This window comes from Bacillus sp. FSL K6-0255 (genome assembly GCF_045040725.1).
Lineage (GTDB): Bacteria > Bacillota > Bacilli > Bacillales > Bacillaceae > Bacillus > Bacillus subtilis.
The window spans coordinates 3,461,200-3,518,870 of sequence record NZ_CP150278.1 but is presented as its reverse complement, the minus strand read 5'-3'; the positions used below and the strand labels follow the sequence as shown (position 1 = coordinate 3,518,870).

At 43.8% G+C, this 57,671-nt stretch carries 57 protein-coding genes and 1 pseudogene (2 of these 58 only partly in view); 46 read left to right on the top strand and 12 right to left on the bottom strand.

Features of this window, described 5'->3' with window-relative positions:
* From flgL to minJ, 20 genes are all read left to right on the top strand, one after another.
* Positions 1-663, top strand: the 3' portion of a protein-coding gene (gene flgL / locus MHB62_RS18330) for a flagellar hook-associated protein FlgL (protein ID WP_003228004.1). 234 nt of this gene lie to the left of the window's left edge; only the last 663 of its 897 coding nucleotides appear in the window; its start codon lies beyond the left edge, outside the window; its stop codon occupies positions 661-663.
* Between the two features lie 46 nt (positions 664-709).
* Positions 710-1,285, top strand: a complete 576-nt coding sequence (locus MHB62_RS18325) for a DUF6470 family protein (RefSeq protein ID WP_003243053.1) — start codon at positions 710-712, stop codon at positions 1,283-1,285.
* Positions 1,286-1,305: 20 nt separating this feature from the next.
* Positions 1,306-1,737, top strand: a complete 432-nt coding sequence (gene fliW / locus MHB62_RS18320; protein ID WP_003228007.1) for a flagellar assembly protein FliW — start codon at positions 1,306-1,308, stop codon at positions 1,735-1,737.
* The gene (gene csrA, locus MHB62_RS18315) at positions 1,731-1,955 is read left to right on the top strand and encodes a carbon storage regulator CsrA (RefSeq protein ID WP_003219727.1); all 225 of its coding nucleotides are present in this window, start codon (positions 1,731-1,733) and stop codon (positions 1,953-1,955) included. The genes fliW and csrA overlap by 7 nt, the downstream gene beginning before the upstream one ends.
* 144 nt (positions 1,956-2,099) lie before the next feature.
* Entirely contained in the window at positions 2,100-3,014 is a 915-nt protein-coding gene (gene hag / locus MHB62_RS18310; protein WP_003228021.1) for a flagellin Hag, read from the top strand.
* Positions 3,015-3,246: 232 nt separating this feature from the next.
* Entirely contained in the window at positions 3,247-3,576 is a 330-nt protein-coding gene (gene flaG / locus MHB62_RS18305; RefSeq protein ID WP_009968250.1) for a flagellar protein FlaG, read from the top strand.
* A 17-nt stretch (positions 3,577-3,593) separates the two neighbouring features.
* Positions 3,594-5,090 carry a flagellar hook-associated protein 2 gene (locus MHB62_RS18300; protein WP_003242960.1) on the top strand — a complete coding sequence of 499 codons (1,497 nt, stop codon included), beginning with the start codon at positions 3,594-3,596 and terminating at the stop codon, positions 5,088-5,090.
* A 21-nt stretch (positions 5,091-5,111) separates the two neighbouring features.
* A complete protein-coding gene (fliS, locus tag MHB62_RS18295) occupies positions 5,112-5,513 on the top strand; it encodes a flagellar export chaperone FliS (protein WP_003243747.1) in 402 nt (133 codons plus the stop codon).
* Positions 5,510-5,851 (top strand): flagella biosynthesis regulatory protein FliT, encoded by a 342-nt coding sequence (gene fliT, locus MHB62_RS18290; RefSeq protein ID WP_003242603.1) that lies wholly within the window; start codon positions 5,510-5,512, stop codon positions 5,849-5,851. Before fliS ends, fliT begins: the two co-directional genes overlap by 4 nt.
* A 9-nt stretch (positions 5,852-5,860) precedes the next feature.
* Complete coding sequence (locus tag MHB62_RS18285; protein WP_003244377.1) at positions 5,861-6,238, top strand: hypothetical protein; 378 nt, start codon at positions 5,861-5,863, stop codon at positions 6,236-6,238.
* A gap of 190 nt (positions 6,239-6,428) precedes the next feature.
* Positions 6,429-6,998, top strand: coding sequence for a ribosome hibernation promotion factor (hpf, locus tag MHB62_RS18280; RefSeq protein WP_003228031.1), 570 nt, complete (start codon positions 6,429-6,431; stop codon positions 6,996-6,998).
* 167 nt (positions 6,999-7,165) lie between these two features.
* Entirely contained in the window at positions 7,166-9,691 is a 2,526-nt protein-coding gene (gene secA / locus MHB62_RS18275) for a preprotein translocase subunit SecA (protein ID WP_003228033.1), read from the top strand.
* 69 nt (positions 9,692-9,760) lie between these two features.
* A protein-coding gene (gene prfB / locus MHB62_RS18270) for a peptide chain release factor 2 (RefSeq protein ID WP_010886623.1) occupies positions 9,761-10,862 on the top strand; the annotation gives its coding sequence in 2 pieces (ribosomal slippage) (positions 9,761-9,832 and positions 9,834-10,862; 1,101 coding nt in all).
* A 165-nt stretch (positions 10,863-11,027) separates the two neighbouring features.
* Complete coding sequence (locus MHB62_RS18265) at positions 11,028-11,873, top strand: YitT family protein (protein ID WP_003242677.1); 846 nt, start codon at positions 11,028-11,030, stop codon at positions 11,871-11,873.
* Between the two features lie 48 nt (positions 11,874-11,921).
* On the top strand, positions 11,922-12,260 hold the full coding sequence (gene cccB / locus MHB62_RS18260) for a cytochrome c551 (protein ID WP_003242725.1): 339 nt from the start codon (positions 11,922-11,924) through the stop codon (positions 12,258-12,260).
* 233 nt (positions 12,261-12,493) lie between these two features.
* Positions 12,494-13,180, top strand: a complete 687-nt coding sequence (gene ftsE / locus MHB62_RS18255; protein WP_003228039.1) for a cell division ATP-binding protein FtsE — start codon at positions 12,494-12,496, stop codon at positions 13,178-13,180.
* On the top strand, positions 13,173-14,063 hold the full coding sequence (ftsX, locus tag MHB62_RS18250; RefSeq protein WP_009968247.1) for a permease-like cell division protein FtsX: 891 nt from the start codon (positions 13,173-13,175) through the stop codon (positions 14,061-14,063). Before ftsE ends, ftsX begins: the two co-directional genes overlap by 8 nt.
* A 139-nt stretch (positions 14,064-14,202) precedes the next feature.
* Positions 14,203-15,645, top strand: a complete 1,443-nt coding sequence (ctpB, locus tag MHB62_RS18245; protein WP_003228041.1) for a carboxy-terminal processing protease CtpB — start codon at positions 14,203-14,205, stop codon at positions 15,643-15,645.
* A 383-nt stretch (positions 15,646-16,028) separates the two neighbouring features.
* Positions 16,029-16,382 (top strand): swarming motility protein SwrAA, encoded by a 354-nt coding sequence (gene swrA, locus MHB62_RS18240; RefSeq protein WP_015251121.1) that lies wholly within the window; start codon positions 16,029-16,031, stop codon positions 16,380-16,382.
* Positions 16,383-16,460: 78 nt separating this feature from the next.
* Positions 16,461-17,654: a cell division topological determinant MinJ gene (minJ, locus tag MHB62_RS18235; RefSeq protein WP_019712709.1), complete on the top strand. Its 1,194-nt coding sequence runs from the start codon at positions 16,461-16,463 to the stop codon at positions 17,652-17,654.
* A 47-nt stretch (positions 17,655-17,701) separates the two neighbouring features.
* On the opposite strand, the gene MHB62_RS18230 is transcribed toward minJ, so the two are convergent.
* From MHB62_RS18230 to MHB62_RS18220, 3 genes are all read right to left on the bottom strand, one after another.
* The gene (locus MHB62_RS18230; protein WP_003242625.1) at positions 17,702-19,036 is read right to left on the bottom strand and encodes an MFS transporter; all 1,335 of its coding nucleotides are present in this window, start codon (positions 19,034-19,036) and stop codon (positions 17,702-17,704) included.
* 30 nt (positions 19,037-19,066) lie between these two features.
* Positions 19,067-19,636: a TetR/AcrR family transcriptional regulator gene (locus MHB62_RS18225; RefSeq protein ID WP_003244088.1), complete on the bottom strand. Its 570-nt coding sequence runs from the start codon at positions 19,634-19,636 to the stop codon at positions 19,067-19,069.
* Positions 19,637-19,711: 75 nt separating this feature from the next.
* On the bottom strand, positions 19,712-22,207 hold the full coding sequence (locus MHB62_RS18220) for a PEP/pyruvate-binding domain-containing protein (protein ID WP_003243243.1): 2,496 nt from the start codon (positions 22,205-22,207) through the stop codon (positions 19,712-19,714).
* 446 nt (positions 22,208-22,653) lie between these two features.
* On the opposite strand from MHB62_RS18220, the gene MHB62_RS18215 reads away from it, so the two are divergent.
* The 4 genes and pseudogenes from MHB62_RS18215 to MHB62_RS18200 all read left to right on the top strand — a co-directional run.
* Positions 22,654-22,884 carry a CsbA family protein gene (locus MHB62_RS18215; protein WP_003228053.1) on the top strand — a complete coding sequence of 77 codons (231 nt, stop codon included), beginning with the start codon at positions 22,654-22,656 and terminating at the stop codon, positions 22,882-22,884.
* 185 nt (positions 22,885-23,069) lie between these two features.
* Positions 23,070-25,055 (top strand): excinuclease ABC subunit UvrB, encoded by a 1,986-nt coding sequence (gene uvrB / locus MHB62_RS18210; RefSeq protein WP_003243787.1) that lies wholly within the window; start codon positions 23,070-23,072, stop codon positions 25,053-25,055.
* Between the two features lie 7 nt (positions 25,056-25,062).
* The gene (gene uvrA / locus MHB62_RS18205; RefSeq protein WP_003228057.1) at positions 25,063-27,936 is read left to right on the top strand and encodes an excinuclease ABC subunit UvrA; all 2,874 of its coding nucleotides are present in this window, start codon (positions 25,063-25,065) and stop codon (positions 27,934-27,936) included.
* Between the two features lie 92 nt (positions 27,937-28,028).
* A pseudogene (locus MHB62_RS18200) lies at positions 28,029-28,580 on the top strand (flagellin); the annotation flags it as partial.
* A gap of 198 nt (positions 28,581-28,778) precedes the next feature.
* Here MHB62_RS18200 and MHB62_RS18195 read toward each other — a convergent pair.
* Positions 28,779-29,009: a hypothetical protein gene (locus tag MHB62_RS18195; RefSeq protein ID WP_003228059.1), complete on the bottom strand. Its 231-nt coding sequence runs from the start codon at positions 29,007-29,009 to the stop codon at positions 28,779-28,781.
* A gap of 217 nt (positions 29,010-29,226) precedes the next feature.
* On the opposite strand from MHB62_RS18195, the gene yvlA reads away from it, so the two are divergent.
* Genes yvlA through MHB62_RS18175 form a run of 4 tightly spaced genes read left to right on the top strand, consistent with a single transcriptional unit; the run spans position 29,227 to position 31,238 of the window.
* On the top strand, positions 29,227-29,553 hold the full coding sequence (yvlA, locus tag MHB62_RS18190; protein ID WP_003244375.1) for a protein YvlA: 327 nt from the start codon (positions 29,227-29,229) through the stop codon (positions 29,551-29,553).
* Positions 29,554-29,577: 24 nt separating this feature from the next.
* Positions 29,578-30,675, top strand: a complete 1,098-nt coding sequence (locus MHB62_RS18185) for a DUF4097 family beta strand repeat-containing protein (RefSeq protein ID WP_003228061.1) — start codon at positions 29,578-29,580, stop codon at positions 30,673-30,675.
* A gap of 4 nt (positions 30,676-30,679) precedes the next feature.
* Positions 30,680-30,877: a PspC domain-containing protein gene (locus MHB62_RS18180; protein WP_220562309.1), complete on the top strand. Its 198-nt coding sequence runs from the start codon at positions 30,680-30,682 to the stop codon at positions 30,875-30,877.
* A gap of 1 nt (position 30,878) precedes the next feature.
* On the top strand, positions 30,879-31,238 hold the full coding sequence (locus MHB62_RS18175) for a phage holin family protein (protein WP_003228066.1): 360 nt from the start codon (positions 30,879-30,881) through the stop codon (positions 31,236-31,238).
* Positions 31,239-31,265: 27 nt separating this feature from the next.
* Here MHB62_RS18175 and MHB62_RS18170 read toward each other — a convergent pair whose 3' ends face one another.
* Positions 31,266-32,477, bottom strand: coding sequence for an MFS transporter (locus MHB62_RS18170; protein ID WP_003228068.1), 1,212 nt, complete (start codon positions 32,475-32,477; stop codon positions 31,266-31,268).
* A gap of 20 nt (positions 32,478-32,497) precedes the next feature.
* Positions 32,498-33,007 carry a pulcherriminic acid biosynthesis transcriptional regulator PchR gene (gene pchR / locus MHB62_RS18165; protein ID WP_003228073.1) on the bottom strand — a complete coding sequence of 170 codons (510 nt, stop codon included), beginning with the start codon at positions 33,005-33,007 and terminating at the stop codon, positions 32,498-32,500.
* A 425-nt stretch (positions 33,008-33,432) separates the two neighbouring features.
* On the opposite strand from pchR, the gene pchC reads away from it, so the two are divergent.
* Positions 33,433-34,179, top strand: coding sequence for a cyclo(L-leucyl-L-leucyl) synthase (pchC, locus tag MHB62_RS18160; RefSeq protein ID WP_003242712.1), 747 nt, complete (start codon positions 33,433-33,435; stop codon positions 34,177-34,179).
* A 15-nt stretch (positions 34,180-34,194) separates the two neighbouring features.
* The gene (cypX, locus tag MHB62_RS18155; protein ID WP_003244436.1) at positions 34,195-35,412 is read left to right on the top strand and encodes a pulcherriminic acid synthase; all 1,218 of its coding nucleotides are present in this window, start codon (positions 34,195-34,197) and stop codon (positions 35,410-35,412) included.
* A gap of 40 nt (positions 35,413-35,452) precedes the next feature.
* Here cypX and MHB62_RS18150 read toward each other — a convergent pair whose 3' ends face one another.
* The gene (locus MHB62_RS18150) at positions 35,453-35,926 is read right to left on the bottom strand and encodes a MarR family transcriptional regulator (protein ID WP_003228083.1); all 474 of its coding nucleotides are present in this window, start codon (positions 35,924-35,926) and stop codon (positions 35,453-35,455) included.
* 164 nt (positions 35,927-36,090) lie between these two features.
* Here MHB62_RS18150 and MHB62_RS18145 point away from each other — a divergent pair, with 164 nt between their 5' ends.
* A complete protein-coding gene (locus MHB62_RS18145; protein WP_003228085.1) occupies positions 36,091-39,960 on the top strand; it encodes a metallophosphoesterase in 3,870 nt (1,289 codons plus the stop codon).
* A 19-nt stretch (positions 39,961-39,979) separates the two neighbouring features.
* Here MHB62_RS18145 and nagR read toward each other — a convergent pair whose 3' ends face one another.
* The 3 genes from nagR to nagA are packed head-to-tail and all read right to left on the bottom strand — an operon-like array spanning position 39,980 to position 42,644.
* The gene (gene nagR / locus MHB62_RS18140; RefSeq protein ID WP_003228089.1) at positions 39,980-40,711 is read right to left on the bottom strand and encodes an N-acetylglucosamine utilization transcriptional regulator NagR; all 732 of its coding nucleotides are present in this window, start codon (positions 40,709-40,711) and stop codon (positions 39,980-39,982) included.
* Between the two features lie 17 nt (positions 40,712-40,728).
* Positions 40,729-41,457, bottom strand: a complete 729-nt coding sequence (gene nagB, locus MHB62_RS18135) for a glucosamine-6-phosphate deaminase (RefSeq protein ID WP_003228092.1) — start codon at positions 41,455-41,457, stop codon at positions 40,729-40,731.
* Positions 41,454-42,644 carry an N-acetylglucosamine-6-phosphate deacetylase gene (gene nagA, locus MHB62_RS18130; protein WP_003243413.1) on the bottom strand — a complete coding sequence of 397 codons (1,191 nt, stop codon included), beginning with the start codon at positions 42,642-42,644 and terminating at the stop codon, positions 41,454-41,456. Before nagA ends, nagB begins: the two co-directional genes overlap by 4 nt.
* Positions 42,645-42,825: 181 nt before the next feature.
* Here nagA and hprK point away from each other — a divergent pair, with 181 nt between their 5' ends.
* Genes hprK through hprF form a run of 5 tightly spaced genes read left to right on the top strand, consistent with a single transcriptional unit; the run spans position 42,826 to position 46,712 of the window.
* Positions 42,826-43,758, top strand: coding sequence for an HPr(Ser) kinase/phosphatase (gene hprK, locus MHB62_RS18125; protein WP_003228097.1), 933 nt, complete (start codon positions 42,826-42,828; stop codon positions 43,756-43,758).
* A 13-nt stretch (positions 43,759-43,771) separates the two neighbouring features.
* Positions 43,772-44,581 (top strand): prolipoprotein diacylglyceryl transferase, encoded by an 810-nt coding sequence (gene lgt, locus MHB62_RS18120; protein WP_003242661.1) that lies wholly within the window; start codon positions 43,772-43,774, stop codon positions 44,579-44,581.
* A gap of 23 nt (positions 44,582-44,604) precedes the next feature.
* Positions 44,605-45,543 carry a nucleoside recognition domain-containing protein gene (locus tag MHB62_RS18115; protein WP_003243723.1) on the top strand — a complete coding sequence of 313 codons (939 nt, stop codon included), beginning with the start codon at positions 44,605-44,607 and terminating at the stop codon, positions 45,541-45,543.
* Complete coding sequence (gene ppaX / locus MHB62_RS18110; RefSeq protein WP_003242685.1) at positions 45,540-46,190, top strand: pyrophosphatase PpaX; 651 nt, start codon at positions 45,540-45,542, stop codon at positions 46,188-46,190. The genes MHB62_RS18115 and ppaX overlap by 4 nt, the downstream gene beginning before the upstream one ends.
* A gap of 3 nt (positions 46,191-46,193) precedes the next feature.
* Positions 46,194-46,712, top strand: a complete 519-nt coding sequence (hprF, locus tag MHB62_RS18105) for a heptaprenylglyceryl phosphate O-acetyltransferase (protein ID WP_003244270.1) — start codon at positions 46,194-46,196, stop codon at positions 46,710-46,712.
* Between the two features lie 19 nt (positions 46,713-46,731).
* On the opposite strand, the gene pelC is transcribed toward hprF, so the two are convergent.
* Together pelC and MHB62_RS18095 are read right to left on the bottom strand one after the other, a co-directional pair.
* Positions 46,732-47,397 carry a pectate/pectin lyase PelC gene (pelC, locus tag MHB62_RS18100; RefSeq protein ID WP_003242578.1) on the bottom strand — a complete coding sequence of 222 codons (666 nt, stop codon included), beginning with the start codon at positions 47,395-47,397 and terminating at the stop codon, positions 46,732-46,734.
* A 239-nt stretch (positions 47,398-47,636) separates the two neighbouring features.
* Positions 47,637-48,389, bottom strand: a complete 753-nt coding sequence (locus MHB62_RS18095; protein ID WP_003243552.1) for a C39 family peptidase — start codon at positions 48,387-48,389, stop codon at positions 47,637-47,639.
* 250 nt (positions 48,390-48,639) lie between these two features.
* On the opposite strand from MHB62_RS18095, the gene MHB62_RS18090 reads away from it, so the two are divergent.
* The 10 genes from MHB62_RS18090 to MHB62_RS18045 form a co-directional block, all read left to right on the top strand.
* Positions 48,640-49,815 carry an ATP phosphoribosyltransferase regulatory subunit gene (locus tag MHB62_RS18090; protein ID WP_003244441.1) on the top strand — a complete coding sequence of 392 codons (1,176 nt, stop codon included), beginning with the start codon at positions 48,640-48,642 and terminating at the stop codon, positions 49,813-49,815.
* On the top strand, positions 49,808-50,449 hold the full coding sequence (hisG, locus tag MHB62_RS18085; protein ID WP_009968235.1) for an ATP phosphoribosyltransferase: 642 nt from the start codon (positions 49,808-49,810) through the stop codon (positions 50,447-50,449). Before MHB62_RS18090 ends, hisG begins: the two co-directional genes overlap by 8 nt.
* Complete coding sequence (gene hisD / locus MHB62_RS18080) at positions 50,446-51,729, top strand: histidinol dehydrogenase (protein ID WP_003243286.1); 1,284 nt, start codon at positions 50,446-50,448, stop codon at positions 51,727-51,729. The genes hisG and hisD overlap by 4 nt, the downstream gene beginning before the upstream one ends.
* Positions 51,726-52,310, top strand: coding sequence for an imidazoleglycerol-phosphate dehydratase HisB (hisB, locus tag MHB62_RS18075; RefSeq protein ID WP_003243389.1), 585 nt, complete (start codon positions 51,726-51,728; stop codon positions 52,308-52,310). The genes hisD and hisB overlap by 4 nt, the downstream gene beginning before the upstream one ends.
* Positions 52,311-52,949, top strand: coding sequence for an imidazole glycerol phosphate synthase subunit HisH (gene hisH, locus MHB62_RS18070; protein ID WP_003244267.1), 639 nt, complete (start codon positions 52,311-52,313; stop codon positions 52,947-52,949).
* Positions 52,946-53,683 carry a 1-(5-phosphoribosyl)-5-[(5-phosphoribosylamino)methylideneamino]imidazole-4-carboxamide isomerase gene (hisA, locus tag MHB62_RS18065; protein ID WP_003242559.1) on the top strand — a complete coding sequence of 246 codons (738 nt, stop codon included), beginning with the start codon at positions 52,946-52,948 and terminating at the stop codon, positions 53,681-53,683. Before hisH ends, hisA begins: the two co-directional genes overlap by 4 nt.
* A complete protein-coding gene (gene hisF / locus MHB62_RS18060) occupies positions 53,680-54,438 on the top strand; it encodes an imidazole glycerol phosphate synthase subunit HisF (protein WP_003244585.1) in 759 nt (252 codons plus the stop codon). Before hisA ends, hisF begins: the two co-directional genes overlap by 4 nt.
* Entirely contained in the window at positions 54,435-55,064 is a 630-nt protein-coding gene (gene hisIE, locus MHB62_RS18055; RefSeq protein WP_032722598.1) for a bifunctional phosphoribosyl-AMP cyclohydrolase/phosphoribosyl-ATP diphosphatase HisIE, read from the top strand. The genes hisF and hisIE overlap by 4 nt, the downstream gene beginning before the upstream one ends.
* 244 nt (positions 55,065-55,308) lie before the next feature.
* On the top strand, positions 55,309-56,025 hold the full coding sequence (locus tag MHB62_RS18050; RefSeq protein ID WP_032722597.1) for a hypothetical protein: 717 nt from the start codon (positions 55,309-55,311) through the stop codon (positions 56,023-56,025).
* 1 nt (position 56,026) lies between these two features.
* Positions 56,027-57,671, top strand: partial view of a DUF6792 domain-containing protein gene (locus MHB62_RS18045; protein WP_032722595.1) — the 5' portion only. 263 nt of this gene lie beyond the right edge of the window; only the first 1,645 of its 1,908 coding nucleotides appear in the window; it begins with the start codon at positions 56,027-56,029; the stop codon falls past the right edge of the window.

The following is a 57,671-nucleotide window of genomic DNA, read 5'->3' as shown; positions in this document are numbered from 1 at the left end:
AACATTACAGAAGGAATTGACATCTTGTCAAAGGTCAGAGAATTAGCGGTTGAAGCTCAAAATGATACAAACGGCGAGCCGGAGCGGCAAGCGATTGGCGTAGAGGTAAAGCAGTTAAAGGAACAGCTTTTAAATATTGCGAATACACAAGTGAACGGCAGATATATCTTTAATGGCACAAATTCAGATAAGCCTCCGGTTACAGATAACGGAGACGGAACTTATACAATTTCTGATACAGCTGATGTCGTAGTCAATATATCAAATAATATGTCATTGAAAGTGAATTCAGATCCAAAGTCAGCTTTTGGAGGCACTTCTGAAAGCGGGCAGAATGTATTTGAAATGCTTGATTCTTTTGAGAAAGCACTAAATTCTGGTTCGCTAGATGGCATGGACAGTGTTTTAAATGATATTGATCATTTTTCTGACGGCATGAGCGCTGAACGATCTGATCTTGGAGCGAGATATAATCGTCTTGAACTGGTTAATACAAGACTGTCAGCGCAAGAAGAAACAGCTACCAAAGTGTTATCAGACAATGAAGATGTAGAACTGGAAGAAGTAATAACTGAATTTATTGCGCAGCAAAGTGTGCACAGGGCTACTCTGGCCGTTAATGCGCAAATTGTTCAGCCTACATTGATTGACTTTTTAAAGTAAGCGGCTCTTAGGAGTTCGCTTTTTTTATAGTTCAGGAGGTAGAGTGATGCAGATTCCCAGATTGATTATGCATAGTGTTCAAGGAAAAATTGGTTTAACAACGACGCCTGCCAGCTTAAAAATGGAGCAGCCTCAAGCTGATCTAGAGATCGAACAGCCGAGTGCGGAAATGGAAATATCGGTGACACCTGGAAAACTCACGATTGACCAGACACAAGCATGGGAAGAATTAGACAGAAAGCATGTTTTCAAGAGAATTGAAGAAGCCGCCCAACAAGGGCATGAGGATGTAATGGAGGGAATAGCACGCACTGCAGAAGAAGGCGACGAGCTTATGAAGATTGAAAATAAGGGGAACCCAATCGCTTCACAAGCAAGGAGGAACTCTGAAATGCACCAAATTCAATTAGGCGAAAATTATGCTCCTTCTCTTTCGAGGGTGAAAATACAATATACTCCGTCACAGCTTGATGTGCAGATTACGCCGCGAAAGCCTGTTATTCAGGCTGAGCCGCATAAGCCAATTGTTGAATATACGCCAGGAAATGTTAAGGTTGACATGCTTCAATACCCTGATTTAAATATAGATGTAGAATACCCGAAAGAATCACCCGAAAAGTAAAAAGAAAAGGATCGTGAACAATGATCATTCATACGAAGTACCATGGCCAAATGAACATAAAAGAAGAACAAATCATTCTTTTTGAAAGCGGGATTCCAGGCTTTTTAGAAGAAAAACAGTTCGTCATACTTCCGCTTTCAGAAGACTCTCCATTCGTGGCACTGCAGTCCGTCACTTCAGAAAATCTTGCGTTTATCGTCGTAAGTCCGTTTATCTTTTTTAAGAATTATGAATTTGATCTTGATGAATCAACTGCTGAACTTTTGGATATCGATAATATTCAAGACGTAGAAGTCATGACAATATTGACTATGGCAGAGCCATTTGAAAAGTCTACTGCGAATTTATTGGCTCCCATTATTGTGAATCGCAAGAACATGATGGCTAAGCAAGTCGTTTTACACGACTCCTCATATACGACAAAGCATCCGATTGGAGGAGAATCATGCTAGTTTTATCGCGGAAAATAAACGAAGCGATTCAAATAGGTGCTGATATTGAAGTAAAAGTGATTGCGGTTGAAGGGGATCAAGTGAAGCTTGGAATTGACGCCCCAAAGCATATTGATATTCACAGGAAAGAAATTTACTTGACCATTCAGGAAGAAAATAACCGTGCAGCAGCGTTATCCAGCGATGTGATCTCCGCATTATCCTCACAAAAAAAGTGAGGATTTTTTTATTTTTGTATTAACAAAATCAGAGACAATCCGATATTAATGATGTAGCCGGGAGGAGGCGCAAAAGACTCAGCCAGTTACAAAATAAGGGCACAAGGACGTGCCTTAACAACATATTCAGGGAGGAACAAAACAATGAGAATTAACCACAATATTGCAGCGCTTAACACACTGAACCGTTTGTCTTCAAACAACAGTGCGAGCCAAAAGAACATGGAGAAACTTTCTTCAGGTCTTCGCATCAACCGTGCGGGAGATGACGCAGCAGGTCTTGCGATCTCTGAAAAAATGAGAGGACAAATCAGAGGTCTTGAAATGGCTTCTAAAAACTCTCAAGACGGAATCTCTCTTATCCAAACAGCTGAGGGTGCATTAACTGAAACTCATGCGATCCTTCAACGTGTTCGTGAGCTAGTTGTTCAAGCTGGAAACACTGGAACTCAGGACAAAGCAACTGATTTGCAATCTATTCAAGATGAAATTTCAGCTTTAACAGATGAAATCGATGGTATTTCAAATCGTACAGAATTCAATGGTAAGAAATTGCTCGATGGCACTTACAAAGTTGACACAGCTACTCCTGCAAATCAAAAGAACTTGGTATTCCAAATCGGAGCAAATGCTACACAGCAAATCTCTGTAAATATTGAGGATATGGGTGCTGACGCTCTTGGAATTAAAGAAGCTGATGGTTCAATTGCAGCTCTTCATTCAGTTAATGATCTTGACGTAACAAAATTCGCAGATAATGCAGCAGATACTGCTGATATCGGTTTCGATGCTCAATTGAAAGTTGTTGATGAAGCGATCAACCAAGTTTCTTCTCAACGTGCTAAGCTTGGTGCGGTACAAAATCGTCTAGAGCACACAATTAACAACTTAAGCGCTTCTGGTGAAAACTTGACAGCTGCTGAGTCTCGTATCCGTGACGTTGACATGGCTAAAGAGATGAGCGAATTCACAAAGAACAACATTCTTTCTCAGGCTTCTCAAGCTATGCTTGCTCAAGCAAACCAACAGCCGCAAAACGTACTTCAATTATTACGTTAATTTTAAAAAAGACCTTGGCGTTGCCAGGGTCTTTTAATTTAAATTTCTATCTCCTAATCATTCCTCATCCTGTCACTAACTCATGATATAATAACCGGATTCTCCACTAACTTTTTATAAATGTATTTCCATACAAGAAATCTAAAACAGAAGATTTTTTTCCAAAAATATGTGTAATCTTATCTCGACTTAGTCGATATAAACGATAGATTGGGGCATAGGGGATGATCAATTGAACATTGAAAGGCTCACTACGTTACAACCTGTTTGGGATCGTTATGATACTCAAATACATAATCAGAAAGATAATGATAACGAGGTTCCTGTTCATCAAGTTTCATATACCAATCTTGCTGAAATGGTGGGGGAAATGAACAAGCTTTTGGAACCTTCGCAAGTTCATCTGAAGTTCGAGCTTCATGACAAGTTAAATGAATACTATGTAAAGGTAATAGAGGACTCTACAAATGAAGTGATCCGCGAAATTCCACCAAAACGGTGGCTTGATTTTTATGCGGCTATGACTGAATTTCTTGGGTTATTTGTAGATGAAAAAAAGTAGAATAGGAGTGGTTTGAGATGGTCACAAGAATAACAGGTCTGGCGTCAGGAATGGATATAGATGATATCGTATCAAAGCTGATGCAGACAGAAAGAGCGCCGCTTGATAAGCTGACACAAAAAAAGCAGACTCTTGAATGGCAGCGTGACAGCTATCGTGAAGTAAACTCAAAAATAAAAGAATTGCAAGATTATATGTCTAAAAATACGTTGACATATCCGAGCACGTATCAGAGCAAAACTGTGACAAGCTCTAATGAGTCTGTGTTAACTGCTACAGGAAGCGTAAGTGCGCCAAATTCTTCGTCTACTGTTGAAGTGGCGAGCTTGGCAACTGCAGCAACGTATAAGGCAAACAATTATACGGGATACACACAAGGCGATTACAATTTGGCATTTAACGTTGTTGCGCCTGGCGAAACAACAGCAAAAACAGTGAACATTAGTGTGACGAGTGCCGATACGATTGATAATGTGATTTCTAAACTTAACAGCTCAGATCTAGGAGTATCAGCATTTAAAGATAAAATTTGGAATGGTACAGAGTACGTAGAAACGATTGCGTTTTCTTCTAAAGCAACAGGTGCAGGAGGAAGCATACAGGCAGCAGACTCTGCTACAGCTGACTTTATGTCCGGTCAGCTTGGTTTTTCTTTGGATGCTGATAATAAGCTTACTGCTTACAAAGAAGGCACAAATGCCAAAGTCACAATCAACGGCTTTGAAATGGAGAAGCTGACAAACAATTTCACGGTGAATGGTGTTACTTATTCGATTAAAAATACAACTGCAGCCACAGGCCCTGTTACCACATCTGTTTCTACTGATGTTGATGGGATTTATAACCAAATCAAAGAGTTTGTAGATAAATACAATGAACTGGTTGACAGCCTGAATGAAAAGCTGAAAGAAGAAAAATACCGAGACTATACGCCACTCACGAGTGAACAAAAAGAAGCCATGTCCGATAAAGAGGTAGAGCTCTGGGAGGAGAAGGCGAAAAGCGGATTGCTGAGAAACGATTCAAGCATCAGCACTGGCACGAACCAAATGCGGACTGACTTTTATACTCAAGTGAATGCGGATGGGAAAACCTATCAATTAACTGAATTTGGCATCACAACTTCAAGTGCTTACCAACTGCGAGGGCACTTAGAGATTAACGAAGAGAAATTGAAAGCAAAAATAGCAGAAGATCCTCAAGGAGTTGCTAATCTTTTTACAAGTGGAACAAATGATAGTAACTATAGCGATAAAGGTATTATGAAGCGGATTACTAATACACTTAGAAGTACTGTGAAAAGTATTGAAGCTAAAGCTGGGAACTCGACAATGGGAGCTAGTAGCTATTCCATTGGAAAAAATTTAAACTCGATAAGTACTGAAATAACTGATATGCAGGACAGATTGAATACCATAGAAAACCGCTATTATTCAAAATTCAGTGCAATGGATTCTGCGATTCAAAAAATGAACGAACAAGCGTCCTATTTATCACAGCTTCTTGTACAATAAATGTAATTTGGAGGATGACACATGGCGATCCAAAATCCATATACAGCCTATCAGCAAAATTCAGTGAATACGGCTACACCCGGGGAGCTGACGCTTATGCTGTATAATGGCTGTTTGAAATTTATAAGACTTGCCGCTCAGGCCATTGAGAATGATGATATGGAACGTAAAAATGAAAATCTGATTAAAGCGCAAAATATTATTCAGGAATTAAATTTTACACTTAACCGTAACATAGAGCTTTCCGCTTCTATGGGTGCGATGTACGATTATATGTATCGCAGATTGGTACAGGCAAATATCAAAAATGATACGGGCATGCTGGCTGAGGTTGAAGGTTATGTAACAGATTTTCGCGATGCTTGGAAACAAGCCATTCAAAGTGAGCGGAAGGACCGGCACGGATCAGGCGGGATCGCATGAATAATATAGATCAACTATACACTGAGACGAAGAGTATGCTGTCACACATACAAAATACGCCGGAAAGCGATGAACTTTTAAAGCAAATTGAAGACTTTGTGGCTACACGGTCTGAACTGATTCAGGAGATATCTCTGCCGCTTTCAGAAGAAGAGCGAAAGCAGATGAAACTTATTTTGACATGGGATCAGCTGATTGTGAAGGAAATGGAAAGACTGAAGCAGTCAATCGCAACAGAACTTCAGCAGATGAAAAGAAAACGTGTGATGCATACGACGTATTTAAACCCTTATAACAACATTACGATTGACGGCACATATTATGACAAGCGTAAATAGGTGAGTGCCTTGAAGAGCATTGAAGATTATACGCTTTTATCAGCTTATTATCATCTTCTTTTTACCATCGAAGAGGGGTTGTGTTATTTGATAGAGGCTGAAGAGAATTTATCAAAAACAGAAGGGGATCGGATCTACCAAGATCTGATCCAAGCCTTTTTTTATTTGGATTCAACACATTCAACACTTCTCTTCATTATGGATTCGCGGTGTGCTGAAATTTGTGTGAAAGCATTTGACCAAATTTTTGCGGAGTTTGATCAATTGGTCTCTTTCTCTTTTCCCTCTCATGAGTTCTGTGAGTATTTAAAGGAACATTTTCTGATTCATTATAGAAAATGGATGCTGTCTATTCATCAATGTATGGAACCCTTTTTAATCAATTAGGCGTGTGTGAGGTATTTGTTTCGTTCAATCAGCATATACATATACCTCCGAACCGCCAATAACAGAGCAAATACAAACAAAATTCGACAAAGTTCACTGAATTTTCACAAAAGATTTATGTTTCAGCAGGAATTGTAAAGGGTAAAAGAGAAATAGATACATATCCTTAATAAAAGGGAGGCGTTCTTTGATGAACTATAACATCAGAGGAGAAAATATTGAAGTGACACCCGCGTTAAAGGATCATGTCGAGAGGAAGATCGGCAAGCTGGAGCGCTATTTTGACCATAGCGTGGATGCTGATGTGAACGTCAACTTGAAGTTTTACAATGACAAGGAGTCTAAGGTTGAGGTTACGATTCCGATGACAGATCTGGCGCTTCGGTCCGAGGTGCATAACGAGGATATGTACAACGCAATTGATCTCGCAACAAACAAACTGGAACGTCAAATCCGTAAGCATAAAACGAAAGTAAACCGTAAATTCCGTGAGCAGGGCTCTCCAAAATATTTATTGGCAAACGGTCTTGGCTCTGATACAGATATTGCGGTTCAGGATGACATAGAAGAGGAGGAGAGCTTGGACATCGTCCGTCAGAAACGCTTTAATTTAAAGCCGATGGATAGTGAAGAAGCGATCTTGCAAATGAATATGCTCGGCCATAATTTCTTTGTTTTCACAAATGCGGAAACAAACCTTACAAATGTCGTGTACCGCAGAAATGACGGGAAATATGGCTTAATTGAACCGACTGAATAATGAAGAGAAGCCTTCCGTGATGTCCGCGGAAGGTTTTTGTTTTTCTTATTTGCAAATTCTTTGGAAATAACAAAAGGTATGATATGATAATGAGAGGTATACATGGACTAGTAAATTATTTATACATGCCTCTAAAATAGGCATGTGATGATAGAGGAGCGTTATAAATGCTTGGAATTTTAAATAAAATGTTTGATCCAACAAAACGTACGCTGAATAGATACGAAAAAATTGCTAACGATATTGATGCGATTCGCGGAGACTATGAAAATCTCTCTGACGACGCGTTGAAACATAAAACAATTGAATTTAAAGAGCGCCTTGAAAAAGGGGCGACAACGGATGATCTTCTTGTTGAAGCTTTCGCTGTTGTTCGAGAAGCTTCACGCCGCGTAACAGGCATGTTTCCGTTTAAAGTCCAGCTCATGGGGGGCGTGGCGCTTCATGACGGAAATATCGCGGAAATGAAAACAGGGGAAGGGAAAACATTAACGTCTACCCTGCCTGTTTATTTAAATGCGTTAACAGGTAAAGGCGTACACGTCGTGACTGTCAACGAATACTTGGCAAGCCGTGACGCTGAGCAGATGGGGAAAATTTTCGAGTTTCTCGGTCTGACTGTCGGTTTGAATTTAAACTCAATGTCAAAAGACGAAAAACGGGAAGCTTATGCCGCTGACATTACTTACTCTACAAACAATGAGCTTGGCTTCGACTATTTGCGTGACAATATGGTTCTTTATAAAGAGCAGATGGTTCAGCGTCCGCTTCATTTTGCGGTAATTGATGAAGTTGACTCTATTTTAATTGATGAAGCGAGAACACCGCTTATCATTTCTGGACAAGCTGCAAAATCCACTAAGCTGTACGTACAGGCAAATGCTTTTGTCCGCACGTTAAAAGCGGAGAAGGATTACACGTACGATATCAAAACAAAAGCTGTACAGCTTACTGAAGAAGGAATGACGAAGGCGGAAAAAGCATTCGGCATCGATAACCTCTTTGATGTGAAGCATGTCGCGCTCAACCACCATATCAACCAGGCCTTAAAAGCTCACGTTGCGATGCAAAAGGACGTTGACTATGTAGTGGAAGACGGACAGGTTGTTATTGTTGATTCCTTCACGGGACGTCTGATGAAAGGCCGCCGCTACAGTGAGGGGCTTCACCAAGCGATTGAAGCGAAGGAAGGGCTTGAGATTCAAAACGAAAGCATGACCTTGGCGACGATTACGTTCCAAAACTACTTCCGGATGTACGAAAAACTTGCCGGTATGACGGGTACAGCTAAGACAGAGGAAGAAGAATTCCGCAACATCTACAACATGCAGGTTGTCACGATCCCTACCAACAGGCCTGTTGTCCGTGATGACCGACCGGATTTAATTTACCGCACGATGGAAGGAAAGTTTAAGGCAGTTGCGGAGGATGTCGCACAGCGTTACATGACGGGACAGCCTGTTCTCGTCGGTACGGTTGCCGTTGAAACATCTGAATTGATTTCTAAGCTGCTTAAAAACAAAGGAATTCCGCATCAAGTGTTAAATGCCAAAAACCATGAACGTGAAGCGCAGATCATTGAAGAGGCCGGCCAAAAAGGCGCAGTTACGATTGCGACTAACATGGCGGGGCGCGGAACGGACATTAAGCTTGGCGAAGGTGTAAAAGAGCTTGGCGGGCTCGCTGTTGTCGGAACAGAACGACATGAATCACGCCGGATTGACAATCAGCTTCGAGGTCGTTCCGGACGTCAGGGAGACCCGGGGATTACTCAATTTTATCTTTCTATGGAAGATGAATTGATGCGCAGATTCGGAGCTGAGCGGACAATGGCGATGCTGGACCGCTTCGGCATGGACGACTCTACTCCAATCCAAAGCAAAATGGTATCTCGCGCGGTAGAATCGTCTCAAAAACGCGTCGAAGGCAATAACTTCGATTCGCGTAAACAGCTTCTGCAATATGATGATGTTCTCCGCCAGCAGCGTGAGGTCATTTATAAGCAGCGCTTTGAAGTCATTGACTCTGAAAACCTGCGTGAAATCGTTGAAAATATGATCAAGTCTTCTCTCGAACGCGCAATTGCAGCCTATACGCCAAGAGAAGAGCTTCCTGAGGAGTGGAAGCTTGACGGTCTAGTTGATCTTATCAACACAACTTATCTTGATGAAGGTGCACTTGAGAAGAGCGATATCTTCGGCAAAGAACCGGATGAAATGCTTGAGCTCATTATGGATCGCATCATCACAAAATATAATGAGAAGGAAGAGCAATTCGGCAAAGAGCAAATGCGCGAATTCGAAAAAGTTATCGTTCTTCGTGCCGTTGATTCTAAATGGATGGATCATATTGATGCGATGGATCAGCTCCGCCAAGGGATTCACCTTCGTGCTTACGCGCAGACGAACCCGCTTCGTGAGTATCAAATGGAAGGTTTTGCGATGTTTGAGCATATGATTGAATCAATTGAGGACGAAGTCGCAAAATTTGTGATGAAAGCTGAGATTGAAAACAATCTGGAGCGTGAAGAGGTTGTACAAGGTCAAACAACAGCTCATCAGCCGCAAGAAGGCGACGATAACAAAAAAGCAAAGAAAGCACCGGTTCGCAAAGTGGTTGATATCGGACGAAATGCCCCATGCCACTGCGGAAGCGGGAAAAAATATAAAAATTGCTGCGGCCGTACTGAATAGTTCGCCCCGGCAAGTTTACTGACCGCGGCGCCTGCAGGCGCCTGCGGATCTTTTAATGAGGTGAATGAAATGGAATTATCAGAAATTAGAGCAGAGCTCGAAAATATGGCTTCTCGTTTAGCGGACTTTAGGGGGTCTCTTTGACCTCGAATCAAAGGAGGCCCGCATTGCTGAGCTAGATGAACAAATGGCTGATCCGGAATTCTGGAATGATCAGCAAAAAGCTCAAACGGTTATAAATGAAGCAAACGGTTTAAAGGATTATGTCAATTCGTATAAAAAATTGAATGAATCCCACGAAGAATTACAAATGACTCATGATCTTTTGAAAGAAGAGCCGGACACTGATCTCCAGCTTGAGCTTGAAAAAGAACTAAAGTCATTAACAAAAGAGTTCAATGAGTTTGAGCTTCAGCTTCTTCTCAGCGAGCCGTATGATAAAAATAACGCGATTTTAGAACTGCACCCTGGTGCTGGCGGTACAGAGTCACAGGACTGGGGCTCTATGCTTCTTAGAATGTATACAAGATGGGGAGAGCGCCGCGGCTTTAAAGTAGAGACTCTCGATTACCTTCCAGGTGACGAGGCGGGAATCAAGTCAGTGACATTGCTCATCAAAGGACACAACGCTTACGGGTATCTCAAAGCAGAAAAAGGTGTTCATCGTCTTGTGCGGATCTCACCATTTGATTCATCAGGCCGCCGCCACACATCTTTCGTTTCATGTGAAGTCATGCCTGAATTTAACGATGAAATTGATATTGATATTCGTACGGAGGATATTAAAGTTGACACGTACCGTGCAAGCGGCGCGGGCGGACAGCACGTCAATACGACGGATTCAGCCGTTCGGATTACTCACTTGCCGACGAACGTAGTTGTGACATGCCAAACGGAGCGCTCACAAATTAAAAACCGTGAAAGAGCCATGAAAATGCTGAAGGCCAAGCTGTATCAGCGCAGAATTGAAGAGCAGCAGGCAGAGCTGGATGAAATTCGCGGTGAACAAAAAGAAATCGGCTGGGGCAGCCAAATCCGTTCTTATGTATTCCATCCGTATTCCATGGTAAAAGACCATCGGACCAATACAGAAATGGGGAACGTTCAAGCTGTAATGGATGGTGACATTGATACGTTTATTGATGCCTACCTGCGTTCTAAGCTTTCATAAGCTGAAAAACACACCTGATGCATACGGGTGTGTTTTTTTATTTCTTATATCCTTGATTTCACTGCTGCTTTAGCATATTACCACTGTATTTGGGTGTTATTTACATCTAATCAGGGAAGGATTAAAATGCTATCGGAGAGCATTGGAAGAAACGGAGGATATATGATGGACGTACGGAATAAAACATTGTGGATTTTGCGGGATTATGTATACATATTGATAGGAGCAGCGATTACGGCCGTGTCCTTTAATGTATTTTTGCTTCCGAATAAGATTGCCGCCGGCGGGGTCAGCGGGATCAGTACGATTTTACAATCATATGGTTTTGAAGCAGCGTATGTACAGTGGATTATTAATATCCCTTTATTTATTGCTGGCGTCATTTTGCTCGGCGGGAAATTTGGACTAAAGACGCTTGCAGGTTCTGTGTTTTTGCCGCTAGTAGTGTTTCTGACAAGGGATATTCAGCCCGCCACTCATCATGAACTCCTGGCGGCGATTTTTGGCGGTGTCGGGATAGGTATCGGAATTGGTATTGTGTACTTAGGGAAAGGTTCGACGGGAGGTACAGCCTTGGCTGCACAGATCATTCATAAGTACTCCGGTCTGTCATTGGGGAAGTGTCTCGCCATCATTGACGGAATGATCGTTGTTACGGCTATGATTGTATTTAATATTGAGCAAGGCTTATATGCCATGCTTGGCGTCTATGTGTCCAGCAAAACCATTGATGTTGTGCAAGTCGGCTTTAATCGTTCAAAAATGGCGCTCATCATTACAAAGCAGGAGCAGGCTGTCAAGGAGGCTGTCTTACAGAAGATTGACAGAGGCGTGACAAAAATTTCTGCAGTCGGCGGATATACTGACGATGACCGTCCGATTTTAATGTGCGTGGTTGGGCAAACTGAATTCACCAAATTGAAACAAATCGTCAAACAGATTGATGAGTCAGCTTTTGTAATTGTAGCAGACGCGAGCGAGGTGCTGGGCGAGGGTTTCAAACGCGCTTAAACGAGGTTATAATATGGAAGAGATCGTAAAGGAGTTGTGCTTCTCAACATGAAATCAAAGTTATCGATACTAATGATTGGATTTGCGCTTTCTGTTCTGTTGGCTGCCTGCGGATCAAACGATGCAAAAGAAGAGAAGACAGACACTGGCAGCAAGACGGAAGCCACTGCATCTGAAGGGGAAGAATTATATCAGCAAAGCTGCGTAGGCTGCCACGGCAAGGATTTAGAAGGTGTGTCAGGGCCTAATCTCCAAGAGGTCGGAGGCAAATACGATGAACACAAAATTGAAAGCATTATTAAAAACGGCCGCGGCAATATGCCAAAGGGGCTTGTAGATGATAACGAAGCCGCTGTTATTGCCAAATGGCTGTCAGAAAAAAAGTAAGATAAAAACATCCTTGCCGAGTGCTGGCAAGGATGTTTTTATGCCTTGACAATATGAATGAAAAGAAACTGTAATAGTATTATGTCTAAATTTGACGTATAATGAAGTGTATTGAAAAAGGGAACTTTCAGATTTTTCATCTTTTTACAAATGAATGGGTCATAAATTGTCGAATGCATTCGAAGAGTATGACCGTGTGATAGATAAAATGATATAAAAGATTAGGTGATTTCATGATAGAGATGAAGGAAGTATATAAAGCCTATCCGAACGGCGTAAAAGCACTCAATGGGATTTCTGTTACCATTCATCCCGGCGAGTTTGTGTATGTTGTTGGTCCGAGCGGAGCAGGTAAATCTACTTTTATTAAAATGATTTACAGAGAAGAAAAACCGACAAAAGGACAAATTTTAATCAATCATAAAGATCTCGCGACAATTAAAGAAAAAGAGATTCCTTTCGTGCGCCGCAAAATAGGTGTTGTCTTTCAGGATTTCAAGCTTCTTCCGAAACTTACTGTTTTTGAAAATGTGGCATTTGCCCTTGAAGTGATTGGAGAACAGCCGTCTGTCATTAAGAAACGGGTGCTTGAAGTGCTTGATCTCGTGCAGCTGAAGCATAAAGCGCGACAATTTCCTGACCAGCTTTCAGGCGGGGAGCAGCAGCGTGTATCTATTGCCAGATCAATTGTGAACAACCCTGATGTTGTCATTGCTGATGAACCGACAGGAAACCTTGATCCGGATACGTCCTGGGAAGTCATGAAGACGCTGGAGGAAATTAACAACCGCGGGACAACAGTCGTGATGGCGACACATAATAAAGAAATCGTAAACACCATGAAGAAACGTGTCATTGCAATCGAAGATGGTATCATTGTGCGTGATGAGTCAAGAGGGGAGTATGGTTCATATGATTAAAATTCTCGGGCGCCACTTGCGTGAGAGTTTTAAATCTCTCGGGAGAAACACATGGATGACATTTGCATCCATTAGTGCTGTAACCGTTACGCTGATTTTAGTCGGCGTGTTTTTAGTGATTATGCTGAATTTGAATAACATGGCCACGAATGCAGAAAAACAAGTCGAAATCAAAGTGCTGATTGATCTGACTGCAGATCAGAAGGCACAGGACAAGCTTCAGAACGATATTAAGGAACTGAAGGGCATTCAGAGTGTCACTTTTTCATCTAAAGAAAAAGAGCTTGACCAGCTGGTTGACAGTTTTGGTGACAGCGGAAAATCCCTGACAATGAAGGATCAGGAAAACCCGCTTAATGATGCGTTTGTCGTCAAAACGACAGATCCGCATGATACGCCGAACGTGGCGAAAAAGATCGAAAAAATGGATCATGTTTATAAAGTCACTTATGGAAAAGAAGAGGTCAGCCGTTTGTTTAAAGTGGTCGGCGTTTCCCGCAACATCGGAATCGCGTTAATTATCGGCCTGGTATTTACGGCGATGTTCTTAATTTCCAACACCATTAAAATTACAATTTTCGCAAGAAGAAAAGAAATTGAAATCATGAAGCTTGTCGGCGCGACAAACTGGTTTATCCGCTGGCCGTTTTTCCTTGAAGGATTGCTGCTAGGCGTATTCGGTTCTGTGATTCCGATTGCACTGGTGCTGAGCACTTACCAATACGTCATCGGATGGGTCGTTCCAAAGGTTCAAGGATCATTTGTCTCTCTTCTTCCTTATAATCCATTTGTATTCCAAGTTTCGCTAGTGCTGATTGCAATCGGCGCAGTAATTGGAGTATGGGGAAGTCTGACTTCCATCCGCAAGTTTCTGCGAGTATAAAGTGAAAAAGCCGTTCCGTTTTCGGGACGGCTTTTCATTTGCCTTCTTTTTCTTCTATGATTACATGAAATCTCCATCCTTTACATATACTATCTCTAGGTTTTGGTAAAGACAGTCTGGCATACAGGAGGAGTAAAGGATGAATCAAAAAATAATGGCTGTGATAGCAGCAGGGAGCATGCTGTTCGGAGGCGCCGGTGTATATGCGGGAATCAACCTGCTTGAGATGGATAAGCCCCAGACTGCAGCAGTTCCCGCGACGGCACAAGCTGACTCTGAACGGGATAAAGCTATGGACAAAATCGAAAAAGCGTATGAGTTAATTTCGAATGAGTACGTAGAAAAAGTAGATAGAGAAAAGCTGCTCGAGGGAGCCATCCAGGGAATGCTGTCTACGCTAAATGATCCTTATTCTGTTTACATGGACAAGCAGACAGCTAAGCAATTTTCTGATTCTCTTGATTCCTCATTTGAAGGCATCGGGGCTGAGGTTGGAATGGAAGACGGCAAAATTATTATTGTTTCTCCATTCAAGAAATCGCCAGCGGAAAAAGCCGGGTTGAAGCCTAATGATGAAATTATCAGCATCAATGGAGAATCGATGGCCGGCAAGGATTTAAACCACGCTGTGTTAAAAATAAGAGGAAAAAAAGGGTCCAGCGTTTCAATGAAGATTCAGCGGCCTGGAACGAAGAAGCAGTTGTCATTCCGGATCAAGAGAGCTGAGATTCCGCTCGAAACGGTTTTTGCATCAGAGAAAAAAGTACAGGGGCATTCTGTCGGATATATTGCCATCTCTACTTTTTCTGAGCACACCGCAGAGGATTTTGCAAAAGCGCTGAGGGAGCTTGAGAAAAAAGAAATAGAAGGACTTGTCATTGATGTACGCGGCAACCCGGGTGGATATCTTCAAAGTGTGGAAGAAATTCTTAAGCATTTCGTTACAAAGGATCAGCCGTATATTCAGATTGCTGAACGCAATGGAGATAAAAAACGTTATTTTTCAACATTGACCCATAAAAAAGCGTACCCTGTCAATGTGATTACGGATAAAGGAAGTGCCTCTGCATCAGAAATTCTTGCCGGCGCATTAAAGGAAGCTGGCCATTATGATGTTGTAGGCGATACGTCTTTTGGAAAGGGAACGGTTCAACAGGCTGTGCCAATGGGGGACGGCAGCAACATCAAATTAACGCTTTACAAGTGGCTGACGCCAAATGGAAACTGGATTCATAAGAAAGGAATTGAACCGACCATTGCGATTAAGCAGCCCGATTATTTTTCCGCCGGGCCCTTACAGCTGAAAGAGCCGCTTAAAGTGGACATGAACAATGAAGACGTCAAGCATGCGCAGGTATTGTTAAAAGGTCTCAGCTTTGATCCGGGACGTGAGGATGGCTATTTCAGCAAAGACATGAAAAAAGCGGTTATGGCTTTTCAGGATCAAAACAAGCTGAATAAAACCGGTGTGATCGACACTCGCACTGCAGAGACATTAAATCAGCAGATAGAAAAGAAAAAATCAGATGAAAAAAATGATTTGCAGCTTCAAACAGCATTGAAATCATTATTTGTCAATTAAAGGAGATGGTATTTCATCTCCTGTTTCTTTGTGCTTAAAGAGATTATGGATCATAAGTCACATAAAAAATGAGTTTTTGACAAGAAATTAAAAAAATTTTCACAAATAAACATTTATAAAGGACTGTTATTACCCGATATCAATATATGAGAGAGACTTTCTAACGAGTTAATATGCATTTAAAATGAAACTTTTGCAAGTTGCCTAGTCTTTGTTTACTTCATACAATATAAGAAGGTTCTAAAAAGAACAGTAATCAGGTTAATGGCAGCTGAACGACAGGTATTTAAAGAGTAACGTTAGCGAGAATGCTTGTTAGCACTCCAGTACTGCTGCTTATACTGGCCCGTGCTTATCTGTATAAAGAAAATGGGGGTTCACAATTGAAGAGGGCAAGTATTGTGCGTGAAAAAAAATATTATGAATTAGTGGAACAATTAAAAGACAGAACACAAGACGTAACATTTTCAGCTACAAAAGCACTAAGTCTTCTTATGCTGTTCAGCAGATATTTGGTCAATTACACCAATGTCGAATCAGTAAATGACATTAATGAGGAATGCGCCAAACATTATTTTAACTACTTAATGAAAAACCATAAGCGATTAGGAATTAATCTGACAGATATAAAAAGGTCGATGCATCTAATCAGCGGGTTATTGGATGTGGATGTAAACCACTATTTAAAGGATTTTTCACTATCGAATGTCACGCTGTGGATGACGCAAGAGAGATAAACTCTCCTGAGGATATCCAAGCCATTTAATATTTGATAGAATATGAGTAACATGTTTGGCTTGAGGCGGTGAGAGATAGTGTCTGTTCAATGGGGAATTGAACTGTTAAAAAGCGCGGGCTTGTTCTTCTTACACCCGCTTTTCTGGTTTTTTATCATCATAACCTTGGCTTTCGGCTATGTAAGAATCAAACGGGAACGAAAAACCTTTCATACAAGAATAGCAGATATTTATGATGATCTGAAATTTACATATACAAAGGGACTGATTCCAGGTCTTCTTTTGTCAGTTATTTTAGGTGGACTCGGAATATCGATTCCTCTCGGTTTACTTGCGATTATTGCCGTTATCACTGCAGCGGCAGCGTTCACTCTTCGCGCAAACTGGATGTCTGCTGCATATATCGTCAGTGTGAGTATGCTGATAGGTTTTGGACTGCAAATATATCAGGCGGAGCCCTTTCTGGAGAGATTTCCGCAAGGATTTGCAGTTGTTTGGCCGGCTGTGGCTGTGTTTCTAGGTTTGCTGATTATCACTGAAGGAGCGGTTGCTTATCGTTCTGCGCATGTGAGAACATCACCGGCACTTGTCGTAAGCAGCCGCGGTTTGCCGATCGGACAGCAGCTGGCAAACCGGGTTTGGCTTTTGCCGCTGTTCCTTCTCGTGCCCGGTAATGGTTTAGAATCGCACCTTAGCTGGTGGCCCGTGTTTACGGTTCCCGGCGGCTCATTCCATTTTCTATGGATTCCTTACTTTGTCGGATTTGGACAAAGGGTACAGGGATCGCTGCCTGAAACGAGTATAAGGATCACAGCGAAACGCGTTTGTATTCTCGGTCTTGCCGTCGCATTTCTCGGTGCAGCGAGCTTACTGTGGACGCCGCTTGCGGGTGCAGCGGTCTGTACCGCTTTGTTAGGGCGTATTTTTCTGTCCATAAAGCAAAGAGTGAATGATAACGCGGCTCCGTTTTATTTCTCGAAAAGGGATCAGGGCTTAATGGTGCTTGGGATTATCCCCAATACGCCGGCTGAGGATCTGGAATTGAAAATCGGGGAAATCATAACGAAAGTCAATGGCATACCGGTTAAGAACGTTTCTGATTTCTATGAAGCGCTTCAGCATAACCGTGCATATGTAAAGCTTGAAATTATCGGTTTGAATGGAGAAATTCGTTTTGACCAGCGAGCTTCTTATGAAGGAGAACATCATGAATTGGGCATCCTCTTCGTAAAGGATGACCGTGAAGACGAAGCAGTCGCTTCGGGATCATAAAAGGCAGCCCGGCACCGCAGGATGATGCGATGCCGGGCTGTTTTGTGTTACGCTGAGTTTTTTTCTATCCGTGCCGTTTCATCAGATTTGATGCCCAATGAAACAAAAACGCCGATGATGGATACAGCAAAGAGAATCATAAATAGGGTGTGATATCCCGAAATCAGGCCAATTAAGGCTGATGAAATGATGCTTCCGAAATAACGGAAGGTCGAGAAAATCCCAGATGCCACTCCTGACATACCGGGGTCTACTGTGGCAAGGGATGAAACCTGCATGCTGGTCAGACCGACTCCGGAAGCGAGCCCGCCAAGGATAAGAGAGAGCATGAGGAACAAGACAGAATGCGAGCTGCTTAACAGCAAAAATAATAGATTCGCACCAGCCATCATGGCAAATGAAAGAAAAATGATTTTTTTGGCTCCCCATTTGTGATGGAGCTGCGCGCCCACCCAGTTGCTGGCTGACATGAAGATCGAAAATACAGAAAGCGCCATCCCGCTGTTAGATGTATTAAGCCCAAATTGGTTCGTCATAAATAACGGCATAATCAATAAGACGGCATACATCATCAAATTGCTTAACAAGACTGATAGATTCGCATTTGTAAAGGTTGAGCTTTTAAACAGTGCAAAGTCAATGATGGGGTGCTGGGTACGTTTTTCTCTTCTGAAAAAAAGCGGAACAAAAAGAAGTATCAATACACTGTATACAGTATATCCCCATGGAGCCTCATTTTTCGTCAGCAGGATAATGGAAACGATGCTGCCTGCAAGCAAGAGAGAGCCGATGATATCCAGCGGCGCGTCAGATTTATTTTCTTTATATTGAGGAAACATCGTTAATGCCGTAAATAAAGCAATGGCGAGGAACGGGATGTTGACCCAAAAAATCGAATGCCAGCTGAAGCTGTCAATCAGTATAGAGCCGATAAAAGGCCCGAGTGCTGCACCAAGTCCCGCGCCCAGTCCGAAAAATCCAAACACTTTCGGTAGGCGTTTTTCAGAAACAACATGCCGGATAATGGCAATGCTGTTTGGCGTAAGCAATGCCCCGCCGACAGCCTGCAATGCCCGAAAGACAATTAACAGGAGCAGACTCGGTGAAAGGGCGCAGCCTAGAGATGCGATTAGAAAAAGGCCGACTCCCCATAAGTACATTGTTTTATTGCCGTACATGTCACCGAGCTTTCCTGCAATCGGCTGTGTGACTGCCATCACGATTAAATAAACGGTAACCACCCAAGTGATGCTTGCGATGGACTCGTTATACGTATGGGAAATAGATGAGAGCGCGACCGCGATCATCGTTGAGTTAATGGGAACCAGAATGGCCCCCAATAATAGCGAGACGATCAGCGCCCATTCTTTTCTTGAGCTCATTGGGATCCTCCTTTTTATTATGCCAAGGAGTTAATCAGCAGAAATTCCTTTGACAAATAGAGCTGTGCTATGCTCCAGCATTTTTTCCTGGGGCATTGATATGACCCGGTCTCCTAAGTGGAGACGGTGAATGAAATAACCGAAGATAATCGACATGAACACGTCGGCATGTTCCGCTTCATTTCCTGTCTGAATAACCCCTTTCTCACCCATCGTTTTGAGATAATCAACCAATAGCTGTTTCATAGATTGGGGATATTCAGTGACGTGGTTAATGACATCCTGAAACATGGCCGGTTCACGAAAGCTGATTTTAATGATATCTTTTCTATGTTCGAGCTCCTCCAAGAGACAGGTTCCGATATGAAGCAGGTCTTTGTACAAATCCCCTTCTGTTTGTTCCAAAATGCTGCCTCTGTTTGAAGAATGCTGAGAAAGCAAAGCCTCAACTAGTCCTTGTTTGTTTTTAAAGTTCCTGAAAATCGTCGCTTCACTTACATTTGCTTTTTCTGCAATTTCTTTTGTAGTCGTTGCGCGATATCCTTTTTTGACGAGCAGCTGCATGGCAGCATCAAGGATTCTCTTGTTTGTCGGTCTCAATACGTTTCACCTCACGAATATACTGGCAGGACAAGTATACACCCGCCCCGCTTGTATAAGAAAGAGGGGGACGCATCAGGACCGGCTGACAACTGTGATTTTGCCGCTGCTTCCGTCAACAGTGATGATGTCACCGTCTCGCAGTCTTTCGGTTGCCGTGCGTGTGCCGAGAACGGCTGGAATGCCGTATTCACGGGCAATAATCGCAGCGTGAGACAAAATGCCGCCTGTGTCTGTAATAATCGCTTTGGCGTCTTGAAACAGGCTGGTCCATAGCGGTGTGGTCATCTTGCAAACGAGTACGTCTCCAGGCGCGAATTGAGAAAATTCATTGGCGTCCCGAATGATTTTCACCGGACCTGTCGCAATGCCGCTTGATGCCGCAATGCCAAAAATATGATTCTCTGTGTTTTTTTCATCCTCTATCACAGCGCCGACAATTTCTTCAGCTGCTTTGAGCTGTTCTTTTGTCGGGGTGCCGAGGTAGGCCGGGGCTTGGGCCAGCTCATACTCATGAAAAATCTGTCTGCGTTTTTCAGCCTTTTCTTGCAGGGATACAGGGTGAAGAAGCGCTTGTTCCACTTCGTCGTCATATAAGAACCAAAGGTCCTCCCGATCTTGAATGACACCGTTTTCCGCCAGCAATTCACCTATCTTCAGCAGAAAGATTCTCGCCTTGGCATCCAGCATGGCGTCAATATAAAAGTGGTGATCATCTTTTATATTTGCAGAGTTCAGTGTCCATTGATAATAGCGGTCAAATTCGGTGCGTAAACCGGGATCTTCTATGCTTTCCAAGAATTCATTGTATAATTTCTCTCGTTTTTCTTTTGTTTTCTGAAATTCATTGTCAAAATGATAGCCATTACGGACATAATTTTGAATATTGGCCAGAGCGAAATACGGATTTTCCACCCAGATTTGTTCAATCAGATCATGACTTTTAACAGATCTCCATCCGTATTCTTGCAAGAATTCATGGACGTTCTTCAGGAAGTGTCTTCCCTCATCTGTTTGTTCCAATTTCTCCTGGAGCTGTTCAGGCTTGTTGTTTTCAAAAATGGCCAGAAGGTTCGGGTTCTCCTGAACTTCCACAGAAAATAGCCATAAGCAACGGTCCGTTTCCAGTGATTTGTTCATTTTTCCTGTCAGCATCTCGTAAAAATGAGCGTTTTCGGACTCTCCTTGAATGTCCTGATACATCGCTTGCAGTTTGTTTGTTAAAAGGATTTGCGGGAAAACGATATTAAAGTGCTCTTCATAAGCCGTGAGATAAAAGGCCTTTAGTTTTTGAAAAGCTTCCAGTGCGCTTTCTGCGGTATGCTCAGTTTGTGCGAGCTGGTCCAGTGTCCGGTAAAAAGGGAGGTATGTGTGATTGATGATGTCATACATATGCTCCGATAAAATCGGGAAAAGCTCTTTGCCGCAGTCTTCAGAAGGAGGCTGCTGTCCGCCTTGGTTTTTGGAATAAATATGTCCGCGATAAAGTTTTACTTCATCAACAACTACACCAATCGGAAACTTTTGCATGCTCTTCTTCAAGCCATATTCCAATGCCGGCACGATGAAGGATGAAAATAACGGACTCACCGGACCTTCAATATTAGACTCCATGTTAAGCCAGAAATCATTCATATCAGTGTCGGTAATCATGAAGCTGCGTTTTTCTTCTGCCGCTTTTTTGTCCTGATCAATGGTTGTAATCGGGCGAGCTTGCAGAAGGTATATTTGATGATCAGCAATTCCAAATTCTATATCAACAGGATATCCGTACAGGTCTTCGGTTTTTTTTGTGATTTCAGCCAATTCAATCACTTGTTCATCTGTAAGGCAAAAACGGCTGCGCATGTCTTCACTCGTTTCTTTTTCAGCAATTCCTTCTGCCGCAGACTCCATGTAGATTTCCTTTGCACCTATTTCTTTCTGAATCTCAAACGAAGATTTATTAACAATGAACGTGTCTGGGGTAACATTTCCTGAAACAACAGCTTCACCCAACCCGTAGCTGGCGCTGATTAAAAGCTCTCTATCATCATGGGTAACAGGGTTGCGGCTGAAGATAACACCTGACATTTCTGAATCGATCAGCCCCTGAACGACTATTCCCATTAACGGCTCTGCGATTTGATTGTTCATTTTTTTCTTATAGCTGCTGACCCGCCCAGAAAAAAATGAGGCCCAGCATTCTTTCACTTTAGCCAGAAACTCTTCCTCTGTTTTGATATTTAAGTAGGTTTCATATTGACCCGCGAATGAGGCGCCTTCTAAATCTTCCGAAGCAGACGAAGAACGCACGGCTACGGATCGATATGATTCTCTAAGCTTATAAAAGGAACTAGTCAGCTCATCTTTCAGCTCATCCGAAAATGTTCCGGAAATGATCCCGCCTTCGACGTTTTCACTAGTCTCTTGAAGCTGGTTGTCCTCCATAAAACGTGCGAGCGCATTCGTTTGAATAATAAACCCGTCCGGAACAGGAAGACCGTGTTTGGTCAATTTAATCAAATTCATTCCTTTTGCTCCAGCCAGCTGGCTGGACTCTTCTGCCTGGCGAAATAAAACAGAATACATATTTGAAACCCCTCTTTTCTTCATTCATTTTGTTTTTCTCTCTAGTCTTTTTATTGCGGAGCCTGTGTTTAAAAAATGATAGTAAACACTATCATTTAATTGTAGGTTTTCAGGAAAATGCTGTCAAACGCAGAAAGTCCTAAATAAAATGAATAGTTAAGTTGGTTATATTATCCTGAAAAATGCGGCCGTACTGGTACTGTATGCCTATTTTCTTTTATTCTCGGAATCTGGCGGCGGACTTGATGATGTAATAAAAAAAGTGCCGCTGATTAGAACAGCGGCACCATGGAATAAGTTTTGACCGGCACCAAAATGCAAATATGGTGATTGATTTTGGCTGAAAAGGGGTATGGTGTAAGTAGAGGGAGCGAATGCACGATTGTCCGATTCTTCATTTTTTACTATAATCAGATCAGATGAAGAATCCCTGAGGAGGGTTTTTGTTGATTACAAAAGCCGTTTTTGCATTGTTTTTCCCTTTTATGCTTGTTGTTCTATTTACTAGAGTCACCTTTAATCATTATGTGGCGATCGCTTTAACAGCTGCATTGCTGTTTGCCTCTTATTTAAAAGGCTATACAGAAACGTATTTTATTGTAGGATTGGATGTTGTGTCTCTTGTGGCTGGCGGACTGTATATGGCCAAAAAAGCTGCAGAGAAAAAAGAAGAATAAATCGGACATAATGAATATAAAGACTGAATACCTGCTTTTACGTTTTAAAAGCAGGTTTTTTATACACAAAAACAGCTGGAAATAAAAAACCACCGAACTTTAGTTCGTATTTTTAGTGATTTTGCTTTCCATTGTGTTACTATATCTATAGGAAGATTTCGTTAAAGAAACGGAGGCTTATTTTTGTGAAAGATCGCTTTGAGTTAGTCTCGAAATATCAGCCCCAGGGAGATCAGCCGAAAGCCATTGAAAAGCTTGTGAAAGGAATTCAGGAGGGCAAGAAGCATCAGACTCTGCTGGGTGCAACAGGAACTGGGAAAACATTTACGGTGTCCAATTTGATTAAAGAAGTCAATAAGCCGACTCTCGTGATTGCCCATAACAAAACCCTTGCTGGACAGCTTTACAGTGAGTTCAAGGAATTTTTTCCGAACAATGCTGTCGAGTATTTTGTCAGCTACTATGATTATTATCAGCCGGAGGCGTATGTGCCTCAAACGGATACATTTATAGAGAAAGACGCTAGTATTAATGATGAAATTGATAAACTGAGACACTCCGCCACATCAGCTTTGTTTGAGCGCAGAGATGTCATTATTATTGCGAGTGTGTCTTGTATATACGGCCTCGGTTCGCCTGAGGAATACCGGGAAATGGTCGTGTCACTGCGGACTGAAATGGAAATTGAGCGCAACGAGCTGCTCAGAAAACTTGTAGACATCCAATATGCCCGCAACGATATCGACTTTCAGCGCGGTACATTTCGTGTGCGCGGGGATGTAGTGGAAATCTTTCCGGCATCCCGTGATGAGCATTGTGTCAGAGTTGAATTTTTCGGTGACGAAATCGAACGGATTCGGGAAGTAGATGCGCTGACAGGAGAAATTCTCGGCGACCGAGATCATGTTGCGATTTTCCCGGCATCCCACTTCGTAACGCGGGCCGAGAAAATGGAGAAGGCGATTCAAAATATCGAGAAGGAGCTTGAGGAGCAGCTGAAGGTCATGCATGAAAACGGAAAGCTCCTTGAAGCGCAGCGTTTAGAGCAGCGGACAAGATATGATCTTGAAATGATGCGTGAAATGGGTTTCTGCTCCGGCATCGAGAACTATTCAAGACATTTGACTCTGCGGCCTCCAGGTTCAACGCCGTATACGCTTCTTGATTATTTCCCAGACGATTTTATGATCGTGGTGGATGAGTCGCATGTGACAATTCCTCAGGTGCGCGGCATGTTTAACGGAGACCAGGCGCGGAAACAGGTGCTCGTGGATCACGGCTTCCGGCTTCCATCAGCGCTTGATAACCGTCCGCTTCGTTTTGAGGAATTTGAAAAGCATATGCACAATATCGTGTATGTATCAGCAACACCAGGGCCGTACGAGATTGAACATACAGACGAAATGGTCGAACAGATCATTCGTCCGACGGGGCTTCTTGACCCGCTTATTGACGTCCGTCCAATCGAAGGTCAGATTGACGACTTGATCGGCGAAATTCAAGCAAGAATCGAGCGGAATGAACGGGTGCTTGTGACAACTTTGACGAAGAAGATGTCAGAGGATCTGACCGATTATTTAAAGGAAATCGGCATTAAAGTAAACTATCTGCATTCTGAGATCAAGACGCTTGAACGGATTGAAATTATCCGCGACCTGCGCCTTGGCAAGTACGATGTGCTTGTCGGCATCAACCTGCTGAGGGAAGGTTTGGACATTCCCGAAGTATCCCTTGTTGCGATTTTGGATGCGGATAAGGAAGGTTTCCTTCGTTCGGAGCGGTCGCTGATCCAGACCATCGGACGGGCAGCGAGAAATGCGGAAGGCCGCGTCATTATGTACGCCGATAAAATAACGAAGTCTATGGAAATTGCGATTAATGAAACAAAACGCCGCCGCGAGCAGCAGGAGCGGTTTAACGAAGAGCACGGCATTACGCCGAAAACGATAAATAAAGAAATTCGCGATGTCATTCGTGCCACAGTAGCAGCTGAGGATAAAGCGGAATACAAAACAAAAGCCGCGCCGAAGCTGTCGAAAATGACGAAGAAAGAACGCCAGAAAGTCGTTGAACAGATGGAGCATGAAATGAAGGAAGCCGCCAAGGCGCTTGACTTTGAGAGAGCCGCGGAGCTTCGCGATTTACTTTTAGAGCTAAAAGCGGAAGGATGATGAACAAATGGCTATGGATCGGATAGAGGTGAAGGGAGCCAGGGCGCATAACCTGAAAAATATAGATGTAACGATTCCGAGAGATCAGCTTGTCGTTGTCACGGGTTTGTCCGGATCAGGTAAATCCTCCCTTGCCTTTGACACGATATATGCTGAAGGACAGAGACGGTATGTCGAGTCGCTGTCTGCTTATGCCCGCCAGTTTTTAGGGCAAATGGATAAGCCTGATGTGGATGCAATTGAGGGGCTCTCTCCCGCCATCAGCATTGATCAGAAAACAACAAGCCGTAATCCGAGGTCTACTGTCGGTACGGTAACTGAGATTTATGATTATCTGCGTCTTTTATATGCGAGAGTAGGGAAGCCTCATTGTCCGGAGCACGGAATTGAGATTACATCCCAGACCATCGAGCAAATGGTGGACAGAATTCTGGAATACCCGGAACGGACGAAGCTTCAGGTGCTGGCGCCGATTGTCTCAGGCCGAAAAGGCGCTCATGTCAAAGTGCTTGAACAGATTAGAAAACAAGGCTATGTCAGAGTCAGAATTGACGGCGAGATGGCTGAGCTTTCTGACGATATCGAATTAGAAAAGAATAAGAAGCATTCCATTGAGGTTGTCATTGACCGGATTGTCGTGAAAGAAGGAGTGGCAGCCCGGCTATCAGATTCATTGGAAACGGCGCTCCGTTTAGGTGAAGGACGGGTTATGATCGATGTCATCGGTGAGGAAGAGCTGATGTTCAGCGAGCATCATGCCTGTCCGCACTGCGGATTTTCAATTGGTGAGCTTGAGCCGCGTCTGTTTTCGTTTAACAGTCCGTTCGGGGCGTGTCCGACGTGTGACGGTCTCGGAATGAAGCTTGAAGTGGATGCCGATCTTGTCATCCCCAATCAAGATTTGTCATTGAAGGAGAATGCGGTCGCCCCTTGGACACCGATCAGCTCACAATATTATCCTCAGCTGCTTGAGGCAGTCTGCACCCACTACGGGATTGATATGGATGTGCCGGTCAAAGATTTGCCGAAGCATCAACTGGATAAAGTGCTGTACGGCAGCGGAGATGACCTGATTTATTTCCGATATGAAAATGATTTTGGACAAATCCGCGAAGGTGAAATTCAATTTGAAGGCGTATTGCGCAACATTGAAAGACGCTATAAGGAGACAGGCTCCGATTTCATACGTGAGCAAATGGAGCAGTATATGTCTCAGAAGTCTTGTCCAACGTGCAAAGGCTATCGGTTAAAGAAAGAGGCGCTTGCCGTACTGATTGACGGCCGCCACATCGGAAAAATTACCGAGCTGTCTGTCGCCGACGCACTTGCCTTTTTCAAAGACCTTACCCTTTCTGAGAAGGATATGCAGATCGCCAATTTGATTTTGCGCGAAATTGTGGAGCGCTTAAGCTTTCTGGACAAAGTCGGCCTCGATTACCTGACATTGAGCAGGGCAGCGGGTACATTGTCCGGGGGAGAGGCGCAGCGCATCAGGCTGGCGACACAAATTGGCTCGCGTTTATCCGGTGTGCTTTATATTTTAGATGAGCCGTCTATCGGTCTGCATCAGCGTGATAACGACCGCTTGATCAGCGCTCTGAAAAATATGAGAGACCTCGGGAACACGCTGATTGTTGTCGAACATGATGAGGACACGATGATGGCAGCAGATTATTTAATAGACATTGGACCGGGAGCCGGCATTCACGGCGGACAGGTGATATCTGCGGGTACGCCGGAAGAAGTGATGGAAGATCCAAACTCATTAACGGGCAGCTATTTATCAGGGAAAAAGTTTATCCCATTGCCTCCTGAAAGAAGAAAGCCGGACGGACGTTACATTGAAATTAAAGGTGCTTCAGAAAACAACCTGAAAAAAGTGAATGCCAAGTTCCCGCTTGGGACGTTTACAGCAGTTACAGGTGTTTCCGGTTCAGGAAAGAGTACACTCGTTAATGAAATTTTGCATAAGGCGCTGGCGCAAAAGCTTCATAAAGCGAAAGCGAAGCCCGGCAGCCATAAAGAGATTAAAGGTTTGGATCATTTAGATAAAGTCATTGACATTGACCAGGCGCCAATCGGAAGAACGCCGAGATCCAACCCTGCGACATACACCGGTGTATTTGATGACATTCGTGATGTATTCGCGCAGACAAATGAAGCGAAGGTCCGCGGCTATAAAAAAGGCCGTTTCAGCTTCAACGTGAAGGGCGGACGATGTGAAGCCTGCCGCGGAGACGGGATTATTAAAATTGAAATGCACTTCCTTCCTGACGTATACGTTCCATGCGAGGTGTGTCACGGCAAACGCTATAACCGTGAAACGCTTGAAGTGACGTACAAAGGAAAAAGCATCTCTGATGTGCTTGATATGACGGTTGAAGATGCTCTTTCTTTCTTTGAAAATATCCCGAAAATCAAACGCAAGCTCCAAACCCTTTATGATGTTGGTTTAGGTTATATTACGCTCGGCCAGCCGGCGACGACCTTGTCAGGCGGAGAAGCGCAGCGCGTGAAGCTCGCGTCAGAGCTGCACAAACGCTCAACCGGACGTACGCTCTACATTTTAGATGAGCCGACGACAGGTTTGCATGTCGACGATATCGCCAGGCTTCTTGTCGTGCTGCAACGGTTGGTAGACAACGGAGACACTGTACTGGTTATTGAGCACAATCTTGATATCATTAAGACGGCCGATTACATTGTGGATTTGGGCCCGGAAGGCGGAGCCGGAGGCGGAACCATTGTCGCGTCTGGAACGCCTGAGGAAATCACTGAAGTTGAAGAATCGTATACAGGCCGTTATTTAAAGCCTGTTATCGAACGTGACAAAACACGCATGAAATCGCTCTTGAAAGCAAAAGAAACAGCTACATCTTAAAACCCTCTGTTAAGAGGGGACAGCTTGTCAGCAAGTCCATCCTTGGGCTTAGCAGGCAAGCTTTTTCTTTACGGCATAATAGGTTTAGAAGTGAACTTACTGTTCAAGCAGGAAACACAGGTACACAACAAGCAGAAGATCTTGGTGCAATTAAAGATGAAATGGATGCGCTTATTGAGGAAGTTGATGGCATTTCAAATCGTACTGAATTCAACGGCAAAAAGTTATTAGATGGTACTGAAACTGATGGTTTCACTTTCCAAATTGGAGCAAATGCTGGCCAGCAGCTTACAGTTAACATTGACAGCATGTCATCAACTGCTTTAGGAGTAAACGCACTTAATGTAACAGATTTTGCTAATACTCCTTTTGATACACAACTTGAAAGTATTGATACTGCAATCAACAATGTCTCAAACCAACGTGCTAAACTTGGTGCGGTACAAAACCGTCTAGAGCACACAATCAACAACCTTGGTGCTTCTTCTGAAAACCTGACAGCTGCTGAGTCCCGTATCCGTGACGTTGACATGGCGAAAGAAATGAGCGAGTTCACAAAGAACAACATTCCTTCTCAAGCTTCTCAAGCGATGCTTGCTCAAGCAAACCAACAGCCGCAAAACGTGCTTCAATTGTTACGTTAATTTTGAACGGCTATCTCTTTCTGATAGTTACAGCTTGCCGACAGAGTCCATTAACTGGATGTGCCGGCAGGCTTTTTTTGTTACAATCATTTTGTGACAGCCAGGGAATCACTTGTTTTTTCAAAACAAAAAAGGCAAGATATTGTCATCTAACCTTTAGCTTTGTTTCAGTTATAATGAATGATATGTTTTCCGCAATTACAAAGTCTTCTTATACAGCTGCTTACTTACACTCATTAAATCTTGAACAATATGTGTGTTGCTGCTGTCGAGCAGCACTTTTATATATTGGATATCGTGAGAGATCGGGAAGGGTCCGTGAATCTGCTCAAGCTCGGTGATCATTTCACGATTCATTCTTTTTTGTTCCTGAATCAGCTTTAACACTGATTCTTGTGTTACTGTATAGTCACTGGGATCTTTCTCCATTGCTTGTCCAGCCTCCTTGGTTGCCGTAAGCTTTTTACATATTGTAATCGGTATAGCCGGAAGATTCTACTTCTAAAACTTTTTAAAATCCAATTTCCGTAAATCGGAGCATGTCTAAAGAATGAATTTGAAACCTGAAGAGATTTTAAACGTATAAATAAGTAAAACGTCCCTGATCTTTTGTCATGGACAATTCACAATAGGAGTGTGGAATGAATTGAACCGTAATCAAGCTATTATTGCATCACTTTGTTATTTCAGTGTGTTCATTGCGCCAATCATTGTGCCGATTGTCGCATATTTTGTTGTAAATGAGAAAGAAACAAAACGCCATGCGATACGCTCTCTTATTTCTCACATTGTTCCGTTTGTCGGCTGGCTGTTCCTTTTTATTGCTTTACTTGGCGGAGCCGTTGCGATTGATGGAGACAGCTTGCTTCCTGTATTTGTAATCATCGGGGGAGCGGTTATTTATTTCTTAGTTGTCATTGGCATTATCATTTGGAATGTGATTCAGGGCATTAAGGTCCTGCGTGCAGCATAAGTAGACAATGGGGAGGAGATCGTAATGAAGCAAGAAAAGGAACGAATCCTTAAGCTTGTTGAGGAAGGAAAGCTTACAGCACAAGAAGCTTTGACACTGATTGAAAAGCTTGACAGCGACTACAAGGAAAAAGAAGAGAAAATCACAGCGCTCTCAGTTCACGTTCATGACGAGGAAGAGCCATTTACAACGGCAAAAAAAGAAAGCGGCAAACCGTCTTTAGGAGCCAAGCTGTTTGACTGGATTGATTCTGCTGTGAAAAAGGTCAAGGAAGTTGACCTTGATTTAAACTTTGGCCATGCGTATGATGTTCAGCACATTTTTCAATTTAAAGATACTGACTTTTCCAGTGTTGAGCTGCAAATTGCCAATGGCAGCGTAAATATCGTCCCTTGGGAAGATGACGATATCAGAGCGGAATGCCAGGCGAAGGTATATCGCGCTGACAGCCAGGATGCGGCGAGACACGCATTTCTTCAGCATATTGAATGTGAAATCAAAGGTAATAAGTTTTTTATCCGTACTGAGAAAAAGACGATGAAAACGAATGTCACTTTGTATATTCCTCAGAAGGAGTATGATAAGATTCGGGTGAAGCTGTTTAACGGTCCAGTCAGAGGGGAACATTTACATGTAAAAGAGTTCTCAGCGAAAACGACAAACGGCGTGCTGTCGTTCTCGTATTTAACAGCCGAAAAAGCCATAGCTGAAACGGCCAACGGGCAAATTAAGCTCGCAAGCCACAGCTGCGGTACGATAGAAGCGGAAACCATTAACGGATTGATCGATCTCCGAGGGAAAAGCGAATCCATTGACGTTCAAAGCTTTAACGGAAATATTGCGATTAACGTAACAGAATCAGACTGCCGCTCCATTTATGCAAAAACAACGACTGGAAATGTAGAGCTTGCAATTCCGGACGATCTCGCAGTGAAGGCAGAGCTGAAAAGCAATCTTGGTACGCTGTCCCATGAATTAATGGATGTAGAGATGCTGAAGGAAAAAAATGATACGATTCAAAAAGAAATGATGTTCACTTCAAATCAGGCACATGATCAAAACATCACCGTCTTCTCAGAATCACTAACAGGCGCCATCAAACTAAAGTACTCACAGAGGTGATCGAATGAATAAGCTTTATCGCTCAGAAAAAAATAAGAAAATCGCCGGTGTTTTCGGAGGTCTCGCGGAATATTTCAATTGGGACGCATCACTCCTCAGAGTCATAACTGTCATCTTAGCCATTATGACAAGTGTCTTGCCGGTTTTGCTCATTTATATCATTTGGATTTTTATCGTCCCGTCAGAAAGGGATATGAAATGACATGGTAAAATGGGCAGTCAGCATTTTAGTCAATGCATTGTTATTAATCGTCATTGATGGATATATTGACTCCATCCATATCAGCAGCATTGGGGCAGCGATTATCGCCAGCCTCATTTTATCGATCTTAAACGTGCTGATTAAACCGCTTTTAATTATATTTACACTGCCGGTCACCATGGTGACGCTTGGACTCTTCTTGTTTGTGATTAACGCCATCACGCTTATGATGACCGCGTCCATTATGGGTGACAGCTTTCAAATCGACGGCTTCGGCACAGCGATATGGGCATCCGTTATCCTGTCGGTCTTCCATTTGCTGATTCAAAAAGGCATTTTAGAGCCGCTTAGAAAAAAATAAAAAAAGCTGCCCGCAAAGGCAGCTTTTTTACATGTGGTGCTTTTTTTGTTTCGTGCGCTTCTGCGGCGAAAACATTGGCGGAAGAAGGCAAAAGCTCAATGCGGCAAATCCAAGGCCTAGGAGGCTAAAGGACATGGCAGACGGCATCATTGTGAGCAAGTAGGCAGATACCATCGGACCTGCTGCCATGCCTGTATATCGGATAAAGTTAAACATTCCGATTGCACTCCCTCTGTTGTGCTCAAATTCATTAGTAATCATTGTAGAGTACAAGGGAGGAATAACCCCCATCGAGATGCCAAACAGTGCCAGCGTCAGAGCCATGAGAACGAGAGAAACGGAATGTGTAACAGCAAATAAAATGATGCTGCAGGCGGCAATCACATTGCTTCCGATAAACAAGGTGTGCAGCCCGATTTTTGCCTGTATTCTTTTAAACAGAAACGTACCTGCAATCGTGCTCAGCGCCAGCGGCAAATATAACAGTCCTGCTATACCCACATCTATATGGTAATGCTCTGTCAGCAATATTGGGAGGTAGACAATTACTGCAAAATAAATGAAAAAGAGAACAAAACTTAAAGTCAAAATGACGTTCCCTGTTCGATTTGTAAATATTGATTTATAATGAGCGAACACATTGCCTTTGGCTTGCTGCATAGATTCAGTTGGAGAATCTTTAGGAAAGGTGATGCTGTTTGTCACCAGCAAAACGATAGAGATGGCCGCAAGTATCCAAAAAATCCCTTCGTATCCGGCTGCTCCGCCTATGAATCCTCCTAGAACTGGAGCAATAGCCGGTGCGACAGACAGGAGCATTTGATACGTTCCCATTGCACTCCCGCGTTCATTTCCTGTAAACAGCTGTCCGATCGTTGTGGCAGCAATAAGAGGCAGTGCTGCGGAACCGGCTGCCTGTATCATTCTGAATATCAGAAACAAGGTAAAGTCAGTAGTCACCGCACAGCCGATGCTGGCTGCTGCCGTTGCCAGAATACCGGTAATCAAGACGATCCGAGCGCCTTTAAAATCAATGATCGCTCCTAATATAATTTGCATTATTGCTGTCACAATCATAAAAACTGAGACTGACAGGTTCACCATAGCTGTGGAAACATGGAATGATTCTTTAATGATCGGAAGAATAGGTGAATAAATGTTCTGGCTTAAAGATGCAAAAAATGCACTGAAGCAAACAGTGTATAAGATCAATACTGCCTTTGATTTTGTATGAGCCAAAGTGTACACCGCCTTTTTGTTTACTTTACAGGTTTGTCTGGAGTCCCATCGGTTTGTTCTGCTTCAAGTGTTGACGTCAACTGCTCTAGAAACTTCAATACAGCCTTTTGTTCTTCTTGTGAAAATGAATCGAGGAATTGGTAAAAAGCCAGCTCCTTTTTTTTATGCAGTTTCTCATGTAAGTCGAAAATCCGTCTGCCTTTACGGGTTAATTTAAAATAAACTTCTTTTTTGTTATCTGTCAGCTGATAGCTGTTAATGAATTCTTCCTTGATCAGTTTTGTGCTGATTTTCGTTACATTCGCTTTCGATAAGTTCATTTTTCTGGCAATTCCGGCATTATTAATGGGTTCATGCTGGCCGATGCAGTCAATGACGTGAATGCTTGTCATATTTTTGGGAATTTCAGCTACATCCTCTTCTGCGGCCTCCTTAAAAAATTGCTGAAGTGAAGTGTTCGCTTTTTGTTCATTAAGGTGCAGCAGTCTCACGTATATGTCGTATATCATCTGTTTTGTCAAATCAGACATAGGCTACCTTCTTTCTTAGGAATAATAGTTAACGATGAAACAATAAAACAAATCGTTTACTGGTGAACAATTTTATTTTATCTTTTCTTGTTTTCGTTGTCAATTGTTGGTGTTTAGACTATTTGTTGATATGTCATGCTGAATATGCGTGTAAAAAGTGTGTGGAAAATGTGATGTTTACATTTATTTTCAAATATTTGGGCACAGATCATATTGACGTTTGGAAGGAAAAGGGATAAAATGACTAATGTTTACTAGTAAACATTTATCATGATATGGGTATTGAAAATGATTATTAAAATCTTAAAAAACATTTGGAAACTTTAAGTGATGCCTGCCATTCGTCTTGTTCAGTTGTTCTAGCTATTCCATCTTGTATTTGAGGGTGATGACTTAAAGCGGGATAAGTTTTAGGGGTGAATGAGATGACCGGAATGGTAACGGAAAGAAGGTCTGTGCATTTTATTGCTGAGGCATTAACAGAAAACTGCAGAGAAATATTTGAACGGCGCAGGCATGTTTTGGTGGGGATCAGCCCATTTAACAGCAGGTTTTCAGAGGATTATATTTACAGATTAATTGGATGGGCGAAAGCTCAATTTAAAAGCGTTTCAGTTTTACTTGCAGGGCATGAGGCGGCTAATCTTCTAGAAGCGCTTGGAACTCCGAGAGGAAAGGCTGAACGAAAAGTAAGGAAAGAGGTATCACGAAACAGGAGATTTGCAGAAAGAGCCCTTGTGGCTCATGGCGGGGATCCGAAGGCGATTCATACATTTTCTGATTTTATAGATAACAAAGCCTACCAGCTGTTGAGACAAGAAGTTGAACATGCATTTTTTGAGCAGCCTCATTTTCGACATGCTTGTTTGGACATGTCTCGTGAAGCGATAATCGGGCGTGCGCGGGGCGTCAGTTTGATGATGGAAGAAGTCAGTGAGGATATGCTGAATTTGGCTGTGGAATATGTCATAGCTGAGCTGCCGTTTTTTATCGGAGCTCCGGATATTTTAGAGGTGGAAGAGACACTCCTTGCTTATCATCGTCCGTGGAAGCTGGGTGAGAAGATCAGTAACCATGAATTTTCTATTTGTATGCGGCCGAATCAAGGGTATCTCATTGTACAGGAAATGGCGCAGATGCTTTCTGAGAAACGGATCACATCTGAAGGATGATAGGGGGAGTAAAACATGAGCCAATCGATTAAATTGTTTAGTGTGCTTTCTGATCAATTTCAAAACAATCCATATGCTTATTTTTCACAACTGCGGGAGGAAGATCCGGTTCATTATGAAGAGTCGATAGACAGTTATTTTATCAGCCGCTATCATGATGTCCGCTATATCCTTCAGCATCCGGATATCTTCACGACGAAATCACTTGTTGAGCGTGCCGAACCAGTCATGCGAGGCCCTGTGCTGGCCCAAATGCATGGAAAAGAACACTCTGCCAAAAGAAGAATTGTAGTGAGAAGCTTTATCGGTGACGCACTGGATCATCTGTCTCCATTGATTAAACAAAATGCAGAAAACTTGTTAGCGCCTTATCTTGAAAGAGGGAAAAGTGATCTCGTCAATGATTTTGGAAAGACGTTTGCGGTGTGCGTCACGATGGACATGCTCGGGCTGGATAAAAGAGACCATGAAAAAATCTCTGAGTGGCACAGCGGAGTTGCCGATTTTATCACGAGTATCTCTCAATCTCCTGAAGCGCGGGCACATTCGTTATGGTGCAGCGAACAGCTTTCCCAATACTTGATGCCGGTCATTAAAGAACGTCGCGTCAATCCGGGATCAGATTTAATTTCGATCCTATGTACTTCTGAATATGAAGGCATGGCGCTGTCGGACAAGGATATACTCGCACTGATTCTTAATGTGCTGTTAGCCGCAACGGAACCGGCTGATAAGACGCTGGCACTGATGATCTACCATTTGCTCAACAATCCTGAGCAGATGAATGATGTTTTGGCTGACCGTTCGTTAGTTCCGAGAGCCATTGCGGAGACATTGCGTTATAAACCGCCGGTTCAGCTGATTCCGCGGCAGCTGTCCCAAGATACAGTGGTCGGCGGTATGGAAATCAAAAAAGATACGATTGTTTTTTGTATGATCGGTGCGGCTAACCGGGACCCTGAAGCATTTGAACAGCCTGACGTGTTTAATATTCATCGGGAAGATCTTGGTATCAAGAGCGCTTTTAGCGGCGCCGCCCGGCATCTCGCTTTCGGATCCGGCATTCATAACTGTGTAGGAGCAGCTTTTGCCAAAAACGAAATCGAAATTGTAGCTAATATTGTGCTGGATAAGATGCGGAATATCAGATTAGAGGAAGATTTTTGTTATGCTGAGTCCGGTCTGTATACACGCGGACCTGTTTCACTTCTCGTTGCGTTTGACGGGGCATAATAGAATTCCAAAGGTCTCTCCCATGCGGGTGAGACTCTTTTTACATATATTTGATCCACAAGTTGAAAAACGCAGTCACTGTTTTTAAATCATCAATTGAAAATTCATTGAAAAGCTGTTTATATTGCTCCTTTGCTTTCTCATGAAGCTGTTCATGTAATGCCGCCAATTTTCTGCCGCTATCAGTTAGCGTATAAAAAATTTCTTTTTTGTTGCCAGGCTTTTTTGTCACTGTAATGATATTGTGTTTCAACAAAGCATGAACCGCTTTTGAAACAGCGGCTTTTGAGATGTGTAAACGGGATGCTAAGAAGCTGTTGTTCACATTTTGGCTGGTATGTATGCAGGAAACAATGTGAAGCTGGGTCAAAGTCCAGTCTTTTTTGAGGTGATCGTGATGTTGTGAGGATATGCCAATGGATGGTATCTGCACCTTTTGCCAGACGCGTTTATCCCTTTTTAATGCGAATTGTTGTATAGCTTGAAATAATTCATCATGAATGCTGTTGTCCATCAATTTGCCTCTCTGATTTAATTGTTAACTGGTTAACTATCCTTAGTTTACTGGGTAATAGTGGAATTTTCAAGAGACAGACGTTTTTTTGTTCTTTATGCACAAAAATGAACTCATAAGCTTCCCTGTTCAGACGCAAAATACATGAAAAGGGAGGTGCTTTGATGAGGAAATACACGGTTATTGCTTCTATATTACTGTCTTTTCTTTCCGTTTTGTCTGGCGGCCATCATGAATCGAAAGCTTTTCCTGTTGTACAGCAGGAACTATTTCAAACGCCTCATTACATACCCTTGCTTGAAAATCCTCCTCAAATTGATGTGAAAGCTGAAATGAGAAGCAATCTAATGATTGAGGCTCAAGTTCGCGATAATTCGTATCAAGCATTTTCCGCCTTTCTTTTTTATAAACAAAGTAATGAGCTGGGCTACAAAATGGTGCCGATGGACCCGACCCCCGGAGCGGTCCGCAAGTTTTTGGCACAAATTCCGAAACGTTTGATTTGGAACAGCGAGCTTGAGTATTACATTGTGATGTCGAATGGGAAGCAGCGGGTTGAGTCGGAGACGAAGAAACTGAAGCTTGAAGGATACCAGGCTGACCTTGCCCATATTCCGGAGCTTCTGATCACAGAGCTGGCGGTTGATACGAAGAATATAGGACGCGCAGACGGTTATGAATTTATTGAGATTTTTAATACGACTGACAGAACGATTGATTTTAAAGACTACCATATCCGTTACCGCTACCCAAAAGAAGGGCCTGACTCCGATCTGATTTGGAGACCTGATGAAAGGATCTTGATACCATCCGGCGAAACGTTTGTCGTCTGGCTGAAGCCTGCCGGGCATCCAGAATTGACGTCAGCGGATTTCAATCGTTATTATCAGACACAACTAAAAGAAGGAAAAAATCTTGCGGTGATAGACGAGACAGAGGGTATGGCCAATACGAGGCCGCGGGCCGTTGTGATATCAACGAATACAGGAAAGGACATTTCGGTTGCGCATTATCGGAAACATGCGCTGCGCCGGCTGTCATCAGTGCTTTATAAGTATCCACTGAACGGAACAGCAGAACTTCTGAACATTTCAATCGGGGAAAAGAATCCGTCTCCCGGAACCGTATTACAGGCACAGGTGCCCGACCAGAAACGGAAAATCAAGCTCGATAAAGAAAAGCCGGTCATTGAGGATTTGACTGACCGCAAGCCTGTCCGCCCTGCTGAAAGCATTGAGCTGCGGGCTGACATACGGGACCGAAGCCTAGTGAAAACAGTGGCCTTTTACTACCGGACGGATGAGAACAAACCGTTTAAGCGAATTCTTGCTGAAAAAGACCGCAACGATAATCTCTTCCATTATATTGTGTATTCGCCTGAATTGATCGGGAAGGATCAGCTAGAGTATTATGTGGCGGCCGGGGACGGGATCAATGAAGCGAGAACGCCGGTCAAAATGATTGATATTAAACAAACAAGCAAGGCGCACGGTCTGCGGATGAATATTGAAAACAGAGACACGCTGTCGGGAACTCAATTTCTCAAAGCCACGACAGAAGGGCGAGCTGACAGCATTAAGCTATGGATTGACGGGAAAAAACAAGTGACAGAGCCCGCGATGGAAAAAGAAGTATATTTTGCATTCGATACGAGGAAAACGAACCTTTATTTTAAAAACGCGGTAACGATGGAAGGCAAAGTGCTGAAGGTGTTCGATGATACAACAAATAAATACCGCACCTATTCTGTTCCATTGCCAGAGACACTGCTTCGGAAAGGGAAGCAGCTGCAGCGTATTACGATACGTTCAGGTTCGAAGGTGTCTCCGTTTGATACGGCTGAAAACCGTGATGACTTCTTAGTCAAAAACGCCCGATTGGTGTTATCGGATGGAACGGTGATCAGAGATCAGAGGGTGTCTCCTGAGAAGGAACTCTTTATTGGCGATAATCAGCGCTCGAATAAAAGCTGGCAATTTCAGTTCAATCTGCCTGACGGACTATTTACATCACAGCTGCTGGAGTGGGATACATCAAAGCTTTCTGAAGGCGCTCACCATATTCAAGCAAGCGACGGGAAGGAAAATGTCAGCCTGGTTGTACGGGTAGATAATTCAGGACCTCACATTGAGCCGAATATCACCGAGGGGCAAACGTATAAAGGAAACCTTATCCTGCAGGCGGATATGTATGATAAATGGAGCAGAATTGAGGAAGCGGAGGCGTCGTTAGATGGAGAAAGCATTACACTCCCATATCATACGTCATCTTCTGACCTTTTGCCGGGAAAACATTCTCTAAAAGTGACAGCAACGGATCTCGCGGGCAATAAAACAGTGATTGAGAGGATATTTAAAACCGAACGAGAGCATCCGGACCAGCCGGAGGTTATAGACAGCGAAGCCGACACGCATAAGGCCAAGCTTTCTGTACGGGTGAAAGATCCGACGAATGATGCCATGGATGTTGGTTTTTATAGGGGATTTCAATATACAGCGCGCAATCATGTGAAAATATTTAAGCACGCGTCACTGACTGAACCGCCGAAAAGCTTTGTGCCGGAAAGGGAGACCCCATTTACGAATAAAGAATTGGAGCGGGTATCAGCTGCTGATGGAAAAACAGTATCGACAGAAAACAAAGAGCTTTTCCCTTATCATCGCTTTGAAGTGACGGTTGATCCATCAATTGATGAGAATGATCTGGCAGAATCAGTCTGGAAGGGCAGTTCTTTGCCGGGGAGAAAGGTGACGATGTATGCTTGGAATTATCGGACAAACGAATGGCAGCCTGTTGACAGCTTCGTCGCGAAGGATGACAAACCGTTTACGCTGAAAGCGTCTGTGATTGCCGCCGATTTTGTACGGGAGTCGAAAATGAATGTGATTGTACAGGATGAAATTCCTCCTGCGAAGGATATGTACACATTTGTCTGGATGTCTGATACACAGTATTACGCCGAAAGCTATCCGCATATTTTTGATAAACAGACCGAATGGATAAAAGATAATCAAAAGCAGCTCAATATCAAATATGTGTTCCACACGGGTGATATTGTAGATGATTCCGCCGATATCAGACAGTGGAAAAACGCTGATCGGTCAATGTCCGTTCTGGATAAGAGCGGAATTCCTTACGGCGTGCTGGCCGGCAATCACGATGTCGGACATAAGGACGGCTCCTACAGGGCGTTTGGCAAATATTTTGGCAGCGATCGTTTTGATAAAAAATTTCATTATGGCGGTTCCTATAAAAATAACCGCGGACATTATGACCTGATTTCTAGCAACGGCAATGATTATATCATGCTGTACATGGGATGGGGCATTACGGATGAAGACATCGCGTGGATGAATCAGGTGCTGAAGAAGCATCCTGACCGGATGGCCATTTTAGCTTTTCATGAGTATTTGCTGGTCAGCGGAAACAGAAGCCCAATCGGAGAGAAAATATTCAAAGAAATCGTAAAGCCGAACCCGAATGTCGTGATGGTGTTGAGCGGGCATTATCATAGTGCGATGAGAAAAACAGATGAGCTGGATGATGATGGTGATGGGAAACCGGATCGTCTTGTGCATCAAATGCTGGCCGATTATCAGGGCGGGCCAGAAGGCGGCCAAGGGTATTTGCGTTTGCTTCAATTTGACCAAGCCAATGACATGGTGCACGTATCGACGTACTCTCCGTATGTAAAGGATAAGAACTACTATGATACGGATACCTATGGCAACAAGGATGAATTTTCCCTTTCGCTTGATTTGAAGCCAAGAATCAAAAAGGTGGAAACCGATTATTTTGAATGTAACGTATATACCAATGAAGAGCTCGGAAAACGGGAGCAAGTGAAGAGCGGGGACACAGCTGAATTCCGCTGGGATCATCTTGAACCGCAGTCTGTTTATTATTGGTACATTATAGTGGAAGACAGTTTTAACGGCAAAACGAAATCACCGATCTGGAAGTTCAAGACGAAAAAAGAAACATATCGTCCGGCACCAGACCAGTTTGATTTTCGCCATGTCTCCAATCCTTAAAAAGGGTTGGAGGCTTTTTTTATGAAAGACGATCCATATAGTGGACAAATGTATAACGGTCGCCTCTGTATACGGATTTTGCATGCTCAAAAGCAGTTCCGTTCTGCAGATATGTTGTTCGTTTAATTAATAGGACAGGCGCTCCCTTTTGAATACCAAGAATATTCGCTTCTTCCGTGGTGGCAGCGCTTGGCTCAAGCTCCTGTTTTGCACGGGAAATCGGTATGCTGTTGTACCTTTCAATATGATCATAGATCGACGACTGAAAATGCGATTCGTTCAATTCACCCGCAAGCTCAAACGGAATATGTGAGGACTCAATCGCCATCGGAATATCATTTGCCAGCCGCACCCGAGTGATTTTATGGATAGAGGAGGGGTGCCCGCAGCCTAATATAGCCGCGAGCTCCTCAGTTGAATCAATAAGCTGATAATCAATGAGCCTGCTGCCCGGTGTCATCCCGCGGCTTTTCATATCCTCGGTAAAGCTTGTCAGCCCTTGAAGTGCTTGTTCCATTTTTGGCTTGCTGACAAAGGTGCCCCGCCCTTTCAGGCGATAGAGCAAGCCTTCATTAACTAAATTAGAAAGCGCCTGGCGAACTGTCATCCGGCTGATCCCGAATTGTTCGGCATATTCGCGCTCAGAAGGAAGAGGCATATCCGGCTGCAGCTCTCCGTTCTTAATTTGGGTTTTTAATTGCTCCATAATCTGATAGTAAATCGGAATAGGCGATTGTTTATTGATATTCATAAGTCAGCATGTTCCTTTCAAGGTCTTAATGACGCGGCTTCACGATCAATCAAAACCGTAACATCGGAATGCAGGTGCAAAGCAGATGCGGGAAAATCTTCGCTTATGTTTCCTTCTAACAGCTTACGAACAGCTTCCGCTTTGCTTTTTCCAGAAATAAGCAGCAGAATGCGCTTGCTTGAGAGTATCGTTTGAATTCCCATTGTCAGTGCTTTTTTCGGCACGCTGTCTATGGAGGGAAAATATCTGGCATTCGCTTGGCGGGTTTGCTCATTTAATGTCACAACATGAGTTCGCGACTTGAAAGACGTTCCCGGTTCGTTAAAGCCGATGTGTCCGTTTCGGCCGATGCCGAGAAGCTGAATGTCAGTGTCGCCGAGGGAATCGACTAGCTGTTCATACCGTCTGCATTCGGCCTCCAAATCGTCTGCATTTCCATTCGGAATAAAATGCCGGCTAGGCTTGCTGTCGATATGCTGAAAAAAACGGTCGTTCATATAGAAGTGATAGCTGTTCGGGTCATCGCTTGAAAGTCCGGCGTACTCATCCAAATTAACTGTAGTGATGTTTTGAAATGAGAGATTCTCAGTTTGGTGCAGGCGGATCAGCTGGCGATACGTGCCTTCCGGTGTGCCGCCCGTCGCTAAACCGAGAACAGCATCAGGTTTTTCTTTGATTGTATCTGCCGTTATTCTGGCTGCTATTTGGCTTAGCTCTTCATACGTTTGACATTCCATTACTTTCATATCTGGTCAGCCTCCTTGGATATAAATGCAATGTTTCCGCGGCAAATGGTGAGAATCACCTCGCAATCACTGCTGACAATCACCAAATCTGCATCTTTTCCCACAGTCACACTGCCTTTTCGGTCAAAGATGCCCAGCTGTTTGGCCGCGTTTTCAGAAGTTATATTAGCTATATCCGTCCAAGAGCAATTTGTAAACTCACGCATATGCCGTGCGCCTTCGTTCATTTTGAGGATCGAACCGGCAAGGGTTCCGTCTGAAAGAAGTGCTGTTCGTCCTCTTACCGTCACACTTTGGCCGCCGAACTCATATACGCCGTCTTTCAGTCCTTTTGCCCTCATGGAATCGGTAATTAAAATGAGCTTGCTGCTGCCTTTCGCCAAAAAAGCAAGCTTTGCAGCTAAAGGATGGGAGTGAATGCCATCGGCGATAAGCTCTGTCACAAACCCATCATGGGCCAGCGCCGTTCCGATCACTCCGGGCTCTCGGTGATGAAACGGGCTCATCGCGTTGTACAGATGAGTCATATGGCTCGCCCCTGCTTTTGCGGCATCCGACAGCAATGCGGAATCGGCATCCGTGTGCCCCATGGATGCGATAATCGATTCGTCTTTCAAATGGCGGATCAGTTCAAAATGCTGATCCTCCTCCGGCGCAAGTGTAACAATTTTGATCAGTCCGCCCGCCTCCTGCTGCCACTTTTTGAAAAGCTCAACATCCGAAGGCCTAATCCACTCCTTTGGCTGCGCTCCGGCTCTTTTAGGCGAAACAAAGGGGCCCTCTAAATGAATGCCGAGCAGTTCTGCACCTAATAAAGAGGACTCTTCAGCCGCTTTCCACTCTCTTGCGTTCACCAAAGCTTGAGAAATGTTCCCATGCTCTTGGGTAATCGTTGTGGCTAAAAAGCTCGTCGTGCCTTCTTCGGGCAGTCTTGACGACATGATGTCGAGCGTGGAAAAGCTAGCATCCATTGTATCTGCGCCATAGCCGCCGTGGATATGAATGTCAATCATGCCGGGAAGCAAAACGGAATCCGCAGGTGCTTGAATCTCTTTTGAATATGGCTCCTTGGGCCGTTCTGTTGAAACTGTGCTGATTTTTCCGTCATTGATTCCGACATAGCCGTTTTTGATTACTTCATTTTCTGTCACGATCGCAATGTCTTTGATAAGAAGACTCTCTGCCATAGATGATCCGCCTTTCTGGAATTTGAATACCTTTATTTTACTCTTTTTCAGACTAGTGATCTAGACCAGCTGAGGTGTTTTCCCCCCTTTTATAAAATCTGTTTTAGGTTCAAGCCCGAAAGTGATAAAATGAAAGTATTGTGAGCAAGCTCGGGGCAGCCCGGAACAGGAGGAACATATCGTGGCAAAGGTTCGCACAAAAGACGTAATGGAACAGTTCAATTTGGAATTAATCAGCGGAGAAGAAGGAATTAACCGCCCGATTACAATGAGTGACCTATCAAGACCAGGTATTGAAATTGCCGGATATTTTACATATTACCCGAGGGAGCGCGTGCAGCTTCTCGGAAAAACAGAGCTTTCTTTCTTTGAACAGCTTCCTGAAGAGGAGAAAAAGCAGCGAATGGATTCTCTGTGCACTGATGTAACACCAGCTATTATTCTTTCTAGAGATATGCCCATCCCGCAGGAGCTGATTGACGCCTCCGAGAAAAATGGGGTGCCTGTCCTCAGATCGCCGCTGAAAACGACAAGACTGTCAAGCCGTTTAACCAACTTCCTTGAGAGCAGGCTGGCGCCTACCACAGCAATTCATGGCGTTCTTGTCGATATATATGGTGTCGGCGTGCTGATCACAGGAAAAAGCGGCGTCGGAAAAAGCGAAACAGCGCTAGAGCTTGTGAAAAGAGGGCATCGCCTTGTTGCCGATGATTGCGTTGAAATACGGCAGGAGGATCAGGATACTCTTGTGGGAAACGCTCCGGAATTAATTGAGCACCTTCTTGAGATCAGGGGCCTTGGCATTATCAATGTGATGACGCTATTTGGCGCTGGCGCGGTCAGAAGCAATAAACGAATCACGATTGTCATGAATCTTGAACTCTGGGAGCAGGGCAAGCAATACGACCGGCTCGGACTTGAGGAAGAGACCATGAAAATCATTGATACAGAAATTACAAAACTGACGATTCCCGTCCGCCCAGGCCGAAATCTTGCAGTCATCATCGAAGTGGCAGCAATGAACTTCAGATTGAAGCGGATGGGGCTGAATGCCGCTGAACAATTTACCAACAAGCTGGCGGACGTCATTGAAGACGGTGAACAAGAAGAATAGGAGTTGGCGTTAAATGAATGAAGCGATAGAACCACTCAATCCGATAGCATTTCAGCTGGGGCCGTTAGCCGTCCACTGGTACGGAATCATTATCGGTCTCGGCGCTTTGCTCGGGCTGTGGATAGCGATGAGGGAAAGTGAAAAACGGGGGCTGCAGAAAGATACGTTTATTGATCTTGTCCTGTTTGCCATTCCAATTGCGATTATTTGCGCACGAATTTATTATGTTGCCTTTGAATGGGACTATTATGCGGCACATCCGGGAGAAATCATTAAGATTTGGAAGGGCGGCATTGCCATTCATGGCGGATTAATCGGCGCCATTTTAACGGGTTATGTGTTTTCGAGAGTGAAAAACCTTTCGTTCTGGAAGCTTGCGGATATTGCCGCGCCCAGCATTTTGCTCGGCCAGGCGATCGGCCGCTGGGGGAACTTCATGAATCAGGAAGCGCACGGCGAGGCTGTCAGCAGAGCCTTTTTAGAAAACCTGCACCTGCCTGAATTTATCATCAATCAAATGTATATCAATGGGCAATATTATCATCCTACTTTTTTATATGAATCACTATGGAGCTTTGTCGGCGTCATTGTTTTACTGCTGCTGCGCAGAGCGAATTTGCGTAGAGGCGAGATGTTCTTGATCTATATCATTTGGTATTCAATCGGAAGATACTTTATTGAAGGAATGCGGACTGACAGCTTAATGCTGACTGATTCACTTCGCATCGCTCAGGTGATTTCAATCGTATTGATTGTTTTGGCTGTGGCAGCCATCATCTTCAGACGCGTCAAGGGATACTCGAAGGAGCGGTACGCGGAGTAGACGTCAACAAAGGGGGATGAGGGATGAAGAAGATCTTTCTGGCCGGTCTTGCAGCAGGTTTTCAAACAACATGGACGCTGGGTAAAGTGATTTTCCCGGTAACGCTATTGGTCACTTTGCTCCAGCATACCCCTGTCATGGATTGGCTTGTACGGCTGATCACACCGGTAATGGGTCTCTTCGGGCTTTCTGGTGAAGCGGCCATTCCGCTTGTACTGGGAAATATGCTGAATCTGTATGCGGGAATTGCCGGGATTTTAACATTGGATTTATCTGTGAAAGAAGTCTTTATTTTAGCTGTTATGCTTTCTTTCTGTCATAACTTGATTATCGAATCGACAGTTGCCGCAAAGGTTGGTATCAGAATTGGCGTCATATTGGCCGTGCGCATCGGTTTGGCCGCTGTGTCAGCCATCGTCATCAACCTCATTTGGCATGGCGGAAAGGAAACGGCGCAGTACGGTTTTATCGCTGCGAAGAGCGCGGCGCCAGACAGCTGGCTAGGAATGTTGGCAGAAGCATTAACGAAAGCCGGACTTGGTGTTTTGCAGCTGGCGGCAATAGTGATCCCGCTGATGATTATCATCCAGTTTTTAAGAGATTTAGGCTGGCTTTATCGGTTTTCCAGGTGGCTGTCGCCGTTTACGCAGCTGCTTGGCATGAATAAAAATACGTCTATGACGATGGTGACGGGACTGACGATTGGTCTGGCCTACGGAGCGGGTGTCATGATCAAAGCTGTCGAGGATGACGGCGTGAGCAAGCGGGACATGACATTGGCATTTATATTTCTCGTTGCCTGCCACGCGGTCGTGGAAGATACACTTGTCTTTATTCCGCTTGGCATACCGGTCTGGCCGCTTCTTTTGATTCGTGTCACCACAGCAGTTCTGCTGACAATGGCTATTGCGCACACGTGGAAAAAATGGAAACCCTCAGCGGTTGGAAAGGAAGCAATATGAGTGACAAACAAGTAACGACGATTCTGTTTGATTTAGACGGAACGCTTATTAATACGAATGAATTAATTATCGCGTCCTTTTTGCATACACTGGAGCATTATTATCCGAGCAAGTATAAACGAGAAGATGTCCTTGCATTTATCGGGCCGTCTCTTTTTGATACGTTCTCTTCGATGGACCCTGATAAATGCGAGGATATGATCGCTATGTACAGAGCGTACAATCATGACATGCATGATTCACTCGTCACTGAATATGAAACGGTATATGAGACCCTGGATGCATTAAAAAAAGCCGGCTTTACATTAGGAATTGTGACAACAAAATTAAGAGATACTGTCAATATGGGCCTCAAGCTCACGGGAATCGGCGAATTCTTTGAAACAGTTGTCACCCTTGATGATGTGACGAATGCAAAGCCTGATCCCGAGCCTGTGCTGTTAGCGCTGAAACAGCTAGGAAGCGAGCCGGCGGAAGCCATTATGGTCGGTGATAATTACCATGATGTGCTGGCAGGGAAAAACGCCGGTACAAAAACGGCAGGAGTCGCATGGACGATTAAAGGGCCGGAAATGCTGGCGAAGCATGAGCCGGATTTTATGCTTGAGAAAATGAGTGATCTATTACAAATCGTTGGAGTGAAGTAATCTGTGAGAAAAACAGATCGTCATCCGGTCTCGGGGGCCAACTCACTGTGGCATGTCTATCAAACGGTACCTTTTTTAAAGGTCGTCAAAAATTTCATTGTCATTCAAATTGCGAGATATACGCCGTTTATAGGGATGAAAAACTGGCTGTACCGCACATTTCTGCGGATGAAGGTTGGAAAACAGACATCCTTTGCCCTCATGGTGATGCCAGATATCATGTTTCCGGAAAAGATCTCAGTCGGAACAAATACAATCATCGGGTACAATACGACCATTCTGGCCCATGAGTATCTGATTCACGAATACCGGATCGGCAAAGTTCTGATCGGGGACGAAGTGATGATTGGTGCCAACACGACCATTCTGCCCGGGGTGAAAATAGGAGATGGCGCAGTTGTGTCCGCCGGAACGCTTGTCCATAAGGATGTGCCTGACGGGGCATTTGTCGGCGGAAATCCGATGAGGATCATCTATACGAAGGAAGAAATGCAAGAAAGATTGAAAAAGTCCGCTGAATAACATCAGCGGACTTTTTTTGTTAAAATTGAGTGTTGTTGTTTTCGTAAATATGCTGAACACCAATCCATTTTTGACCGACATTAGAGTAGCGTGTATTTGTCATTCTGACCGTGCTTGTTTTGCTGTCCGTCCGGAATATCGCTTCCTTCATGTTTGTGATGGTGCACTTGTCGATGATCACATCAACGTGGAAGGTTGAACCACCAAGCTGTCTAATGAACTTCCCGCCATTATCCGCCGTGAAATTTTTCACTGTGAAGGTACTGGCTTTATTGATTTGGAATATCTTATCTGACGCTTTTTGAGCAGAACCGCCGTCGATCGTCACTTTTCCTTCCTTCTTCACCGTTAACGCATCCTCACCAACATCTTCCCATTTCACATTCTGAATGTTAACGTTTCCATAAGTGTGCACGCCATCAGCTGCAGGTGCACCAAGCACCACATTTTTCAGGGTTGCTCCATCCTCCACACGAAAAACAGGGTCTTGGTTTTCTGACTGGCTTCCGTCACCTAATTCTTTCCCTGCCACAAACCGCTGTCCTTTCCCGTCATATGTTGTATTTTTTGGTACGATAATTGTTTCGTGCACCACTTTGTCAGCTGCAAAAACGGTTGATGGCTGAAACTGGCTGAAACCCATAACCAAACCGAACATAAATAGGATAGACACGATTTTTTTCAATGATAAATCCTCCCCGGATATCTTTCATTTTTTGCAAGAGAAGCGTCAGCGACTTGCACCGGCTTCTCTCGCATAGATCGGGGCAAGGCTGAATCTGCTTTAATCATAAAAACAGACAGCCTGAAAGTAAAGACAATTTTGGGTGAAAAATGGAAAATGAATCGATCTTACCGATTGATACAAAAAGCATGAATATTGTCGTATTTGCTCAGAATAGAGCATAGTGAGGCTTCAGGTGTTTACTTTTGAATAACCACGGCCTGGCTGCCCATTTGTTTCCACGCTTTTTCAAAGCTTGTTCTATCGGTTTTTCTGTTTTTATAGCCATACGGATCATTGAGATACACATATTTATCATCATATCCCGTAACGGCGACGCTGTGTTCGCTGTACGTAATTTCTATCGTTCCGTTTGGCGTTTTCCATGTCTGCATGTTGTCAACTGGCGTAAAGTTGGCTGTCGTAATAACCCAAACTGGATTGCCTTTTTCAAGCTGCTGATAAACAGCGGAAATACTTTTTCCAGTCAGATCAGACACTTTGTCTCCCGCATAGGTTTTCGCCAGCTGATAGATCGGTCGATGGTAGACACCGAGACCAGGGCCATTCGCCATATCCCCGACAAATCCGTCATTCGGATCACCCTTTAATCCGCTGCTGTATGTCAAAGGCACTGTGGCAACCTGATTTGCCAGGGTATTTTTTGTCACGTCGTATCCCGCATAATTCAGCACCATCGCAAGGCTTGTTACTTCACAGCCGTTATAGAGCCGGGGTGCGTCCATTTGATTGTAAAGGATGACATCCAGCGGTTTTGCGCTTCCCTTCAGCTCCTTTTTGCTATTCGCAGCTGAGTCTGTATCGCTATCAGAAACCACTTTTTTAAGGCTGTTCAAAAAAGGAATATCTATATCTTTTGCATCTATTTTAAGTCCGAAAAAAATAACGCCTGAAAGAATCATCAGGACACATAGAGTTCGCAGTGTTTTCATCTTTATCTCCTTGTTCTCTATTTGATTTGTATTATAGCATGCCAAACATAAAGAATTTGAGATATTACGTACCTTTAATACATTATTCATGATTTTTTCATAATGAGGAGAAGGATATTTGAACTAAAAATATCCTTACTGAAGTTAAGCGTTGATTTTCATTCTTTCATCTGCTAACATATTATCATATTAGCGAACTAAAGGATTCGGAATTTTCCTTCATAAGATAACAGCGGAGGTGCTCGGGTTGATGTTTATGTTTGAAAAACCGCACGGCATGAGAGATACACTGCCCGGTTTATACGAAACGAAAAAAAAGGTGAGACGATCGTTAACCGATTTGATTGATAAATGGGGATATCAATTTATGGAAACGCCGACACTGGAGTTTTACGATACCGTTGGCGTCCAGTCAGCAATTGAAGAGCAGCAGCTGTTTAAGCTACTTGATCAGGACGGCAAGACATTGGTGCTTCGCCCGGATATGACGGGGCCGATTGCAAGGGTGGCGGCATCGAAGCTTCTGAAACACGGTCATCCGCTAAGAGTCGGCTATGCGGCAAATGTATTCAGGGCTCAGGAGCGTGAAGGCGGACGTCCGGCTGAGTTCGAGCAGGTCGGAGTGGAGTTAATCGGTGACGGCACGACGAGCGCGGATGCGGAGGTCATTGCTTTAGTCGTCGGGGCATTAAAAAACGCTGGGCTGGCATCCTTTAAAATTGCAATTGGCCATGCCGGCATTGCGGATGCTTTGTTTGTTGAGGTGCTCGGAAACGTTGAACGAGCTGATGTGCTGCGGAGGTTCTTATATGAAAAGAACTACGTCGGCTACAGAGAGCATGTCAAGTCTCTCCCGCTTTCCTCCATTGATAAAAGCAGGCTGCTTGAGCTCCTTGAACTGCGGGGCGGTATAGAAGTATGCGGACGTGCCGAGGAAATCGTCGATTCTGCGCAAGGAAAAAGCGTGGTTGATGAGCTGAAGGCGCTGTGGGACATTCTTGAGGATTACGGATGTACGGAAAATGTCCGCCTGGATCTGAATATGGTCAGCCACATGAGCTATTACACAGGGATTTTATTTGAAGTGTACGCCGAGAATGTCGGTTTTGTCATTGGAAGCGGCGGCCGTTACAACAAGCTGCTGGGCCATTTTGATTCACCTGCACCGGCAACAGGCTTCGGGCTTCGGATCGACCGGCTGATTGAAGCCCTTCATATGAAGGACGAACCTTGTGAAATAGACGCTGTTATTTTCAGCAAAGAGCAGCGGGCGCAAGCCATCGCTTATGCGAATGAAGAACGCATGAAAGGGAACAAAGTGGTTCTTCAAGATTTATCGGGAATAGAAAATATCGACCAGATGACAAAATCTTTTGCAAACGTCACTTATTTTATCGGTGCCAGAAAGGAAGAGCAAAATGGGTAAGTTACTCACAATGGCGATGCCAAAGGGCCGGATATTTGAAGAAGCGGCAGGGCTGCTGAGGCAGGCAGGCTACAGGCTCCCTGAGGAGTTTGAAGATTCGAGAAAACTGATCATCGATGTGCCGGAGGAAAATCTTCGGTTTATATTAGCGAAGCCGATGGACGTAACCACGTATGTGGAGCATGGCGTGGCAGACGTCGGAATTGCGGGCAAGGATGTCATGCTGGAGGAGGAACGCGATGTGTATGAGGTACTGGATTTAAACATCAGCAAATGCCACTTAGCTGTCGCCGGACTTCCGAATACAGACTGGAGCGGAGTAGCGCCAAGAATCGCGACAAAGTATCCGAATGTGGCTTCCAGTTATTTCAGAGAGCAGGGAGAACAAGTCGAGATTATTAAGCTCAACGGTTCAATTGAACTGGCTCCGCTCATTGGGCTTGCAGATCGGATAGTGGACATTGTTTCCACAGGACAGACGCTGAAAGAAAATGGGCTTGTTGAAACGGAGCACATTTGTGACATTACCTCTCGCTTTATTGTCAACCCGGTAAGCTATCGCATGAAAGACGATGTGATTGACGAAATGGCATCCCGCCTATCTCTCGTTGTGGAAGGAGAGACGGCAAAATGAAGATCAAAACCATCAGCGGAGCGGAACGGCTTTCTCTCAAGCGTTCCATCGATGCCGGAACGGAAGAGCAAAGAAAGACGGTCCGGTCCATTATTGAAGATGTTAAAGCAAACGGTGATCAGGCGGTTCGCAGCTACACGGCGAAATTTGACTGCATCGAAATAGACAGCCCGCTGGTCACAAAAGAAGAATTTGAGGAGGCATACACCTCACTGGATTCACGTCTTCTTCAGGTGATTAGGCAGGCAATCGAAAATATTAGGGAATATCACGAAAGACAGCTGCAATCCTCCTGGTTTTATCACAGAAAGGACGGCACAATGCTGGGGCAGAAAGTGACGGCGCTGGATTCCGCCGGTGTATATGTGCCGGGGGGAACGGCCGCATATCCTTCATCTGTTTTGATGAATGTGATTCCGGCGCTCGTAGCGGGCGTTGAAAGAATCGTTCTCGTCACGCCTCCGGGAAAAGACGGTCTGCTGTCTCCTGGAGTTTTGGTTGCTGCAGCCGAGCTGGGCATAAAAGACATTTACAAAATGGGCGGCGCTCAGGCGATTGCGGCGTTAGCATACGGAACAGAAACCATTGAGCCGGTGGATAAAATCACGGGTCCGGGCAACATTTATGTCGCGCTTGCCAAACGAGAAGTGTTCGGCGATGTCGATATCGATATGATTGCCGGACCGAGTGAAATCGTCGTGCTGGCTGATGAAACAGCGATTCCGAGCGAAATTGCAGCCGATCTGCTGTCACAGGCGGAACACGATAAGCTTAGCTCATGTGTGTTTGTCACAGATTCCATGGCGCTGGCCGAGACGGTTTCAGCCGAGGTGAATAAGCAGCTGGAAACCTTGCCGCGAAGAGAAATAGCGGAAGCTTCAGTGAGAGATTACGGTTGTATATATGTGGCGGAAACAATGGTAGAAGCGATTGAGACTGTCAATACACTCGCGCCAGAGCATTTAGAAATCATAACACAGTCTCCGGAAGCTTTGCTTGGCAGTATCAAACATGCGGGTGCAATTTTCTTAGGCAGATACAGCCCTGAGCCTGTCGGTGATTATTTTGCCGGACCGAACCATGTGCTTCCGACAAACGGAACAGCCAGATTTTCAAGTCCATTAAACGTAACTGATTTTCAAAAGAAATCGAGCATTATTTCTTACAGTCAATCAGCCTTTGAAGAACATGCCGAAAGCATCGCGGCTTTTGCCAGACTGGAAGGGTTAGAAGCCCATGCCAGATCAATTGAAGCGAGAGAACGGAGGATTTCTAAATGAGAAAAGCGGAACGCGTCAGGAAAACAAACGAAACAGATATTGAGCTGGCATTTACAATAGACGGCGGAGGACAAGCGGATATTAAAACAGATGTGCCGTTTATGACACATATGTTGGATTTATTCACGAAACACGGCCAATTTGATCTTTCCATTAACGCAAAAGGCGATGTTGATATAGATGATCACCACACGACTGAAGATATCGGCATCTGCTTAGGGCAGGCGCTGCTTGAAGCGTTGGGCGATAAAAAAGGAATCAAACGCTACGGATCGGCGTTTGTGCCGATGGATGAGGCACTTGCTCAAGTTGTGATTGATTTAAGCAACCGGCCGCACTTAGAAATGCGCGCTGATTTCCCGGCTGCTAAAGTCGGAACTTTCGATACGGAGCTTGTACATGAATTTTTGTGGAAGCTGGCGCTCGAAGCTCGAATGAACCTGCACGTCATCGTTCATTATGGAACAAATACCCACCACATGATTGAAGCCGTTTTTAAAGCACTGGGACGTGCGCTTGATGAAGCGACAACGATCGATCCGCGAGTTAAAGGAATACCGTCAACGAAAGGGATGCTGTAAATGATCGGCGTGATAGATTACGGAATGGGGAATTTATACAGTGTCTCAAAGGCGCTTGAACGTGTCGGCGTGCCGTATTTTGTTTCTGAAAAGCCGGAGGAGCTGAAAGAAGCTGATGCTTTCATTTTGCCGGGAGTCGGTTCATTTGGAGACGCGATGGACAATTTGGGCTACACGAAGCTTGATCAATTGATTCACGATATGGTCTCAGAGGGAAGGCTGCTTCTCGGGATCTGCCTCGGCATGCAGCTTTTATTTGAAGAAAGCGAAGAAAACGGCACCGCTTCAGGACTCGGGCTGTTAAAAGGAAAAGCAGTCAGGCTGAAAGCAGAAGATGAAAAAGGAAACAAGCTGAAGGTTCCGCATATGGGCTGGAATCGTCTTTCTTTTCATAATGAATCTCCGCTGCTGACTAAAACAGAACAAGGCTACGCTTACTTCGTTCATTCCTATTACATTGACGGGATGGAGGAGAACGCGCTTCTGGCAAGCGCCGATTATGGTGTACGAGTGCCTGCTGTAGTCGGAAAAAGAAACGTCTTCGGCGCCCAATTTCATCCGGAAAAAAGCAGCACGGTCGGAATGTCTATTTTAACCCAATTTACGAAAATGGCAGCAGAACAGAAGGTGAAAAAATGAGTGCTTTTACATTATATCCGGCAATTGATATGAGAAACGGCAAATGTGTTCGCCTTGTTCAAGGGGATTATAATAAGGAAACGATATATGGCGATTCACCGTACGACATGGCTGAGTTATTTGAGAAAGAGGGTGCCGAATGGATCCATCTCGTTGATCTCGACGGGGCCAAAGAAGGGAAAAGAGTGAATGACCGCCATGTGATTGAGATTGCGCAAAAGCTGAACCTGAAAGTCGAAATCGGCGGTGGGATCCGTTCTGAAAATGACGTCTATGAATATTTATCAGCAGGAGTCGAGCGGGTGATCCTGGGAAGCTCAGCAGTTTCTAACCCTCCGTTTGTCAAAAAAATGCTGAAACAATATGGCGAGAAAATTGCAATCGGACTGGATGCGAGAAACGGCTTTGTTTCAACAGAGGGATGGCTGGAAACATCAACCCTTAAGGCAACCGAACTAGGCAAAGAGCTTGCCAATGAAGGTGCGGAAGTCTTTATTTTTACTGACATCGCGACAGACGGAATGCTGTCAGGCCCCAATGTTAAAAGCACGGTCGAGCTTGCTAAGGAAACGGGGAAATCGGTGATCGCTTCCGGCGGAGTCAGCTCCGTCGCGGATCTCGAAGCTCTCGCCCGCAATGAGGCGGACGGCGTCTCAGGAGCGATCATCGGAAAAGCGCTGTATACCAATCAGTTTACGCTGAGTGAGGCGCTTGAAAGGGTGAAGCGCAAATGATCACAAAACGGATTATCCCATGCCTTGATGTCAAAGAAGGACGCGTTGTCAAAGGAATTCAATTTCTCGAATTGAAGGATGCCGGTGACCCAGTTGAACTCGCCGAAGTGTACGACCGGGAAGGTGCGGATGAACTTGTTTTTCTTGATATCTCCGCCTCGCACGAAGGACGAAAGACGATGGTTGACGTTGTGGAGCAGGTTGCCGCGAAGCTTGCCATTCCGTTTACAGTCGGCGGCGGCATCAATCAGCTCAGCGATATGAAAACGATACTGCGTGCCGGAGCGGACAAAGTGTCGGTGAACACGGCAGCTGTTCTCCGCCCTGAGCTGATTACAGAAGGAGCCGAGTTTTTCGGTTCTCAATGCATCGTACTTGCCATTGATGCCAAGTATGACAAAGAATCTGACACATATAAGGTCTACACGCACGGCGGCAGAAAGAAAACAGATTGGGAGGTCACCGCGTGGGCAAAAGAAGGCGTCAAACGCGGGGCAGGAGAAATATTGCTGACAAGCATGGACTCCGACGGTGAGAAAAAAGGCTTCGACCACACGCTGACAAAGCTTGTTTCCGAAGCTGTCCCCGTCCCTGTTATCGCCTCGGGAGGCGCGGGAAACGCACAGCATATGCTTGAGGCTTTTACAAAAGGAGAAGCCGACGCCGCGCTGGCCGCCTCAATTTTTCATTATAAAGAAACATCGATTAAAGAAGTGAAATCATACTTGAAAGAGTACGGGGTGAATGTGAGATGAAACAGGCAGATGAACTGCGTTTTAACGAGGACGGATTAATTCCTGCCATCGTGCAGGATGCGGCAAGCAAAGAAGTGCTGACCCTTGCGTATATGAACAAGGAATCGTACGAAAAAACGCTGGAAACGAAGGAAACATGGTTTTACAGCCGCTCACGCCAAGCGTTATGGCATAAAGGAGAAACCTCAGGGAACACGCAAGCCGTCAAAGGTATCCGGTATGACTGCGATCAAGACGCGCTGCTCGTACTCGTAGAACCGTCAGGCCCGGCATGCCACACTGGCAGCTACAGCTGTTTTACAAAGGAACAAGCAGAAGAACAGGCCGCGGGCCGATTCGGCATCATGAACGAACTGGAGCGGGTGATCGCGGAACGCCAAGCGGAAATGCCTGAAGGAGCTTACACCACGTACCTCTTCCGTGAAGGCGTCGATAAGATTTTGAAAAAAGTCGGAGAAGAAGCATCCGAAGTCATCATCGCCGCGAAAAACCGGGATCATGAGGAACTCAAATGGGAAGCGGCAGACCTGCTGTATCACCTGCTTGTCCTGCTCAGAGAACAAGCCTTGCCGCTGGATGATGTGCTTGACGTATTGAAAAAACGCCATTCTGAGATTGAAGAGTAAAGAGCCGTATGATACGGCTCTTTTTGTTTTGTGAAAAAGGTAATAGGTATTTAGATTTATATTAGGTGTTATATATGATTAGTTAATAAAAGGAGATCAAAACCGAGTCCGATTTCCTATTTATCCAAATTCAGCCATGATGTAACATGAAAAAGGATAAAATAATCATTTCTTAAGCAGGTCAATAGAATTATTTTAGTATGAAAATAGAATTCTATTCTCACAAAAACCGTGGAGGTTCGTAATGAAAAAGATCATCTTTATTTGCTTCAGCTTATTACTTGCCCTGACAGGAGGATGCAGTATGAATGACAATGATAAAAACAGCACAAATGACAATAAAACAGAAGCGGTAAAGCCAAAAGACATGGATCCCAAAGACCTGCCTCAAGTACCTGCGTTTCAGGACGAGAAAACGAGAGAGTACATGGTGTCAACAAAAGAAGAGGAACCAGGATATTATTTGCTGGAATCTAAGCTGAAAGGGTTTAGGATGTTGTTTCCGGAGGATGGAAAGTATTCAAGTTATTTGTCTAGCCATGATGAAAATGAAGAAATCATAGCATTTGATAGCTATAAAAAAACAAAAAATAAAATGCTAAATGCACAAATAGAGTATTATCAAGGAGTAACTTTTATTAACAATCCTGAGACAATGTTAGACCAAATTAGTAGTGAAAATGGCTATAATGGTAATTTTGAAAAACTAGAGAGCGAAGGTAAAGATATTTATATTGCTCACAAGAAAAATAATTTTGAAAATGATAAAAATAAATATAATTTTTCGTACAGATACTTCGGTTATATTAAATCTACTGAGAAAGACCAAATAGGTATTGTGTTTTCGTTTATGTTTAGATGCCCAAATAATGATAAGCCTTGTACGTTAGATAAAGATAACTTAGGAGATCAGGTTAAAAAGCTCGTAAAATCCATCACCTTTTTAAATAAGGAGGGGTAAGATGGCTAACTATAATATATTTTCAAATGAAAATGTAAAACTGCGGTTAATAAATTTAGAGTATGATTATAAAAAAAAGTTTGCATCAAACAATCCTAAAGAAATAAAGGAAGCAAAAGCAGAATTTGAAGCGGAAGTCCGCAGGATCTATAAAGAAGAAACTAATCAAAATCTTCCTAAGGATATTGAGATATATACATCTAAAGAACTGATTAAGAAAAATAACCAAAAAGATAAGTCAATAAAAGAATCGGGTTATGATGGTACGGCAATATATATAAAAGATAGTGAAAATCAAATAGACCAACTTCATATTATTTCAGAAGGTAGTGCTGATAACGAGGATTGGTCTTATAATTTTTTTGGCCTCTTCTTAGGGATCGACAATAGCCAATACAGAGCAACGAGAGAATTTACTAAGGAAGCAAAGAAAAGAGCTGGAAATTCTGATGAGTTACATACTTATGCTCTTGGGCATTCACTTGCAAATAACAACCAGTTAATGGTTCAGTTAATAGATGGAGAATTTGATGAAGTATATGGGGTAAACGGTGCTCAGGTTAGTGTAAATCATTTGTTACAGGCTGATAAAGATTTACTTGATGCTATGATCAATAAATTTAATGTTCTGAATACTGATGAACTTGAAAACGTCCGCAAAGAAGACCTTAAAAAAGCAATCACCCAATACTACAATGACAAAGGCGTCACAGCAAAGATCACCCAGCGTATTTCTAAAGATGACCCGCTTTATGGCGTCAGCGGAAAGGCCGATTTTATTACATTTGGCAATGTAAAGATGAAAGATACAAATACAGATGTCAAAGGAATTAGAAGTATTATAGATAAGATTCCTGATGAGGAAGTCCGTTCTATCCAAACTTTTTTACGAAAGTATTCGGATGAATATAAAAAAGGCGGGCTAAACGGATTTGTCATGGCTTCGACCGGGATAGATGCAGAGCTTGTCGGCAGTATAATTAGTGCTGATGGAAATGTGGCGAAAGGGAAAATAGTGAAAGACCGGTTTGGTGATATACAGGTAATGGTTAAAAATATCGGGGAAAAAATGCCGGCCTTTATCAAATTCTTTCATACTATCTTGAATAATAGCGGAACAGTTGTGGATCAGCTTGAAGAGAATGGGTATATTGATGAGACGCAAAGGAAGAGTATCAAAAAACAGTTAAAAATTGTTAATAGTAAGATAGGCGATATAGAAATTCAATATCAACAGTTAAAATACGCACTTTCTACTAATAATGTAGTTGCAATTGTTTATTATGTCTGTGAGTTAATAGGCAGTGTTAATGAATTAAAAGATGCATTTGAAACACTCGACACAGAAACAAAAGACGCACTAAAACTTATCGTCGACGGCCACAGTATCGTTCAAATGCTCAACGCCTTGTCAAAGGAAAAAGGCTTCAGCTATAAAGGCTCCGATATTTATTTTACAGGGAAGAGCGGCTCGGGAGAAACGATTCAAGTCAATCTCTCATCCGCTGTCAGAATCTATCAAAACGGTATGAAAATCGTTGAAGATATGGAAGATGCGATTTCTAAGTACCAGAAGGTTTACAGTCAGGAAATCGATGAAGATTTCATAGACAAAAAGCAGGCGATCATCACGGCTATTCATCATA

Bases quoted from the DNA above. Each gene is read 5' to 3' on its own strand.
- nagB (WP_003228092.1), bottom strand. From the start codon at position 41,457: ATGAAAGTAATGGAATGTCAAACGTATGAAGAGCTAAGCCAAATAGCA.
- hisB (WP_003243389.1), top strand. From the start codon at position 51,726: ATGAGAAAAGCGGAACGCGTCAGGAAAACAAACGAAACAGATATTGAG.
- nagA (WP_003243413.1), bottom strand. From the start codon at position 42,644: ATGGCAGAGAGTCTTCTTATCAAAGACATTGCGATCGTGACAGAAAAT.
- pchC (WP_003242712.1), top strand. From the start codon at position 33,433: ATGACCGGAATGGTAACGGAAAGAAGGTCTGTGCATTTTATTGCTGAG.
- hag (WP_003228021.1), top strand. From the start codon at position 2,100: ATGAGAATTAACCACAATATTGCAGCGCTTAACACACTGAACCGTTTG.
- lgt (WP_003242661.1), top strand. From the start codon at position 43,772: ATGAATGAAGCGATAGAACCACTCAATCCGATAGCATTTCAGCTGGGG.
- hisH (WP_003244267.1), top strand. From the start codon at position 52,311: ATGATCGGCGTGATAGATTACGGAATGGGGAATTTATACAGTGTCTCA.
- cypX (WP_003244436.1), top strand. From the start codon at position 34,195: ATGAGCCAATCGATTAAATTGTTTAGTGTGCTTTCTGATCAATTTCAA.
- MHB62_RS18150 (WP_003228083.1), bottom strand. From the start codon at position 35,926: ATGGACAACAGCATTCATGATGAATTATTTCAAGCTATACAACAATTC.
- MHB62_RS18175 (WP_003228066.1), top strand. From the start codon at position 30,879: ATGGTAAAATGGGCAGTCAGCATTTTAGTCAATGCATTGTTATTAATC.
- hisG (WP_009968235.1), top strand. From the start codon at position 49,808: ATGGGTAAGTTACTCACAATGGCGATGCCAAAGGGCCGGATATTTGAA.
- MHB62_RS18300 (WP_003242960.1), top strand. From the start codon at position 3,594: ATGGTCACAAGAATAACAGGTCTGGCGTCAGGAATGGATATAGATGAT.
- ftsE (WP_003228039.1), top strand. From the start codon at position 12,494: ATGATAGAGATGAAGGAAGTATATAAAGCCTATCCGAACGGCGTAAAA.
- ftsX (WP_009968247.1), top strand. From the start codon at position 13,173: ATGATTAAAATTCTCGGGCGCCACTTGCGTGAGAGTTTTAAATCTCTC.
- MHB62_RS18185 (WP_003228061.1), top strand. From the start codon at position 29,578: ATGAAGCAAGAAAAGGAACGAATCCTTAAGCTTGTTGAGGAAGGAAAG.
- MHB62_RS18195 (WP_003228059.1), bottom strand. From the start codon at position 29,009: ATGGAGAAAGATCCCAGTGACTATACAGTAACACAAGAATCAGTGTTA.
- fliS (WP_003243747.1), top strand. From the start codon at position 5,112: ATGGCGATCCAAAATCCATATACAGCCTATCAGCAAAATTCAGTGAAT.
- nagR (WP_003228089.1), bottom strand. From the start codon at position 40,711: ATGAATATCAATAAACAATCGCCTATTCCGATTTACTATCAGATTATG.
- MHB62_RS18090 (WP_003244441.1), top strand. From the start codon at position 48,640: ATGTTTATGTTTGAAAAACCGCACGGCATGAGAGATACACTGCCCGGT.
- MHB62_RS18180 (WP_220562309.1), top strand. From the start codon at position 30,680: ATGAATAAGCTTTATCGCTCAGAAAAAAATAAGAAAATCGCCGGTGTT.
- MHB62_RS18220 (WP_003243243.1), bottom strand. From the start codon at position 22,207: ATGTATTCTGTTTTATTTCGCCAGGCAGAAGAGTCCAGCCAGCTGGCT.
- hisF (WP_003244585.1), top strand. From the start codon at position 53,680: ATGATCACAAAACGGATTATCCCATGCCTTGATGTCAAAGAAGGACGC.
- MHB62_RS18115 (WP_003243723.1), top strand. From the start codon at position 44,605: ATGAAGAAGATCTTTCTGGCCGGTCTTGCAGCAGGTTTTCAAACAACA.
- fliW (WP_003228007.1), top strand. From the start codon at position 1,306: ATGATCATTCATACGAAGTACCATGGCCAAATGAACATAAAAGAAGAA.
- hisIE (WP_032722598.1), top strand. From the start codon at position 54,435: ATGAAACAGGCAGATGAACTGCGTTTTAACGAGGACGGATTAATTCCT.
- ppaX (WP_003242685.1), top strand. From the start codon at position 45,540: ATGAGTGACAAACAAGTAACGACGATTCTGTTTGATTTAGACGGAACG.
- MHB62_RS18325 (WP_003243053.1), top strand. From the start codon at position 710: ATGCAGATTCCCAGATTGATTATGCATAGTGTTCAAGGAAAAATTGGT.
- pchR (WP_003228073.1), bottom strand. From the start codon at position 33,007: ATGTCTGATTTGACAAAACAGATGATATACGACATATACGTGAGACTG.
- csrA (WP_003219727.1), top strand. From the start codon at position 1,731: ATGCTAGTTTTATCGCGGAAAATAAACGAAGCGATTCAAATAGGTGCT.
- MHB62_RS18230 (WP_003242625.1), bottom strand. From the start codon at position 19,036: ATGAGCTCAAGAAAAGAATGGGCGCTGATCGTCTCGCTATTATTGGGG.
- MHB62_RS18050 (WP_032722597.1), top strand. From the start codon at position 55,309: ATGAAAAAGATCATCTTTATTTGCTTCAGCTTATTACTTGCCCTGACA.
- hpf (WP_003228031.1), top strand. From the start codon at position 6,429: ATGAACTATAACATCAGAGGAGAAAATATTGAAGTGACACCCGCGTTA.
- MHB62_RS18095 (WP_003243552.1), bottom strand. From the start codon at position 48,389: ATGAAAACACTGCGAACTCTATGTGTCCTGATGATTCTTTCAGGCGTT.
- uvrA (WP_003228057.1), top strand. From the start codon at position 25,063: ATGGCTATGGATCGGATAGAGGTGAAGGGAGCCAGGGCGCATAACCTG.
- cccB (WP_003242725.1), top strand. From the start codon at position 11,922: ATGAAATCAAAGTTATCGATACTAATGATTGGATTTGCGCTTTCTGTT.
- hisA (WP_003242559.1), top strand. From the start codon at position 52,946: ATGAGTGCTTTTACATTATATCCGGCAATTGATATGAGAAACGGCAAA.
- ctpB (WP_003228041.1), top strand. From the start codon at position 14,203: ATGAATCAAAAAATAATGGCTGTGATAGCAGCAGGGAGCATGCTGTTC.
- MHB62_RS18145 (WP_003228085.1), top strand. From the start codon at position 36,091: ATGAGGAAATACACGGTTATTGCTTCTATATTACTGTCTTTTCTTTCC.
- secA (WP_003228033.1), top strand. From the start codon at position 7,166: ATGCTTGGAATTTTAAATAAAATGTTTGATCCAACAAAACGTACGCTG.
- fliT (WP_003242603.1), top strand. From the start codon at position 5,510: ATGAATAATATAGATCAACTATACACTGAGACGAAGAGTATGCTGTCA.
- hisD (WP_003243286.1), top strand. From the start codon at position 50,446: ATGAAGATCAAAACCATCAGCGGAGCGGAACGGCTTTCTCTCAAGCGT.
- MHB62_RS18265 (WP_003242677.1), top strand. From the start codon at position 11,028: ATGGACGTACGGAATAAAACATTGTGGATTTTGCGGGATTATGTATAC.